Raw genomic sequence first — 57,083 nt, 5'->3', positions numbered from 1 at the left:
AAAAGGAACGCAAGCAAGAAATTCATCGCGGGTCCAGCCGCCATAACAATTGCTTTCTTCCACCACGTCAGACACCAGAATGCACGGTGTGCACACCCTTCGGGCATTTCTTGGGCACTCTGGTGGCGCGCTTCTTCAGCAAGATCCCGCTGTCCCTTCGAATTCAGCGTGCGACGACCCGGCTTGGCAGGGGCGAACATGCCGAGGATACGCACGTAACCACCCAGCGGAATCGCGCGAAAAACAACCAACGTGCCTTTGACTTCACGCGACACAATCTTCGGACCAAAACCGATCGCATATTCACTGACGACCGCGCCGAATTTCTTCGCCGGAACAAGGTGGCCAAGCTCGTGAAGACCAACGGTGATGATAAAGCCGACGACAACGGCAAAGATCCCCGCCAGGTAGCTCATGAAGATCTACTCACCAGCGCATTCGCCTGCGCGCGCGCCCATTCTTCGACCCCAAGAATGTCATCCAACGTCGGGTCTGCAATACCATCGTGAGACTCAACAACCTTTGTCAAAGAATCGACAATGCCCAGCCACGGTAGTTTCTTGGCTAAAAACGCATCGACGAACACTTCATTCGCAGCGTTGTACACCGCTGCGTGCGTCGGTGACGAGGCCACCGCATGACGCGCAAGATTGATGGCAGGGAAGGTATCGCTATCGACCGGTTCAAAGGTCCAACTCTGCGCATCGGCCCACGTCAGAGGCTTTTCCACGTCGTGCAGGCGCTCGGGCCATGTCAAGCCCAGGGCGATGGGCAGACGCATGTCGGGTGGCGAAGCCTGAAGCGTTGTTGCACCGTCAATCCACGTCACCATTGAGTGCACGATCGACTGCGGGTGAACAGTCGTCACAATGTGCTCGGGAGCCACATCAAACAGCAGGTGAGCCTCAATCAGCTCCAGCCCCTTGTTGACCAGCGTCGAGGAATTGATCGTGACAACCGGACCCATGTTCCACGTCGGGTGAGCAAGAGCAGCTTCCGGAGTGATATCAGCAAGTTCAGCGCGCTTCTTACCCCTAAACGGGCCACCTGATGCCGTCAGAACAAGATCGGCCACCTCAGTGTGGCCGGTGACCACTGGTGAAGTGAGGCCGGCCTCGTGAACTCCACTGGCCAACGCCTGAGCGATAGCCGAATGCTCGGAGTCGACAGGCACAATCTGACCCGGACGCACACAGGCGCTACGCACCACATGGCCACCCACAACCAACGATTCCTTATTCGCCAAAGCTAGCGTCGCACCGGACTTCAAAGCAGCCAGCGTGGGAAGCAGACCCACTCCCCCGGTGATACCGTTCAGGACAACTCCGTCAGGAACAAGTGAAGCCACCTGAGTTGCCCCGTCCGGCCCTTCGATAATCTGCGGGTGCGCAGACGAATCAATGGTATGAATCGCGTCGCGTAGCTCGCCACCAACACGGCGATCCACACTGACGACAGGAACATCGAACTCAACCACCTGGCGCGCAAGACGCTCAATATTGCCGCCGCCAGCAGCAAGACCTCGGATATCGAAACGCAACGGATTCGCGCGAACGATATCCAACGCTTGAGTACCAATCGAACCGGTCGACCCCAGCAGGACAATCGGCTGACGCGAAGAAGTCACGATTCGCCCTCCCAATCAGGAAACAGCCAGAAGAATCTCTACGGCGCGCCCAAGATAGGCGTCAACCGTTCCTTCCGTGTAGCCCTTCTTGCCACGAGCAGGCTGGAAAACAGCAAGACGAACGTCATCGACGCTCATCTCAGTGCCCTCGTCAAAATAGGCGGCCAAACGATCCAGCAGATCATCAACCTGAGCCGCGTCATATCCACGACCGGATTCCGGGTGTGAGAAACGCTCGCCCCGAGGACGCATCAGGCGGTCGTACAGCGTCGTTGCGCGCTCGGCAACCTTCTCGAACCATGCGGCCTCGCCGTTAACAGCAATATGATCCGCACGATCGCGCTGAACAAAGGCCGCTTCAAGACGGCTCATCGCGGAATCAACAGCATCAATCGCGTAGCCACGACGCTTCAATGGGAACGTCGCCTGGCGAACCTGCTGTGCAGAGAACTGCTCTGCCGGCAAGCCACCTTCATACGCCTGGCGCGCGTCCGCAAAGAAAGCGTCCACACGCTCAGTCGCATAGCCGTGACGCCAGAAGCTCACTCGTGGGAAAGAGTCACTCATCGAGTCTCCTGAATTGAAGTGGAATCTGAATTGATAGACCGACGCTTCGCATTCGCTTCCTTCACCGCTGTTGCGAGCTGACCGCACGCACCATCAATGTCAGAACCGCGAGTATCGCGAATCGTCGTTGAAATCCCATTGTTGCGCAGAGTAGCGACAAATGTGTCCTGAGCACGCCGAGTAGACGCAGTCCAGATTGTGCCGGGAGTCGGATTCAACGGAATTGGGTTCACATGAGCCCACCCGTGACCGCGCTTATTGAGCTCATCAGCAAGCAATTGGGCACGGTATTCCTGATCGTTCATATCCTTGATCAGCGCGTACTCAATCGACACGCGACGACCCGTCGCAACAAAGTATCGGCGAGCAGCATCAAGCAACTCCCCCACCTTCCAGCGCGAGTTAATCGGAATCAACTCGTCGCGAAGGTCATCATCGGGAGCATGCAACGAAACTGCCAACGTCACAGGCATGCCTTCTTTCGCCAGCTTGTCGATCGCGGGAACCAAACCCACCGTCGACACAGTGACGTTTCGAGCTGAAAGTCCAAAGCCTTCTGGGCTGGGATCAATCAGGCGGCGCAGAGTATTCACGACCGTGCGGTAGTTAGCAAGCGGTTCGCCCATACCCATAAACACAACGTTAGAGAGGTGCGTCGGCCCGCCGGGAAGCTCGCCATCCCGACACGCAATCTGCGCTTGGCGCACCTGATCGACAATTTCGCCCGTCGACAGGTTACGAGTCAGCCCCATCTGGCCGGTCGCGCAGAACGGACACGCCATGCCACATCCTGCCTGCGAAGAAATACACAAGGTCGTGCGCTGCGGGTAACGCATCAGCACGGATTCAACGCGCGCCCCATCGAAAAGCTCCCAAAGGTGCTTAATCGTCATCCCGCCATCCGCGTGTTGCGCGACGACTTGGCGAACCAGTTCAGGCAACAGACCTTCACAAATTGCATCGTGCATCGATGCGGGAATATCACTCATCTTCGCCGGATCGGCTTCGAAGTGATCAAAATAATGTCGAGAAAGCTGGTCAGCACGGAAACCGGGAAGACCCAGATCCTTCAGGACCTGCTTACGTCCTTTTGCATCCACGTCAGCGAGGTGAGCAGGTGCCTTGCCAGGTTTAGCTGGCGCGAAAGAAATCACCGGCTTCGCATCGGCTGACGTTGCTCCTTCTGGGGGCTGGTCAGTCGGACGCACTTCACGCCGACGCTGTTTTTCGAATTCGAGGCTCATAGGATTCCTTACAGCGTCCAGGTGAAGATCATAAACATAAGCGGTGCAACCATCAGCAAAGCATCAACGCGGTCAAGGACACCGCCATGCCCCGGCAGAATTTGCGACATATCCTTCAGACCGGTTTCACGCTTGATTAACGATTCAGTGAGATCACCGAGCGTGCCGACAACACACGCAACAACGCCGGCAAGGAGGCCGAATGCCCAGTGGCCACCAAGTGCCCAGAAAGCAAGTCCACCAAGTGCGACAGAAGCAATTGTCGAGCCGATGAAGCCTTCCCAGGACTTCTTGGGTGATAGACGAGGCGCCATCGGATGTTTGCCGAATAGAACGCCTGCGACCCAGCCACCGGTATCGGATGCGACGACTAAGCCAACGTAGGTGAGAACCACCCATGGGTTACCGAACTGGCGCATCATCAGCACAACGAACGAGGCAAGGAAAGGAACATACAGCGCGACAAAGACCGATGCAATGACGTCGTTAATCCGCCCCTTGGGGTTCGGATCCAAGATTCGCCACGCAACAACAGCGAAAATGGTTGCGTACAGGGCAAAGAGGAGCGCTTCTGCGCCAAGAGACCATGCGCACGTGACCATGCCGATAGCTCCCGCATACAGCGGAGCCATCGTCAGCTTTGTTTCTAGGTGGGCGAATGCGCCACCTAACTCATATAAACCCGCCAGCGACGCCAGCACAATGAACAGTGTCAAAAGTGGCGGTACATAAAACAAGCAGATACCGACGAAAAGAATCAAAACAACGGCAGTAGATACTGCTGCTGGAAGATTACGTCCTGCCTTCCCGGTGGCTGCCAGTGGTTCCTTCACCTTCGTTGGTTGCGGAGAGAAAAACTTCGCAACCAACGAAGGGGAAGAATGATCAGAGGCGCTCACAGCGTCAGGAGCTCAGCTTCCTTGGATGCAAGAAGCTTGTCAACCTGTTCGACCTGCTTCTTCGTCAGCGATTCGAGGCTTTTTTCTGCACGATCGACCTCGTCTTCGCCGGCTTCGCCGTCTTTCTTCAGCTTATCGAGCTGTTCCTTTGCCTTACGACGAACGTTACGAACTGCGACGCGAGCATCTTCGGCCTTGGTCTTTGCCAGCTTCACGTATTCCTTACGACGTTCTTCAGTCAAGGCAGGAAGAACAACGCGGACAACGTTGCCATCATCGGTCGGGTTCACACCCAGATCAGATTCACGCAGGGCCTTCAAGATCTCATTCGTGGCAGTGCGATCGAACGGGGAGATCAACACGGTACGAGCTTCAGGAATCTGGAAAGAAGCGAGCTGTTGCATCGGCGTGGGTGCACCGTAGTAGTCGACAAGAATCTGCTCGAACATCGCGGCGTTTGCGCGACCGGTGCGGATATTGCCAAATTCGTGGCGTGCGGATTCAACCGCACGGTCCATCTTTTCCTCGGTTTCAAGGAGGATGTCGTCAATCATTCGTGACTCCTATGTTGATCAGTCTTGCGCAGTCACAAGAGTACCGATTGTCTCACCCATCAGGGCAGCAGTCACATTGCCTGCTTCAGACATTCCGAAAACTCGTGTCTGTAAACCATTATCACGGCAAAGTGCCAAAGCTGTTGCATCCATGACCTTGAGTTCCTGAGAAAGGGCATCCGAGTACGTCAGGAATTCAAGACGCTTCGCGTCCGGGTTCAGGCGCGGATCGTCATCGTACACACCATCCACGCCGTTCTTAGCAACAAGAAGCTCGTCGCAGTGGGTTTCAAGAGCACGCTGAGCTGAAACCGTGTCCGTCGAGAAGAACGGCATACCGGCACCCGCACCGAAGATAACAACGCGCCCCTTTTCCATATGGCGAATAGCGCGCAACGGAATGTAGGGTTCACCAACCTGGGTCATCGTAATTGCGGATTGAACACGCGCAGGAACACCGGCTTGTTCGATGAAGTCTTGAAGCGCAAGGGCGTTCATCACGGTACCGAGCATGCCCATGTAGTCGGCGCGGGAACGATCCATTCCTGCTTTAGCTAGCTGTGCACCGCGGAAGAAGTTACCGCCACCAACGACGACTGCGACTTCAATGCCTCGACGGACAGCAATAGCAATCTGCCGAGCAATATCGCGAACGACAGTGGGGTCAAGACCAACGGCGCCACCGCCGAAAGCTTCACCAGACAGTTTAAGAAGGACCCTACGAGTATGAGGCATGCGCGTTTCTCCTGTTCACGCGGTAAGAAGCATTAGTACACAGGATAGCCGAATGGCCCCGCCCATTTGGGCGGGGCCATTCATGCGTTATCAGGCTCCGACGTGAACGCGAACGAACTCGGTCACCTTTGCGCCGGCCTCGGCAAGAACCTTGCCGACCGACTTAGAGGGATCGCGAGCGAACGCCTGGTCCACGAGGCAGTTGTCCTTGAAGTAGGCTTCCATGCGACCTTCGACGATCTTGCCGACGATGTGCTCGGGCTTGCCTTCTTCGAGCGTGATCTTCGTGAGAGTCTCGCGCTCCTTCTCGAGGACGTCAGCAGGAACGGCATCGCGATCAAGGTATGCCGGCATGTAAGCGGCAATGTGCATTGCGATGTCGTGAGCAACTGAAGCGCCAGCTGCGTCGGTGACGACGAAGACGCCAACCTGCGGGGGGAGGTCGGGGCTGGTCTGGTGCAGGTACAGGTCAACGTTCTCGCCCTCGACGCGCACAACGCGACGGATTTCGAGCTTTTCGCCGATAACTGCTGCCATGGAATTGAGCTTGTCCTGAACGGTCTCGTCACCCATGGGGGATGCGAGGAGAGACTCAAGATTGGATGCGCCCGAAGCAACGGCTGCTGCGAGAACCTCGTTTGCGAAGTCAATGAACTTCTGGTTCTTTGCAACGAAGTCGGTTTCGGAGTTGACCTCGACGAGGACGCCAACGCCATCGTCAACCTGAGCGACCAGAAGGCCGGCGGATGCCTGACGATCTTCGCGCTTGGAGAGCGACTTCAGCCCCTTCAGGCGGATGATTTCGAGAGCCTTTTCAGCATCGCCATCAGCCTCGGTCAGAGCCTTCTTCACGTCCATCATGCCTGCGCCGGTCTGCTCACGCAGAGCCTTGACGTCAGCAGCGGTGAAATTCGCCATTGATGTCTCTTTCTACTTTGAAGTTGGTAAAGATCAGTTCTCGGCGGGGGCTTCGGTAGCCGGAGCTTCTTCAGCCTTGGCTTCGCCCTTGTCGCCTTCGAGGAGTTCGCGTTCCCACTCGGCGAGCGGTTCTGCAACGGTTTCTGCCGAGTCAGCGGACTTGCGGGTTTCGGAACGAGCGAGGAGGCCCTCTGCGACTGCGTCTGCGATCACGCGGGTGAGCAGTGCAACTGCGCGGATGGCATCGTCGTTACCGGGGATGCGGTAGTCGACCTCGTCCGGATCAGCGTTGGTGTCGAGAATGGCGACGATCGGGATGTTGAGCTTGCGAGCTTCGGAAACCGCGAGGTGTTCCTTCTTCGGGTCAACGATCCAGATGGCGGACGGGGTCTTGGCCATGTCGCGGATGCCACCGAGTGTGCGAGCCAGCTTGTCCTTCTCACGACGCATCATGAGGAGTTCCTTCTTGGTGCGGCCGGATGCGGCGACATCGTCGAAGTCGATCTGCTCGAGTTCCTTGAGGCGCTGGAGACGCTTGGAAACGGTGGAGAAGTTGGTGAGCATGCCACCGAGCCAGCGGTGGTTTACGTACGGCATGCCAACGCGGGTTGCCTGCTCTGCGACGGCTTCCTGCGCCTGCTTCTTGGTGCCAACGAAGAGGATGGTGCCACCGTGTGCGACGGTCTGCTTCACGAAATCGTAAGCAATGTCGATGTCAGCAATGGTCTGCTGAAGATCGATGATGTAGATGCCGTTGCGTTCGGTGAGGATGAAACGCTTCATCTTCGGGTTCCAGCGGCGGGTCTGGTGACCGAAGTGGACACCGGACTCGAGGAGCTGACGCATGGTTACGACTGCCATTGAATCGTCCTTCCCCGCAAAACTGCGGGATCATGAGGGTTTTCACCCTCGGTTTCAGTTACGTGCTGTGCGCGGGTACGCAAGCCCTGGTGCCATGACTTAAGTTCACCTCGAAAGGACCTGGAACTTATGCCCACCGCGGAAGACCGCTGACGTGAAAATGGCACGCGAAGTCACCTGCAAGCAGGTGCTCAAATAGCTTATCTCATATGCCCTCATACTCCCTATTTCGCTTGATGTGACCCTCGTCGCCAGACTTTATCCACAGGTGCCTCACCCGATCGCGGAGTATCCACAATAAGCAATCACTCCATTCGCCCTTTGACCCGCGATCAACGACATTGAGTGCATGTTTCTTCGCAATGACCGTTATGCACATCTTCCTTTGACGATCCTTGCCGCCTTGGCTCTGTTTTCTTGCCTATTGACGAGGCCGGCCAACGCATCCGTCTGGCAACACTGGCAGTGGCCGACCGGGAATGCGGCAAGCGTGACCAGGGGTTTTGATCCTCCGGCGTTACGGTGGCTTTCAGGTCATCGCGGAGTCGATCTGAAGGTCGATGTTGGCGCTACGATCTATGCCCCGGCTGACGGGATTGTAGAAGTGGCCGGCGAGGTTGCCGGCAAGGGGGTTGTCTCGTTGTCCCATGGCCCGGTTCGTTCAACATATGAGCCCGTCGATGCTCTTGTGAGCGTTGGAGACCACGTCAGTGCGGGGGCTCCCATAGCAACCCTCAGACCCGGGCATGAGCCAGCAGGCGGTCTGCACTGGGGTGCCAAAACCTCAAGGGATCACTACGTTAATCCCCTACGGTTCTTAGTTGGCGATCTTGCCCTGAAACCCTGGGATGGGAGTAAAGTGCGCGGGTAGCCTCGTCAATCGTAGGCGGGGCGAAGCTGGAGGGCAGACGAAGAGTTAAGCGCGCGGGTGTGCCTGAGCATAGATAGCGGACAATCGTTTTGAATCAACGTGCGTGTATCGCTGGGTGGTCTGTAAAGAAGAGTGGCCGAGGATCTCTTGAACGCTACGCAAATCTGCTCCCCCTTCAAGCAAGTGCGTCGCCATCGTGTGCCGTAGAGCGTGTGGCGCAAGATCTGGGACCCCAGCTCGGGCAGCTTCGCGATGGAACATGGAGCGGACAACTCGAACATCGATCCGCTTGCCCTGGTCACCAATGAACAGAGCATTCCCAGAATCAGAATTGCTCAGTTGCGGACGACCGCGAACCGTCCACGTCTGTACGGCTTCGAGGGCAAGATCGGTCAGCGGAACAACGCGTTCTTTGTTTCCCTTACCCAAAACACGTCCGGTGTGGCCCGAATAATCGATGCTTGTCACATTCAACCCAACGAGTTCTGAGATACGCATTCCCGACGCATAGATCAGTTCAAGGATCGCCCAGTTCCGCAGATCTGTCGCATCGCCTGAACGGGCGTGGGCACGCGCATACTCCATCAGGGTCGTCGCATCATTCGATGTCAGAACCTGAGGAAGGCGTTGATCTACGCGAGCAGACGCAAGCGATGCAGAAGGATCATGAGCCAACACGTCATGGTCAATCGCCCACCGACAAAAGTTTCGTACGGCAGCGGTCTTACGTGACAGGGTCGAACGTGATGCACCCTGCTCACTCAGTTTCGCTAACCACAGGCGAAGACGGCGCGTTGTCAAGCGAGCGTCTAGTTGCTCGCTCGTTGGATTCGGGTCAACGCCGATGAACTCAAAACATCCAGCAACATCAACCGAATATGCCGTGATCGTATGGTCAGACAGCCGACGCGCATGGGTCAGGAATGATACCCATGCGTCGAAGATGCCTAACTCACTCATGCCTTCATTATCAGCACCGAGCTCCACCTTTGCGAGCCCAACCGCGGGAGTTAGAACGCACGTACCCGTCAAGCTCCAGTTCCGCGAGCGCCCGCAACGTTTCCTGTTCGCTCATGCCAGCGTTTGCGGCGATGGTGGAAAGTGTTGAGAGGTTGCGTATGGGAAGGGCTTCCCATGCCCTGCGCGCGTGGGGTGAGAGTGCATTGACTCCCTGATCTGGGCAGACGGGTTCACCGAAGAGTATGCCTTGGAGTTGCGTGTGCAGGGGGTCGATCATTTCGTGGATGTCGGATGCGTTTCTGATGAGCGTGGCACCGTTGCGAATGAGCTCGTGGCATCCCGTTGAGGATTGCGAGGTGATGGGTCCGGGGACTGCTCCTACGGGTTTGCCTAGTGTCATTGCTCGTCTGGCTGTTGCGAGGGCACCGGATCTGGATGACGCTTCGATGACAATGGTGGCATCCCCCCAAGCGGCTAACATTCTGTTTCGTCCAAGGAAGCGCCATTTTGCGGGTCTGAAGCTTGGTGGTACTTCTGAGACGATGGCTCCTGACGATTCGACGATCGTTTCGAAGTCGCGGGTATGAGAGACGGGATAGGGGTTTGCTACTCCCCCGGCAAGGATGGCGATTGTCTGTCCGTTTGCTGCGAGTGTTCCCCTGTGGGCGGCGATGTCGATGCCGAATGCTCCGCCGGAGAGGATGGTATCGCCTCTGTCGGCAAGGTCGGATGCGATGTCGAAAGCGTTCCTTGTTCCGAGGTTTGTTGTTGCTCTCGCTCCGACGATGGTGACTGAACGTGTGTGTGGGAGCGTGCCCACGACCCATAGGCCAAGTGGTGTTGATTCTTGAAGGATGGTGAGTTCTTTGGGGAAGGATGGGTCTTCTTGGCTGATGAAGCGTCCGCCTAGGGCGTGGATTGCCTCAAGTTCTTGGTTGAGGTTGTTGCGTAGTGCACGTGGTTTGAAGCGTTTCCAGGCGTCTTCGAGTGTTTTTCGATGCTGTGACAGTGGTGGTGGGAGTGGGCCGGGAGAATCGGCGCATACCCATTCGACTGATTCAATGAGTCCAAGGTGAAGTCGTAGAGCGTGGGCATGGGCGTCTTCGGGTTCTTGGATGCATGTCCACCATGCCCAGGCGAGGTCGCGTTCATTGATAGAAGGCATCGAGTGCTCCTGAGTTTCTCAGTTGTAGTGCCTGCGCAAGGTCGGTGTCGTTGGGTGTGGATCGTTCGGCTAGGTCGGCGAGGGTCCACATGAGGCGTAAGACGCGATCGGCGCCTCTCATGGACAGAATTCCTCTGTCGACGCCTTGATCGATGCGGTCAATGTATGTGCGTGCTATGCCCGAGTGCTGTCGCACCCAGGGGCCGGGAAGCTGACAGTTGAGGGTCCATCCTGTTCCTTCTAGGCGTGTGCGTGCCCTGTCGCGTGCGGCGAGTACTCTTTCGGCTACTTCTTTGGATGTGCGTCGTTTGCTGGCGTTGAGCTGCGCGCGGGTGGGAGCATGCATTGCGATCGTGATATCAATGCGGTCAAGCAAGGGCCCTGATAGTCGTGTGATGTACCTGCGTTTTTGGATGGATGCGCATCGACAGGGGCGAGCTTTGGTTCCACCACCGCACGGGCAGGGGTTTGAGGCGAGGATCAGTTGAAATCTGGCGGGATAGGTGGCTTGTCCTTTGGCTCGATGGATCGTGATGACGCCTTCTTCGAGTGGCTGGCGCAGAGCGTCGAGGACCGAGGGGATGAATTCGGTTGCCTCGTCAAGGAACAGAACTCCCCCGTGTGCCAGTGATGCTGCACCCGGCATCGCAATCCCACTACCGCCACCAATCAGGGCCGGCATTGTGACGCTGTGGTGAGGGGATTGGAAGGGTGGGGTGCGCATCAGGGTTGCGTGGTCTTCGAGGCGGCCTGCGATGGAATGAAGTGCGGATGTCATCAGGGCCGTTTGATCATCCATCGGCGGCAAAATCGTTGGCATACGTGATGCGAGCATTGACTTTCCGGAGCCAGCTTCACCGATGAGCAACACGTGATGGCCTCCCGCGGCAGCCACCTCTAACGCGTCAACAGCTCCGTCTTGACCTCGTACATCTGCTAAATCTGAAACCGCGGTGATGCTTTCTGTCAGTCTCTCAGTCGGCAGAGCGTGGAGAATCGGGATAGGTGTTTTCGGACGTAGAGCATCTCCCCCAGCCCAGGTAACAAGATCAGCTAAGTGGTCGAAACCAATGACATCAATACCGTGGACAAGACGAGCTTCTAAGACACATGTTGCGGGAACGATGACACGTTGAATCCCGAGTTTCTTCGCCGACAAGACCGCGGGAAGAATTCCTCGGATTGATTGGATACTGCCGTCAAGAGCTAGTTCTCCTAATAGAGCAGCGCCTACGAATGCCTGTCTTTTCAGTGAGCCCGCAGCTTGAAGCACTGCGATGGCGATCGCAAGATCAAACCCTGAACCAGACTTTGGAAGACCCGCCGGTGACAGGTTCACGGTGATATGAGAGTCCATCACTTCCAAGTTGCAGGACTGCAACGCCGAGCGAACCCGGTCTTTCGCTTCACGCAAAGACGCGTCCGGCAGGCCAACCAGAGTGAACTTGACCAGTCCGCGCCCCACATGTGCTTCAACGCGCACCCGATGGCCTTCTATGCCCACAAGTCCAATTGAATCAATGTGTGCAAGCGAGGCGTTCATGCGATGCCTCGAATCCATTCGATGCGCGCACCGTAGTCACGTAAGTCCGCATCTGGACCAGACTCTTCAACGACTACGCGCATTGCCGGATCGACAGTGATCGCAACAATGTCAACGCGCAAGTGCCCACGGCACTCATGCGATCGCACCCAAGCAACCGACAGCGAACGTAGTTGCCTGACCTTTCGATCATCAACTGATTCGAGCGCACTCCCCTTTGCGTTCCCAAAGCGGGTTCTGACTTCGATGACAATCGTGTTCGAGCCGTCCGTCGCAATGATGTCGAGCTCGCCTGCCCTGCCGTTGCGCCAATTTCGATCAACAACCTGCAGACCACCTTCGCTGATGAAGCGCGTCGCAGTGACCTCGCCTAGCATTCCGAGTCGACGGCGAAAATCGTTTCCCATACTGACCTCCGCACCAAGCGTCGGTCAGGAATACACAGAAAGAAAGTCAGCGAAAGCGAAATTGTGGATAAGTAGCACCCACCTGAAATTGTGGATAACCCGCCGAAGGGGTCAGAGGTTCAGCTCTGGCTTGGTCAATTCTTCGACGTTCACGTCTTTGTAGGTGATGACCTGGACAGAACGCACGAAACGCGAGGAACGGTAAATGTCCCACACCCACGCGTCAGTCAGCGTGAGTTCAAAGAAAATATCCCCACCAACTGGACGGGCTTGAACATCGACCTGATTGCAGAGGTAGAAACGACGTTCGGTTTCGACCACGTACTTAAATAAGCCAATGACATCCCTGTACTCGCGGAAAAGCTCAAGTTCCAGAGAGTTTTCGTAGCTTTCGATGTCTTCACTCACGGTTCAATCATGCCTAACAAATTGTTCCTGACCCTTCAGGCGCGCTCGGCGCGCCCAGTGCCGGGAAGGTTCCACGAACGGCGATGAAGAGGAGAAACCCCCAGTCGCCTAAGAGCGTCAATGTGTTTTGCCGAAGAATAGCCTTTGTTCGAGGCCCAGTCGTATCCCGGATCTTCCACCGTTTTCATCCATTCGTCACGTCTGACCTTCGCGACAACGGATGCGCCGGCCACGACCGAGCATGATGCGTCAGCCTTGACGCGAGTGACAACGTGTGGCACCTCAATGTCCGGGTAGGGTGCGTCATCAATCGGAGAAAACAAATCGTCGGATCGCGTCAGCCAATTATGCGCCCCATCAAGCAGAACAATCACGCGTGCGCCATTGGGAATATCCAACTGTTGCAGAGCACGCATACCAGCCAAACGCAGGCCAACAATGATTCCGTGGGCGTCGACTTCATCATTCGAAGCAAAACCCACACCAACAGACTTCGCCCACCGGCACACCAGAGGCTCCAAGGCGACGCGTCTTTTTTCGCTTAACAGTTTCGAGTCGCGAAGCCCCGCTGGTTGAGGGGCCTCGTCCCCCGTGACAAGGCATGCCCCCACGACAACGGGCCCTGCAATTGCACCACGCCCCACCTCGTCCATTCCAATGACAACGTCATAGCGGGTAAGGAGCTCACGTTCGACATCGCGCGTCGCATCACTGGGCATCGGGAATACCAGCAAAAACGTCGCGACGATTCAGGCCTGCCTTCCAATGCGACGTCGGCCAAATAACTGCGCTCACGGTGCCAACAACCGCGTCTTCGGGAACGTAAGGTGTTTCACCAGAACCCATGTGGTAGCGAGAATCCGCTGAATTACCACGGTTATCACCCATGACCCAAAGCGTGCCCTGGGGAACCGTAATATCGAAAGAAATGTCAGAGGGAAGCTGACCGTCAGCAATGTAGGGTTCGTCCACGGGCACACCATTCACTGCAACCTTGCCTTCGGCCGTACAACAGGTGACGTGATCACCGCCCACACCGATCACGCGTTTCACAAGTGTTTTATCTGAACCACCGGGAAGAAAACCAACAAATTTACCGACAGCATTGGCAAAAGAATCGTCGGTTGAAAGATTCGACGGGAGCCAGTCCAACTGATCGTGAAAAACAACCACGTCACCGCGCTCAATATTTCCCGTGTGTGCCGCGATACGTGAGACTGCGATACGGTCGTTTTCCACCAGGGTGTCGCGCATGGACGCGGAGGGAATCCAAAACACTTGGACGATAAAAATGCGGAGCAGAGTGAAGATCACGAACGCCGCGACCACGATCAGGGCAAGTTCACGAATCCAAGCAAAAAAGCCACCTGAACCGGTATCCCCATCAGAATCGATGGCGTAATCACTGTCAGTCACTCGTAATCCTTCACTTTTCAGAGGAGATGCCAACACCGGTTGGCATACGAACACGCAAGCCCGGCGCCCCGAAGGGCACCGGGCACACAGCGGTCATGCTCAGAGTTTCACTCTGCGCTGCCCGAGCGGTGTTCCTTAATCTTGGCAGCCTTGCCGTGACGCTCACGCAGGTAGTAGAGCTTTGCACGACGGACGTCACCCTTGGTGACGACCTCAAGGCGGTCGATCGTCGGTGCATGCAGCGGGAACGTACGCTCCACACCAACACCGAAGGAGACCTTGCGGACGGTGAACGTCTCAGAGACGCCGTGACCGCGACGGGCAATAACAACACCCTGGAAGACCTGGATACGGGAACGGCTACCTTCAATAACCTTCACGTGAACCTTGACGGTGTCACCGGCGCGGAACGAAGGAAGATCGGAACGAAGGGAAGCGGCGTCGACTGCGTCCAGCTTCTGCATGTTTACTCCTTGACACTTCTGCCGCAGGTCAGTTGCGTCGAATACGGCAGGCGGGGCCTGCGCTTTCTTCAACGGGCATTCATGTGAGTGTCCCCCTGCGGCAGGTTGCACTCGAATGCACCGTGTTCAAGTGTGCCACATTCGTCAGGCGGTGCCCACTGTCTACGAGGTACGAATATGTCTATCGAACGGTGAGATTCCGCACGAGGACAACGTCTACGTTCATTACTCCCCCGACGTTGAACGTGCGACGTGCCTTCTTTTTGAAGCCGTGCTTCTTGTAGAACTTTTGAGCGCGAAGGTTACCGGTGTGTGTTGCTAAAACTAAGCGCGGGGCTGCATTGGAAGCTTCAACGTCCGCCACTGCTGCTTCAAGTAGAGCGCCCGCCAGACCACTTCCACGCCACGTAGCATCCGTGTAGCACTTGGACAGGTAGGCGTCCGACGCTTCGATACGTCCGGGGCGCACCATGCCTTTTTCAATCGCGTCTTCACCGATGATCGACAGGGTGTATCCGCCCAGTTCACCGCCGATTTCAGCGACCAGCACGCGGTATCGTTCCGGCTGAGCGATGAATCGAGCACATGCTTCAGGCGATAGCTGGTCGCCGATAAACGCTGCGATTGCTTCATCAGAAAGGACGTCGGGACAGGCGTCCGGGAACGTACGCGCCGCAAGTGCGGCAAGAGCGTCGGCATCGTGTGCCTGAGCCACTCGAATCGAAACCGTATGATGCCCGCTAGGGGTGACGAGGTGCCCGCAGGCAGCAAGAAACTCTTTGTCAGCTGAATCGAGATCCCCGTACTGCAACTGAGCAATCAAATCCGGCCTGCGCTCGACTGTCCGCTTCAGCGACAGGTCGCGTCGCCAGCGTTCGATCCGCCCGTGATCGCCACTGAGAAGAACGTCAGGCACCTCGATATCACGCCACGAACGAGGCTTCGTGTACGTCGGGTACTCCAACAGACCGTTCTCATGGGACTCTTCCTCGAGCGACTGAGGGTTCCCCATAAAACCGTCGAGTAGACGCGTCACCGCTTCCACAAGCACGAGCGCCGCCACTTCCCCACCGTTCAACACGTAGTCGCCGATCGAGTACTCAAGAACCTCGACACCTAACGCGCGGTAGTGATCGGCGACGCGCTGATCAATCCCTTCGTATCGTCCGCAGGCGATCATCAGCTGATCGACGTTAGTCAGGTTGCGTGCGGTTGCCTGCGTCAACGGGATACCGGACGGTGTTGGGATCGCAAGAACACGACGTTGCGCAACGTCCTGGTCTTGCCCAGCAGAGCACTCAGCAATGACCTCGTCGAGAGCCTCTCCCCACACGGTCGGCATCATCACCATGCCCGCGCCACCGCCGTACGGGGTGTCGTCAACTGTGCGGTGTGCGTCGTGCGTCCAATCACGCAGATCGTGGACATGCACATCGACGAGGCCAGTCTCGTGTGCCTTGCCCAGCAGAGACAGATTTACGGGCGCGAAGTACTCGGGGAAAATCGAGAAAAGGTCGATCCTCATCAGTTGGAATTCCTATCCGATGCATCGACATAGTCATCATCAAACAAGCCGGGAGGCGGAGTCAGAGTAACGCGCTTATTCTCAACGTCAACCTCGGGGACAAGCTCTTCAACGAAAGGCACCATGACTGTTGCTCCACTGACGGGCTTGACCAGAAGAAGATCCTGAGCCATTCCAAACTGCAGGCCAGTCACTGTTCCCAGTGTTGCGCCATCGGGCATCACAGCTACGCACCCCTTCAGTTGATGCGGATACCATGCGTCTTCTTCTTCAGTTTCTTCGACCAGAAGCTTCTTGCCACGCAGAGCCTCTACCTGTTCGCGGGTTGACAGTTCCTCGAAGCCAACAAGCAGGCGATCCTTGTGCATACGCGCACTGCGAACCGTCAGTTCCATTTCAGGCTCGCCCAGTACACCGAAGACAAAGCCGGGTGCCCAGATCTCAGGATCGTCGGAACGTACTTCCACCATTGCTTCACCACGAAGGCCATGAGCTGGCCCGATGATGCCTGCGGTCATCTGCATAGTGTGTCCTTCATCCTTCAGTTGTGTACACCGAGAAGTGACGTATTGGCTTCTAGTATCCCACGGTCAGCGAATCGGTCTGCATTCCGTTGACCGCTCATATCGTGGGAGAAATAAAACAGTGGAGGGGCTCAAAACTGAGCCCCTCCACATGAGTTGTGTTTGCGAGCGCTTACTCGCGATCCGTGTCGACAACGTCAACACGAATAGGACCGCGCGTTGAAAGAGCGCCCATCACCGTGCGCAGAGCGCGAGCGGTGCGACCGCTACGACCAATCACACGACCGAGGTCATCGGGATTGACCCGAACCTCAAGGAGGTGACCGCGTCGCATGGAACGAGCCGAAACCCGAACATCTTCCGGGTGGTCGACGATTCCAGAGACGAGGTGCTCAAGCGCATCAGCCAGCATGATCAGGCTTCCTCGCCAGCTTCAGCCGGAGCTTCTTCAGCTTCAGCTTCTGCTGCCTTTGCTTCAGCCTCGGCAGCTTCAGCAGCGGCCTTTGCTTCTGCTTCAGCCTCTGCCTTTGCAGCTGCCTGAGCAGCCTTCGACTTTTCGGCTTCTGCTTCTGCAGCCTTGACAGCTTCAGCAGCTGCGCCAGCCTTGTCAGACTCGGCAACCTTGACGCGGGAAACCGCATCCTTCTTGCCGTTGAACTTTGCGATGTCGCCGGTCAGGACGAGCAGGTTACGAACCTGGTCGGACGGCTGTGCGCCAACACCCAGCCAGTACTGAGCGCGAGCCGAGTCGATGCGGATGATTGACGGGTTCGGCTGTGCGTCGTACAGACCGATCTCTTCGATGACGCGACCGTCACGCTTCTTGCGCGAATCGACGACGACAACACGGTATGCGGGAGCGTGAATCTTGCCCACGCGCTTCAAACGAATGCGAACTGCCACTTGTGTGGTCACTCCTGTTTCTAGTTCAGAGTTGGAACGTGCACTTCCCCGGTGGGAAACACAGGTCAATGTTTGTTCCGGGACGCGGTCAAAGAAGGTGAGAGGGTCCTTCAGTGCCCGAGTACGCCCTCAATTGTGCCATAGTTGGCGCCCGATGCCCCAAATCTGGGGCTCATCACACGCTTCAACCCGCCGTGGAATCGGTCACGTCCGAAACAAAGCGCAATTCAAGAACGCGAATAAACCAGCTGCCCATTGATCACGACATGGTCGGGCTGATCCAATGCACCGCTTGTTCGCGGATCCTCGCGGTAGATCAGAAGATCCGCACTGGCACCCGGACTCAACTGCTCAAAGTTCAGTGCAATGCGGGACTTCCATGTGGCGACATCGATCAGTTCTAAGCGCGATACTCCCCGATCCAGCCAGAGTTCAAACTCTTTACCGATCGTCCCATGCTCTTGGTAGCCACCAGAATCAGTACCCATCACCAAGGTGACGCCGAATTCCCGGAGCATCGCGAAATGCTCGCGACGCTCGTCGTACATACGAGACATGGTCGCACCGTATACGGGGTATTTCGCTCCGGCCTGATCAGCGAAGTCCTTGAACAATTCAACTTGAAGTAGCGTCGGAGTGATCAGCACTCCCCTGCGCGCGGCCTCATCTGCTTGATCCGCGTCCATGCCCGTCGCGTGTTCAATGTCGTCGACGCCCGCTTCAAGAAGCGAGTCGATCGTCGCGTGAGCGAAGGAGTGAACCGCCACTTTCGCACCGTTTTCGTGGGCAGCTGCAACGGCATCGACAAGAACCTCCGTCGGCCACAGCGGCTCGAGGTCAGAATCTACACCATTCGAGCGATCAATCCAGTCGCCGACCAGTTTCACCCAGCCGTCGCCCCGTTTCGCCTGCTCAGCGACGAGGTCCGGAAGATCAGCGAGATTCTCACAGTCGATGGGCATGCCACGAATGTATCGCTTGGGACGAGCAATATGACGTCCTGCTCGAATCAGTTTCGGCAGGTCATCGCGTGAATCCAACCAACGATTATCAACGGGAGCGCCACAATCGCGCAGAGCCAAGACACCCGTGTTCCTCTGGGCACGCGCCTGTACTTCTTGCTCTTCAAGGCCCACGGGCCCATCTGATCCAACGCCAATATGGGCGTGAGAGTCAACGAATCCAGGCACCGCAAAGCCGGTGAAGTCCGAACCTGTCGTCCCGGCCTCGTCGATCATGGTGATGCCGGAAGGATCAATCTTCCACGAACCGGTTGTCCACGACGCCGGTGAGCCGGAGGTCGCGGACCAGAGTAGCGATCCCTGAAAGATCACTTGAGGCCGGCCATCATGCGCTTGATGTCGTCTGGCAGATCATCCATCGACGGACGAGCTGTTGGTTCGGGAGCAGGCGCACCGCCGAATGCGGATCCTGTAGCGGGAGCAGACGAACGTTGCTCGGGCGGAAGAAGAGCCTCAAGCTCCTGCTGGCGACGCTTCGCAGGATTACCGGAACGTGCCTTCTTCTTGACCTTCGCACGCTTTGCCTGAGCGGCACGCGCATTCGCCTTCTGCTTCGCCTTACCGCCCTGGCCGGGCATGTTACCGAAGCCGGGCATTCCGCCCATCTGGCCCATCTGGCCCATCATGGCCTTGGCAGCTTCAAAGCGCTTGACCAGCGAGTTCACCTCAGCAACCGTTACACCGGAGCCTCGTGCGATACGCGCACGACGCGAACCGTTCAACAGCGAAACATCTTCGCGTTCCGCTGGCGTCATCGAACGGACAATCGCCTCAATACGGTCGACCTCGCGTTCATCGAAGTTTTCAATCTGCTCGCGAATCTGGCCTGCGCCAGGAATCATGCCGAGCATCTTCTTCATCGAGCCGAGCTTCTTCACCTGTTGCAACTGCGAGAGGAAGTCACCCAAAGTCAGTTCGCCGGCCATTGCCTTTTGCGCCATGCGCTCAGCTTCTTCGGCGTCCAGCTTCTTTTCTGCCTGCTCGATCAGGGTGAGGATGTCGCCCATATCGAGGATGCGTGACGCCATACGGTCAGCGTGGAAACGCTCAAAGTCATCGAGGTTCTCACCCGTGGACGCGAACAGGATCGGTGCACCGGTCACGCCTCGCACGGAGAGCGCAGCACCACCGCGGGCATCACCGTCGAGCTTCGACAGGACAACACCGGTGAAGCCCACGCCATCGCGGAACGCGGTCGACGTTTGGACGGCATCCTGACCGACCATCGCGTCAAGCACGAACATGATTTCGTGCGGTTGAACAGCATCGCGGATCGCGACAGCCTGAGCCATCATTTCTTCGTCGACACCCAAACGACCCGCGGTATCGACGATGACCACGTTAATGCCGTTTTCAATCGCGTGGTTCAGACCCGAGCGTGCGACCTGCACCGGATCGCCAACGCCGTTACCGGGTTCGGGCGCCCACACGTGAACGCCAGCACGCTCACCCACAACCTGCAACTGGTTCACTGCATTCGGGCGCTGAAGGTCAGAGGCAACAAGAAGAACGGACTTGCCTTCTTCGCGGAGCCACTTACCGAGCTTTCCGGCAAGCGTCGTCTTACCGGCACCCTGCAGACCAGCAAGCATGAAGACCGTCGGACCACGATCGGCAAACTTCAGTTCACGAGTTTCGCCGCCCAGAATCTCAACCAGTTCCTCGTTGACGATTCGAATGACCTGCTGTCCGGGATTCAGTGCCTTCGAACGCGCCGCACCGTAGGCCTTCTCACGGACCGAGTTGGTGAACTGACGGACAACGGGAAGAGCAACATCAGCATCAATCAGGGCGCGACGAATCTCTGAAATTGTCTGGTCAACATCTGATTCGGTCAGCACACCACGAGAGCGAAGCTGTTTAAAAGACTGAGTCAGCCGATCCGACAGATTTCCAAACACGTTGAGTCTCCCAAAAGGTGGAAAGCAAAAAGGGTACGAGGCCACGACCTCGTTGAGTGGTCAAAGCCTATCGCACGCGGGCTATCACAGCCGTATGCGAGGCAGCCCTCACACAGCGTGAGACTGACCCGCCTAGCGTGCAACTCGAAAAATGTCAGCCATTCACGATGGCGTCAACGAAGCCCTGCGGATCGAACGGAGCAAGATCGTCAGCGCCTTCACCCAGGCCAACGAACTTCACCGGAACACCAAGAGCCTTCTGCACGGAGACAACAATGCCCCCCTTTGCAGACCCATCAAGCTTGGTCAGGACAATGCCGGTCACTCCAACAACTTCAGCGAAAACCTCAGCCTGCTTCATACCGTTCTGACCGGTGGTCGCATCGAGGACCAGCAGAACCTCGTTGACGGGAGCCTGCTTTTCCATGACACGCTTGACCTTGCCAAGCTCATCCATCAGCGTCGACTTCGTCTGCAGACGACCAGCGGTATCAACCAGCACGACATCAATATTCTTGTCTGCGCCAGCCTTGAGCGCATCGAAAGCAACCGAAGCCGGATCTGCGCCCTCGCGGTCAGAAGCAACGACCTCAACACCAACACGCTCGCCCCACGTACCCAGCTGTTCGCCGGCAGCAGCGCGGAAGGTGTCAGCTGCACCCAGCAAAACGCTCTTGCCTTCGGCAACGAGAACGCGAGCCAGTTTGCCAACGGTCGTCGTCTTACCGGTGCCGTTCACGCCAACCATCAGGATCGATGCGGGAAGCTCACCTTTGTCGCCCTGACGATCAAGATGCAGGCTACGATCCATCGCAGGATCAACCAGCGCAAGAAGCTCTTCGGAAAGAAACCTCTTAATGGAATCAGTGTCGTGAACACCTTCGACAGCCACACGATTCTTTAGTGCCTCAATCAGCGTGTCGGTCGCTTCAAGACCCAGATCAGCGACAAGAAGCGTATCTTCGACTTCTTCCCAGTCAGCGGCTTTCAGCTCACCACGGGACAACACCGAAACGATAGCCTTGCCCAGCGTGCCCGAACGCGACAGGCGCGACCGCAGGCGAGCCATACGGCTCGGCAGTGATTCAGGAACCTCAACTGACAGTTCAGGTGCTTCGACAGTCTCTTCAACAGGTGCTGCCAGCTGGTCTTGCCCGCCATCTACGACAGGGGCAGACGTCGGAGCGCACAAGGCGGCCTCGTCGATCGGCGACGGACTACCGCGCGCATCAGGTGCATCTGCGGGGACCTCATCCGCAGGAGTTGTCGGTGCGGCCGTAACTGGCGTGGCCGGAGTAGCAGGCGTAATAGTCGGCATGGACTTCTTCGAGCTACGCGCAACTCCAATACCAATGCCCACGATGACAACGACGAGCAGTGCAATACACGCAATGCCCGCCGGAGAGCTTAAAAATGAAAGAACAGCGTCCATGGGCTCATCATCTCCCATGGACGCTATCAAGTTCCACTTATTGGTTGAACCTAACGGAGTCGAACACTAGTGGCACGCTAGGCAACGTTTACTCGGCCGAAGATTCCTTGCCTGCCTTGCGGTGCTCCTGCATCGCTTCAAAACGATCCGTCACACGCTCAATACGATCAACGCCGGGCAACCGATCCGCATCAAAATACGCGTTCTTCATCGACGACGTATCACCCATCAGATCCGTCAACGTTGTCGAGTGAGGTGACACGGGATCGGCATCATTTTCGGGAGCATTCGTCAGCTTCTCACGCTGGTCACGAAGATGTTCCTGCCAAACGGACGCAGGGCGACGCTCAAGTGCCAAACCAACGATCACCGCAACAGCGATAACCACAACGAGCAGAAGAACAAAGGCCATGATGAGAAAACCCGAGAGCATGTAACTATGTTCTAACTGTTCGAGCCCGCCCGCCACCTCACACTTAGTGACTTCATCGTTTCGTGACCATGAGATGACTCACCGCAACGTTACTGAGATAAGACAAACGCGAGGTGATCAGTCGAGGTAATCGCGAAGCACCTGGCTACGCGACGGGTGACGCAACTTCGACATCGTCTTCGACTCGATCTGACGAATACGCTCGCGCGTCACGCCATAGACCTTGCCGATCTCATCCAGGGTCTTCGGCTGACCATCGCCCAGACCGAAACGCATCGACACAACGCCAGCTTCACGCTCCGACAGGGTGTCGAGCACGTTGTGGAGCTGTTCTTGAAGAAGCGTGAACGACACAGCGTCGGCGGGAACGATTGCTTCAGAGTCTTCGATCAGGTCGCCGAACTCAGAATCGCCATCTTCACCCAGCGGAGTGTGAAGCGAGATCGGTTCGCGACCGTACTTCTGAACCTCGACGACCTTTTCGGGCGTCATGTCGAGTTCCTTCGCCAGTTCTTCCGGCGTGGGTTCACGACCAAGATCCTGAAGCATCTGGCGCTGGACGCGAGCGAGCTTGTTGATGACCTCAACCATGTGGACAGGAATACGGATCGTGCGAGCCTGGTCAGCCATTGCACGCGTGATCGCCTGACGAATCCACCAGGTTGCGTAGGTGGAGAACTTGTAGCCCTTCGTGTAGTCGAACTTCTCAACTGCACGAATCAGACCGAGGTTACCTTCCTGGATCAGATCCAGGAACTGCATGCCACGACCCGTGTAACGCTTAGCCAGCGAAACGACCAGACGCAGGTTTGCTTCCAGCAGGTGATTTTTCGCCAGCTGACCGTCGGATGCCATGAAGTGCAGCTCACGACGTTCCTTCGCCGTCATCGAATCGGCTTCGTTCTTCAGCTTGTATTCAGCGTAGAGGCCAGCTTCAATACGGCGGGCAAGGTCAACTTCCTGCTCTGCGTTCAGCAGCGAAACCTTGCCGATCTGCTTGAGGTAGTCCTTGACCGGGTCCGCGGTTGCGCCCGCGACGGTCACCTGCTGGACGGGCTCATCGGACTCGTCGGAGTCGGAAACGACGAAACTCCCCTTCGTCTTTGCCTTCGACGTTGTTACCTCAACGACTGACGGCTTAGGCTTGGACTCTTCATCTTCCTCTTCAGATTCGTCTTCAGATTCCTCTTCATCATCTGACGTATCGTCGCCATCTGTGTCTTCAGTATCGTCGAGTTCTTCTTCGTCGTTCAGATCGATATCAGCATCGTCGATATCGTCTTCAGTCTCTTCTTCAGACTCTTCAATTGCCGGTTCTTCGACCTTGGGCTCGTCCTTCTTCTTGCGACGAGTCGTCTTCTTTGCAGGCTTGTCTTCTTGAGCCTCTGTAGCCTCTGCAACCTTCTTGGTACGACGCGTAGCTTTCTTCGCGGGCTTACCTTCTTGGGTCTCTGCACCCTCGACGGTCTTCTTGGTCGTGCGACGAGTTGCCTTCTTCGTGGACTTGTCTTCTTGAACCTCGGCAGATTCGCCGTCCTTCTTCGTGGTGCGACGAGTCGTCTTCTTTGCCGGTTTTGCGGGCTCTTCCTGGGTAAGCGGAGCCTGCGCGTCGGTTGTAGGAGCATCACTAGAAGCGGCTTCAGCGGTCGCCTTCTTCGTGGTGCGACGCTTGGTCTTCTTTGCAGGAGCCTTGGTGGCTTCAGCTTCAGACGAAGCCTTTGCAGTTTCGTCGGCGACCTTCTTCACGGTACGTCGAGTCGTTTTCTGAGCAGGCTTCTCTTCGGGAGCGACGTCGCCAGCTTCCGTAGTCTTCTTCGCCGTGCGGAGCGCGGTCTTCTTTGCGGGAGCCTTGGTAGCTTCGCCTGTAGCCTTTTGAGTCGCAGCCTTCGAAGCACGCTTCTTCGTTGCTGGTGCGGTCTTTTCTACCTCTACTGTTTCGTCAACCCTGCTGGCCTTGGAAGTAGTCTTGGACCCCTTGGTAGTGCTCGATCCGGCCACACCTATCCCTTTCGCAGAAAATGGGGACTTCTTCGCGCCGATTCGGGCGCTGAAAACCTACTTTTAATTATAGTCCGATAGTGCAAATTTTCCTGATGAACTCACCTGTCAACCCCTATTTTTAATGATGTAGCTCACCAAAGGCGAAACAATAATGACCAGCACCACATTTACACGTGTCACGCTACAGTGTGACCTATGGAAACACTTACCGCACGGTTCGCCGAACTCCGCCCCACCATCGACAATGCGACTCACGATCATCTGATCGCGTTGATGGATGAAATCGGCACGTCACGAGTCTCGGATGAATTTACTCAGACCTGCGTCGCCTCGATCCAGTCAGGCAAGCGTTTCCGCGGACTTCTGGCATATTTCGGGGCTTCGTTGGCCTTGCAACGTCCGCTGGATGATCCGGATCTTGACCTTTCGGCGTTGGCAGCCGGCCTTGAGCTCTACCAGGCCTCAGCATTGGCGCACGACGATCTCATTGACCATGCTGTTACCCGTCGCGGAGCCCCCACTCCCCATGTTCGCCTTGCTGAGATTCATCGCGATAGGGGCTGGGAAGGGTCTGCAACCGCATTCGGTGCCGCCGGCGCCGTTCTTGTCGGTGACCTGCTGTTCTCCGCCGCCCAGGCCGCAGTCAATTCTCAGTGCTCGCTGTTGGCCCCAGAGCGCGCCTTCTTGCTCATGCAGCGTTTTACGACGATGCACGCGGAAGTGGGCTTGGGGCAATACCTTGATATCCGAGCAGAAAATCTTCCGTTGGACGTCGAAGATAACGTTGCCATCAGCGTCGAGGATGTCATGGAGGTTGTCCTCCACAAGAGCGCGCATTATTCGATCGTCCACCCGGCGATTCTCGGGGCGATTGTCGGCGGTGGTTCACCCGAGCTGATCCAGGCGTTGGACTCCATCCTCACTCCGTGGGGTATCGCTTTCCAGCTTCGCGATGACGATCTGGGGATCTTCGGCGACCCGGCAACCACGGGCAAGCCTGCCGGCGATGATCTGCGTGAGGGCAAGCGAACCGTATTGCTTTCTTTGGCGTGGTCTCATGCGACTGTAGACGAACGTCGCACTCTGCTCGGAGTGCTCGGCGACGAGGATGCTTCGGATGAAGCGATTGCCCAGTGCGCGACGATTATTGAAGAACGCGGTCGACGCGCCCACGAGTCGCTGATCGATTCTCTAGTGAAGGAAGGCCATCGCGGTTTTGACGCCTATCCATTCACTGAAGATCAGCGTCGCGATCTGACCGAGTTGGCTGAGATCATCACCGCCCGTACGGCGTAACCAGTCACCTTACGCGTTCAGATTTGCCTTCTGTGATAATGAAAAGAACGAGGCAACGCACATGGCGAGCCTCGTTCTTTGTTCAAGCGCGGGTCGGAATAATCTCAGAACGCCAGAGTTGAGGCGATTGAATTGACCTTGTGGTGGCGCCCCTTCAACAGGGCTTCCATGGGCGTTTCACCGAGTTCGTCTTGAACGGTGTACAACCAAGCAGCCGCTTCTTCGGGCGTAAAACCGTCGTCCTCCAGAAGCGTCAGCGTGCCAGGAAGGCTGAACAGTGGCTCCCAGCCGTTTGCACCTAAGACAATGATTTCGCGAGGAATCGCAGGCTTTCCGCTCTCGCCCTTCACGGCAAACAAAACATGATCACGCACAAACTGCTTGATCCGGCGTTCTTCGACGCCCAACAGACGACCGGCTTCTTCAAACGAAATAGTTTCCACATTCTGGGTCATGTTCTCAGCCTAGCCGTCAAACGCTCCCCCGGCCTCGTCTCGAGGCACTGAGCGCACGAACTCACATGGCGCGCCGTCTTGCGTACGCCCACTACGGCGCCCCTCTAATACAATCCGAACGTGACCGATTTTGATTCAGACCGACGCACCCCTGACGCTGGTTCGCAGCCGACTGAACGCCTGCAGACCCTACCAGGGCATCGTGTTGCACCTGAATCACCCGAGCCCAACGATCTTTCATCCCCTACGAGCGACCAGATTGATCCGCTTCTAGGAATGCTTATTGACTCGCGCTATCGCGTCATCCGCCTGCTGGCTCGCGGCGGAATGGCAACCGTGTACGTGGCACAAGACGAACGCTTGGAGCGCCCGGTTGCTTTGAAGATCATGCATCCGCATCTTGCCCAGTCACAGGATTACGTTGCTCGTTTCCGTCGCGAAGCGCGATCCGCTGCCCGCATCATTCACCCCGGTGTCGTCTCGGTTTTCGATCAGGGTGTTGTTGCTGGTCAGGGATTCTTGGTCATGGAACTCATCGACGGACCGACCCTTCGCACTGTCTTAAACGAGCAAGGTTCTTTTACCGTTGGGCAAACACTGTCCTACGTTCACGACGTTCTTGACGCACTCCGAGCCGCTCATCGTGTTGGTGTGATCCACCGCGACATCAAGCCAGAAAACGTCCTTGTTCCCGCAGATCCGCCTGCTCGCGTGACCGATTTTGGTTTAGCACGCGCGGCCTCTGAAGTGTCACTTTCGACCACTGGTTCAATGCTGGGAACCGTGGCCTACATTGCTCCGGAAGTTGCCCTGTCACACGACGTTGATCAGCGCACCGACCTTTACGCCGTTGGCATCATGGCGTTTGAAATGCTCACGGGTTCAGTGCCGTGGGAAGGCGAAAATGCTATCCAGATTGCTACGCATCATGTGAATGATCCCATTCCGATGCCGTCGGCTCTGGTCAGCTGGTTGCCTCGCGAAATTGATGACTTTATTTCAGCGTTAGCTGCAACGAATCCTGATGAGCGACCAACAGACGCCGGTGAAGCACTTGAGCTCCTCGCTCGCGTCGAAAGTGGACTGCCGGAAGAAATCCTTGCTCGTCGAGCCGACGTTGCACCAAAGGTTGCCTCTTCTGCGGGAGAAACTGCCACTTGGGAGCATCTGGGTGTGACGTCTTCACTTCCCCCGAATGGTCATTCCACGTCCCGCACTGTTGTCCAGGCCGCTGGAGTGCAAGGAGCGATGCATTCTCCAAAAAAGAATCGCCGTTCGTTCATCGGCAAGTTCCTGGCCATCATTGCCTTCGTCTCTATCATCGGTGGTGTAGGTGGCTGGTGGTGGTGGAACGAGTATGGCCCCGGCTCATACTTGACCATGCCTCAAACAGCTGGGCGTTCCTCACAGGCCGTGAAGTCAGAGCTCGCAGCTCTTGGGCTTGGAGTGATTGAAGAGGAAGCGTTCTCTGACACCGTCCAATCCGGTATCGTCATTTCTTCTGATCCCGGTGGCGGGCAGCCTGTTCACAAGAACGCAGAGGTTCGCGTAACAACCTCCAAAGGCATCGATATGCGAGCTGTGCCCGATCTTGTTGGAAAGAACAAATCTGAGATTGAGACTGTGCTCACCGATGCTGGTTTAGCCGTGGGCACAATCAACGAAGAGTATTCGGAAGAGGTTGCCAAGGATATCGTCATTTCTCAGTCCTTGGATCCCGATACGTCGATCCCCCACGATACGAAAATCGATGTTGTTGTCTCGAAGGGTCGAGAACCACTGACGGTTCCGGACCTCATGGCGATGAGTAGCGCTGATGCTCAGGCTGCGATCGAGGCACTGGGATTGGTCGCGTCGCCAAGTGAAGAGTACTCGGACACTGTCGCCGAAGGCTCCTTGATTTCTCAGACAACAGCAGCTGGCACGACTCTCTATAAGGGCGACAAGGTCGAATATGTCGTTTCCAAGGGGCCAGAAACAGTTGAAGTCCCCTCCATTACGGGTAAGCAGGAAGCTGAAGCGAAACGAATCTTGGAAGCTGCCGGCCTGAATGTCACGGTTCAACGCGTGCTCGGTGGCTTCTTCGGGACCGCGCGTTACACAGATCCCGGTGCTGGCACGGTTGTGAAAAAGGGATCGACGGTCACCCTCTTCATCGTGTAGTCGATAGCTCTGCATAGAGCTTCTACCGATACAGCTTCCACTGTGGCTCTCACTACAGCTGGCAGAAGCGTTGACGGTGTCACTCCAACGCCCGACACCCATACTTCGACAAACTCCGCCACGTCACACCACGCCCCCGTCCAAGAACACGAACACAACCAGGAAAGCGCCCAAAAATGGGGTCCGCTCCACGCAACCCCCACACCATCGCCACACACGACCAAAGCCACCAGAACAAGGCCGCGCCCGCCAAGCAATACGATGCTTGTGCGGGCACGGCCTTGTTGTATCGGGACTAAGATTTAGAGATCGCGACGCAAATACTCTGCGACTTGGAATGCCATTTCTAGCGACTGCTGGTGGTTCAAACGTGGATCCACCAGGGTCTCGTAGCGCTTCTGAAGCGACTCATCGTCAAGCTTTGCTGAACCACCAATAACTTCGGTGACATCGTCACCGGTCAGTTCAACATGGATGCCACCCGGGACGGTTCCTGCTTCATCATGGGCATCGAAGAAGCCTTTCACTTCCTCCATGATCGTTTCAAAGCGACGCGTCTTGTATCCGGTCGACGAGGTGATCGTATTGCCGTGCATGGGATCGGTAATCCAGGTGACGGGGCGACCGTCAGCCTTCGCAGCGCTCAGCAACGGAGGAAGATTTTCAAGAATCGTACCTGCACCCATGCGAGTGATGAATGTCAGACGTCCTTCTTCCCCTTCGGGATTCAATCGATCCATCAATCCAAGCAGATCGTCGGGGGTCGTTGTAGGACCAACCTTGACGCCGATCGGGTTACGCACACGTGCAAGAAGCTCAATATGAGCACCTTCAAGATCACGTGTACGTTCCCCTACCCACAAGAAGTGACCAGATGTGTCATAGGGCAAGCCGTTACGCGAGTCGATACGCGTCATTGCTGACTCATATTCAAGCAGAAGTGCCTCGTGCGACGAATACAGATCAACGTCACGCAGTGAATCAAAGTCAACACCGGCGGCCTGCATGAATTGGACGGCGCGGTGGATCTCTTCAGCCAACGACTCGTAGCGTGCGTATGCGGGGTTCTGCGTAAAACCACGGTTCCAGTGGTGAACCATGCGCAGGTCAGCGTAACCACCCTTCGTGAAGGCGCGAATCAGATTCAGCGTCGACGCAGCATGGTGGTACGTCTGAAGAAGACGATCCGGATCCGGGATACGCGCTTCGGGCGTGAACTCGTAGGAATTCACCGCGTCTCCTCGGTACGACGGAAGAGTCACGCCGTCGCGGGTCTCCATGTCGGAAGAACGCGGTTTCGCATATTGTCCGGCGATACGACCAATCTTCACAACGGGAAGCGAAGCACCGTATGTCAGGACAACCGCCATCTGAAGAAGCGCCTGAATCTTTAGACGCAGGTGATCAGCGGTGGATTCTGCGAAGGTTTCGGCGCAGTCTCCACCCGTGAGGACGAAGGCTTCACCGCGTCCCGCAACTCCCAACCAGGTCCGCAGATCGTCCACTTCACCAGCAAACACAAGCGGTGGCTGGCGACGCAAGGCTGTTGTTACGTCTTCGACTGCCTGCGCATCCGGGTAAGTCGGTTGTTGCAGGGCTTCACGGCTACGCCATGAGTCCCACGGCGCGTCCGTACCGGCTTCTGGAGCTACGAGATTCTCCGGGTCGCGGCACGCCGGGTACTGTGCGAACCGTGGCGTGCCGCGACCGGGATTCATAGGAAAACTCACTGTGCAGCGGGCTTCACTTCCTGGCCGATCTCGGCCATCATGTCGAGGAACCACTTCTGAGAAATATCGAAAGGCTTGCCACCGGCAATACGCGGGAAGGCGATTGCGGTCAGGCGGTCACCGTTTTCTTCATCGTGGCCGATAACGCCGGATTCGCCCTTGAGAGCGCATTCGACAGCAAGATCAGTCATGGACTTGATCAGGCGCAGGTCCTCAGCGTTTGCACGCGAAGAACGTGAGAAGTAGCCCGACTTCTGGACCATGACCTTCTCAGCGTCAATCTTGGATGCGAACTGCTTGGCGAACCACTGGCCGGGGTTGATGGTGTCGAGCTTGACGTGGCCGAAGGGATCGCGTTGGACCTCAACGCCAGCTGCTTCCATTTCAGCGATGATCTCAGGAACGCCTGCACCCTCGGAGAGGAAGATGTTGACGTTGCCCTGCTCATCCATGATGGCCTTGAGGCGCTTGGCCTCGGCGTCGATGTCGAGTGCCATTTCGGGCAGGAAGACAGCGTGGATGTCCCAGCGTTCCTGCGACAGGCCGATGGAGGGAACCCATTCCTGGGTCTTCAGCCAGTTGTGGTACTCAAGCGAACCAGCAGCGGTCAGCCAACCGCAGTGCCGACCCATGATTTCATGGATGATCAGCATGCGGGGGTTGGAGCGGTGCTCGCCGATGACGTTCTGTGCATACTCGGAGACTTCTTCAGCGGCGGTCCATGCACCCAGGGACTGACGGATCGGCACAACGTCGTTGTCGATCGTCTTGGGCAGGCCGACGACCGTCAGGTGGTAGTCATGTTCTTCGAGATAGGCAGCAAGATCTGCAGCCGTGGTGTTGGTGTCGTCACCACCGATGGTGTGCAGGACGTCAACGCCATCCTTACGGAGCTGCTCAGCAGCCTTTTCAAGCGGGTTTTCACCTTCGGCGACAAGGCCACGCTCGACGAGGTTCTTCGCATTGGTCAGCTTGACGCGCGAGTTACCGATCGGGGAGCCACCGAAGCGGTGAAGGACGCCAGCATGCTTACGAGCTTCTTCGTCAACGACGACGAAGTTGCCGGTCAGCAGACCGTGGTAGCCGTTCTGGTACGCGATAATCTCGATCGAAGGATCGATTTCGTTGTAGCGCTCAATGAGGCCACCAACAGCGGAAGAAAGACACGGAGCGAAGCCACCGGCGGTGAGCAGAGCGACGCGACGAACCGACATGGAAACACCTTTCAGCGTTGGAACAAGTGCGGTCGGACGACACGCACCTCAAACACCACTAGTTTAAAGCCACAGTGGAGTTGGTATGGGGGTCGCCCGTCCCATGGACGGGCGTGCACACGCATTTATTCTGCGTTTTCACCCATATGAGGATCCGTTTCTCTGGATTCTTCTTCGGGGCGATGAGGTACCTCGACGATCGGAGCGGTACGCCCGCCGGGGCCGGGTCGACCATTCGTGGGAACCGGGCCGTCGAACTTTCCGTCGGCGGCAAGCTTCGCCTTCACGTCTGCTGCATAAAGGTCAACGTATTCCTGACCCGAGAGCAGCATCAGGTTGTACATGATTTCGTCCGTGATGGCGCGCAGGACGAAGCGATCCTTGTGGAGACCCTTGTAACGGGAGAAATCCAGGGGTTCGCCGATGACCATGCCAATGTTGGTACGCGACGGGATTTTCTGGCCGATCGGTTGAGCAGCGTGCGTGCCGATCATCGCGACGGGAATAACTGGGGCTCCGGACAGCAGGGCAAGTCGAGCAACACCCGTTTTACCGCGGTAGAGACGACCGTCGGGCGAACGGGTTCCTTCGGGGTAGATGCCGAAGAGTTCACCGCTGGCGAGGCGGTCAAGACCGGCCTTCAAAGCACCTTCGGATGCGCGACCGCCCGAACGATCAACGGGAATTGTGCCAACGGCGCGCATGAATTCCTTCGTGACCCAGCCTTTTGCACCGGTACCCGTAAAGTAGTCGGCCTTACCCATGAAGACGACCTCACGGTCGAGCATCATTGGCAGGAAGACAGAATCCCACACCGCGTTGTGGTTTGAGGCAAGAATTGCCGGCCCGGAGGTCGGGATATTCTCTTTGCCACGAATCCACGGCTTGTATGCCGCCTTCAGGATCGGACTTCCGGTTGCCTTCAATGCTTGGTAGAACGCCACGGCCCCTCCACGAGGTTCGAAGGTGAAAACACGAACTATGCTTAACTCTATGCCCACTTCACGCGATATGTTGGCAGGCAACGACGCTATCTCAGATTCAACGGACAGGCGTGCGAATATCGTTGCACAGGTGCGCACGTGTCTGAGCCAAGCACGTCAGATACGCGACGGCGCATCACCCATAATCAGTGGGCTGTCTTTTGCTGATACGACGTACGTTGTCGTTGATCTTGAGACGACGGGGCTTGGCAACGATGACCAGATCACCGAAATTGGTGCGCTTAAAGTCCACGGTGGCCAGGTACTTTCTACTTTCCAGTCGATGGTGAACCCACTGCGTCCTATCCCTGAAATCGTCACGACTTTGACAGGTATTACCGATGAAGACGTGGAGGGCGCTCCGACTGTTGACCAGGTCCTCCCCCAGTTCTTGACGTGGATCGACGACGGTGAGCCCGCGCAGGTTTTCGTTGCTCAGCACGTTCCTTTCGATCGCGGTTTCCTGCTGAGAGCATGCCAGCAGACAGGTCTTAAATGGCGACCTTTGCCCTATTTCGACACGTTGACTCTTGCCAGGATTCTGCTTCCAAAGCCTGAGGTTCCCAGTCATCGCCTGGGTGCTCTAGCCGATTATTTCGATGCTCCCGTAGTGGAAGCACACCGTGCTTTGGCTGATTCCTACATGACGTTGCATGTACTGGACGGGCTTACGCGCATACTCGAAGACATGGGAGTGACCAGCAGCGACGATATTGCTCTCTTGTCGACGCCAGGCGAAGAGTTGAGTGCCTACTAGCACGTCGGGGTACGAGGCACATCATTGAGCTTTCCCTTTAACAAAGCCACAAGGTAAGGCGACAGAACCGAAAAACCGGGCGGACACCTGATATTGTCCGCCCGGCCTCGTACATTCTTCATCGCACCAAGGTGCACGATGAGCACAACTCAGGCTGACGCGAGTTCGATCCAGCGGTTCAGCAGATTCATGGCACGACCATCATTCATGGCATCGCGTGCCATCTGGATACCAACGCCGAAACGCTCGACCAGCGAGCCATCGCCAGGACGCACGCCCTGAGCCTTGCCGTATGCGATCAAACCACCCGCGGTGTTCAGCGCAACCGCGTCACGAACAGCCTTTCGGCCACCGCCGAGCAGGATTTCTCGGACGACAACAGCGTTATCGTCTGGGTCGCCACCGCGAAGGTCTCCGATTGCTGCAGGATCCATGTCGAAGTGTTCGGTCGGGTCGAACTCGCTATGAGTGACTTCGCCGTCGCGGATCTCCCAGATCTCATTCACGTCAACCGTAGAGAGTTCATCCAAGCCGGTTTCCTTGCCTCGGAACACCAGAGCAGACGCGCCACGATCAGCAAGAACGCCGGCCATCAGGCGAGCATTCGTCGGATTCGACGAGCCGATCGCGTTCGAGGTCACCTTCGCGGGGTTCGTCAGCGGGCCAAGAATATTGAATGCTGTCGGGAACGCCAAGGAACGACGAACTGGAGCGGCAAAACGCATCGACGGGTGAACCTTGTTCGCGAATAGGAACGCGATGTTCAGTTCATCGAAGATCTCGCGCATGTGCTCGGTCTCGTGGTTCAGGTTCACACCCAAGGCTTCCATCACGTCGGCACTCCCCGACTGGGAGGTCGAGGCGCGGTTACCGTGCTTGATCAGCGGAGTACCAAGGGAGGCCAGAACGATTGCTGACATGGTCGAAATGTTGACGGTCTTGTAGCCGTCACCACCCGTACCGACAATATCAAGAGCGTCGGTGGGCAGGTCAACGCTGACCGCGTGGTCCTGCATAGCGTCGGCAAGACCACGGATCTCGGACACCGTTGGCTTTTTGATGACCATAGCGGTCAGGAAGGATGCCAGGCGTGATTCGCCAAGCTCACCACTCATCACCTGGTCCATCATCCAGTAGGAGCTGTCGTAATCCAGGTCCTTACCCGAGATGATGTCGGCGATCAGTCGAGCCCATTCGAAAGATTGACTCACTGGCGCGCTTTGCGCAGAAGGTCTGCAACGGTTTCCTGCAGCTCGATCGGATCAAGGGGATCCGAAATAGTTGCCGCAGCGCCCGCCCAGGTAGCAAGCCAGGAATCCTGCTGGCGTGCGGTCAGGAAGATGATCGGCGGAACTTTCTCTACCGTGTTCTTCAGTTCCTGAGCGACGGACATACCACCTTCCTTGGTGGTTTCAGCATCGAGGATCAGAAGATCGAAATCGTTGTTTTCCACCAGTTCCTTGGTGCCGAAGGGGGTTGCAGCTTCGGACCATTCGATGGTCGGCAGATCCTTCGCAGCACGGATACCAACACCGTTGACAACAGCATGGCGCTTATCAATGTCGGCGCTAAAAACCAGGATGCGTGCGGTCATTTCGCTCACGATCTTCTCCCAATGGTTGGATGCCTGTACGGCCTCGAAATTTTTAACCGGGTCTATTGTATGCGCTAGTGGGCGATCCACCGCTTGGTGAACCGCCCACTCAAACGAGTTGCGTCAGACTATCGGTGTGCCTTCATCACTCCGATAACGTCCAGAACGAAAACCTTCGGGGTGATCGTCTGCGTTGAGTCCGACTGAGCACCGGACTGGGCAGACTGCTGAGCAGCTGCGCTTGCACCGGCGATGTACAGGAAACGAGTACCAACAGTCTTCCCTACCACCTTCAGGTCGGCGGCATCTGCGGTGTACTTGTTTGTGGTGTCAGACCACGTCGACTGGATCTGAGAGGCATCACCGAACGGGGCAGCCAAACCGCGATAGAGAACAATGTCGCCGTCTTCGATGGTCTCACCGATACCGGTGTAGATATCAATCGATGCGTCTTCGGTGGGGGCAGCGCTTCCTTCGGTGAAGGACAGAGTAGGTTCGACCGCTGGGGCGCCTTCAACGCTGATGCCGGCGGGCAGTTCGTTACCGGTAGCGGTAGCGTTCTTCAGGCTTTCCTCATCAATAGAAACGTTCGATGTGGAATCAAGCAGGTCGACAACGAAAATCAGCGTGGAGTTGGCGGGAATCGATGCGGAATCTTTGTCTCCGTACGCCCAGGTTGCGGGAACAACCAGCTCAACGCGGTCGCCAACGTGCTGGGTCGCCAGGCCGTAGGTCCATCCGGGGATCACCCGGTTCAGAGCGAAAGCGATCGGCTTACCGGTTTCGAAGGAGGACTCAACCTTGGTGCCGTCCCAGAGAGCGAGCTCGTAGTTGACGTAGACGGTGTCGGTGAGCTGAACTTCAGCGCCGTCACCTTGAACGAGGGTCTTGACGTAGACCTTGTCGGTCGGAGCGTCGCCTTCGCCGGCGGAGATTTCAGTGTCTTCACCGTATCCGCCCGTTGTTGCCGGGAAGTTGAAGTCGCCGTCACGTTCAACCTCGGGGATTGATGTGCCCGATTGGGGTGAGGCAGACTGCGGGGCGTCAGTAGAACCACACGCTACTAGACCAAGGGAAACGGTGATGGTGAGGACGGCTGCGGCCACCTTATGCATAATCTTCATGTTTGCTTTCGGCTCAGTGGAAGGATTCACCACATGCGCAGGTGTTCTGCGCGTTCGGGTTGTCGATGGTGAAGCCCTGACGTTCGATCGAGTCTGCGAAGTCGATCGTTGCACCGGTGAGGTACGGAACCGACATGCGGTCGACGACAACCTCAACACCGTCGAAGTCGCGCACGGCGTCGCCGTCGAGCAAACGGTCATCGAAGTAGAGCTGGTAGATCAGGCCGGAGCACCCACCGGGCTGAACGGCGATGCGCAGGCGAAGGTCGTCGCGACCTTCCTGTTCGAGCAGGCTCTTCACCTTGGTTACTGCAACGTCCGTCAACGTCACTTCGTGTGCGGGTGCTTCGATGCCGGTGTCAGACATGATGCTCCATTCGTTTGAAAAAACTCATTAACAATTGTTTAGAGTACGTGCGTTCGTCGCGTTGTGCCACGGCAGGGGCGCGCGTGGACGCTACGGGTGAGAAAACTAACCGACTATCGCGCCCACGTGCGCGCGATTCGTTCTCCAGCTTCACCCAGGGTGAGCGCCCCATCGGTAAGGAATTGCCCATGCAGACCCCACTGGGCACGTTCGTGCGCGGCAAGTGATGATTCGGCTGCGAGTGCCACGACCGGTAAAGCGTAAAGCCCTGCCACGTCCGTGATCACATCCAGTGATGCGTCAGCGAGCGACGGTGAATGTAAGCGCGGTTCGGCGACGATGACGAGGTTCGCATCTGCGAGCGCAGAATCAAGGTCGCAAATGGCACGCAAGAATTGGCCGGTGGGAACAATTCGTCCCCCCAGTGCACCGACAATCGCGCCGATTCCACCGGCTGCACCGGATCCGGGAGCCGTGCCCCAGTTGGTGGGAGCGGCCTCGTCCCCCGTGGGGGATGCCAAAAGGTTACGCTTCTCTTTCGTTGAAAGAACACGGGTCAGCATCGAAGTGAGCTGAAGGTTTTGCGATGTGCGCGCCTCAAGGTCGACGCCGAGCGCCAGCACGGATGACAGTCCCAGCAGTGGCCTCATCGACGAGGCCGCGACCACCACATCACGACCGGCGATTGTGGCGCGGGCAGTATCGAGCGCACGTCGCAGCCGGTCTTCAAGATCCGGACCATCGCTCAAATCGACGTTGGATAGGGCGCTCAAAAACCCGAATCCGCAGTCAACGTCAATCGAATGGGCGCCTTCAATAAGCGGGGTGAGCCCGCCGTCAAGGGCATCGAGCGTGCGCTGGCCCGCGTCGAACGTGGATTCTTCGTGGATGGGAACGACGATCGGTGCCCAGCCGGTGGCCTGCGCTTGCGCGAGTGCTTCGGTGAAGGCAACGCCAGCTCCAAAAGGAACAAGGCGAATATTCCAGTCGGGTTTGCGCGCGCTAAACCCGTCAGCGCAGGCATGTAAAGCAGCCAGCGTTGACGGGTATGCGGGGTCACCGCCGGTCCAGTGCCCGGCGATGACCAGTGTTGAACTCACAGTTGGGGCAGACGCGTCAGGAGCAGTGCTTCAGCAAGAATCGCTGCACGCAGGTCCGGGATCGACTGCGACTCGTCTTCGGAGTGCGCGTTCGTGAGCGGATCCTCAACGCCGGTCACGACCACCTGAGCGTGAGGGAACAGGCGCTGGAAGTCGGTGATGAACGGGATCGAGCCACCCACACCAATGTTTACAGACTTCACGCCCCACGCATCCGACAGGGCCTCGTGCAGAAGCTTCGTGACGGGTGAATCCATATCCGCTTGGTAGCCGTTTCCGGCTTCGTTGCGGGTGATCTCAAGGTGGGCGCCGAACGGTGCGTGCGACTCGAGGTGCTCGATAAGACGATCCATGGCCTCAACCGGATCCTTGCCCGGGACGACGCGCATCGACAGGCGGAAGCGAGTGTGCGGAGCTATCGTATTCGACGAGTTCGACACGGGGCACGCGTCAAAACCGATGACGGAAACGCTGGGCTTGGTCCACACGCGGGCGGCCAGATCGCCACTACCGGCAAGCTGAACGCCGTCAAGCAGGCCAGCCGCTGCGCGGAACTCATCTTCTGGCCAATCCACGTCAGCCTTATCGGAGCCACCAAGACCCTCGACAACCAGATCGCCCTTCTCGTCGTACAGGGACGAGATAAGCATGGCAGCGCAGGTCACCGAGTCCAGCATCGGGCCACCGAACATACCGGAGTGAACCGCGTGGTCAGCGACAGTCAGGTCGACGGTGCACACGGAGTTGCCACGCAGGGTCGAGGTGACGGCGGGCTCGCCGACCTTCCAGTTATCGGAGTCGGCGACGACGATGACGTCAGCCTTCAGCTTGTCCTTGTGGGTTTCAAGGAAGGTCGTAAACGACGGGGAACCGATTTCTTCTTCGCCTTCGATAAAGACAACAACATTCACCGGCAGGCGATCCTTCAACAGCGACATCGCACCGAAGTGAACGATGACGCCGGCACCGTCATCCGAGGTGCCTCGACCGTAGATGCGATCCCCGCGAACCTCGGCAACAAACGGGTCAGATGCCCAGCGGGACACATCGCCGGTCGGCTGAACATCGTGGTGGGCGTAAAGCAGAACCGTCGGTGCGCCCTCAACCTTCGGGCTGGTCGCCACGATGGCGGGCTTACCTTCCACGCCTTCGGGCGTGGTGACGCGAAGAACCTCGGCGTCAAAACCAAGCGATGCGAAGCGCTCACACACGTGTGCGGCGCTACGAGTCAGGTCTTCCTGGTGCGCAGGATCGGAAGAAACCGAAGGAATTGCAACCAAAGTCTTCAATTCATCAAGGAAAGAATCGAAGGAGGAATCGAGCAAAGAATTGAGTTCATCTCGCGACGGCGCGAGTGCAGATGTTTCAGACATGACTCTTACATTACTGGACGAAATGAGCCTTTGGCGCTTTCATCAGTTAGCCTGTGTACGTATTTCATGCACCCATCACTGGCATTCAAAGGGGATTACAGGTGTCCGAAGCCGAAAAGCAGAACGAAACGACCGGCAAGAAGGGACGTCCCACTCCGAAGAGGAAGGACGCTCAGGCGCGTAATTCTCACCCGCTGGTTCCCGCTGATCGTAAGGAAGCAAAGCGTCAGGCACGTGCCCAGCGCGATGCGCAGTTCAAGCGTGAGCAGATGGCATTGGAGACCGGCGACGAACGCTACCTGCCCGTCCGAGACAAGGGTCGCGTGCGTCGTTTCATCCGCGATTACGTCGATGCACGCTGGTCGTTCTCTGAGTTCCTTCTTCCCGTGATGGTGATCTTCCTGATCGCGATGATGGGGGTTTCCCTGATCCGTTCGCTTCCAGCTAACGTCACAAGCATCATGATGATCTCGGTGACTGTCGCGCTCTACGGCCTATTCCTGATCTCAATCATCGAAGGCGTTGTTGTGTGGCGCACGCTGAAGCGTCGCATCGGCGAGCGCTACCCGAACGATCAGATTGCAGCGCGTTCGTGGTACTACTGCTTCTCGCGCATGATCATGGCTCGCCGTTGGCGTAGCCCTCGTCCGCAGGTTGCGCGTGGTGAATTCCCGGGTAAAAAGAAGATCAAGTAACCCGGTTACTTCCGCTTAAAAGTCGAGGTCACGCCCGCTGGCCTCGACTTTTTAGTATCGCTTCTGCCACTTCGCCGATTGCGTATGGTGGTTCCTCGTTCGTGTTTTACGAGGCCACCTGGCCGACATGGCGAGTTGCCCAGAATACGACTGCGGAGGCTGCTGCGACGTTCAGCGAGTCGACTCCCCCAGCCATTGGAATACGCACAACGGTGTCGGCGTTCGCGATAGTGCGCGGTTTCAATCCGTCGCCTTCTGTTCCCATGACCATCGCGATCTTGGCGTCTGGCACGGTGCAGGCATCGGATTCAACAAACTCGTCCAAGCTGACTGAGTCGTCAGACAGTGCGAGTGCTGCAACGTGGAAGCCAGCATCGTGCAGTTCATCCATTGCGGGCCACTTTTCCATGCGAGTCCACGGCACTTGAAAGACCGTGCCCATTGAGACTCGAACCGATCGCCGATAGAGCGGGTCAGCGCAACTGGGCGTCACCAGAACGGCATCGACGCCAAGAGCGGCCGCGGACCGGAAAGCTGCACCGACATTCGTGTGATCAACGAGGTCTTCAAGAATGACGATGCGACGTGCTGGCTCACCGTTACGGGCAGTTTTCAAAAGATCACTGACTGACTCCAAGACCGGGCGTTGCATCGCTGCCAATGCGCCTCGATGCAGATGAAAACCGGTGATGGTTTCTAAAAGAGCCTCGTCCGCCATGAAAATCGGGATGTCTGCCCCGTCGGGCGACCCCGTTGCCTTCTCGATCAGCGGAGCAAGATCACTCATCCATTTTTCAGCCATAAGGAATGACCGCGGATGATGACCGATTTCTAGGGCACGCATAATCACGTTCGTTGACTCTGCCATGTAGAGTCCGCGTTCGGGTTCAAGAGCGGCACGAAGCTTGACGTCTTTCAGCTTCGTGTAATCGGCCAGACGAGGATCTTGGTCAAGATCAGCCGATTGAAGAGGAATAATCACGGACGCACCTTCGCCAATTCCCTGTTCACTTCACCCGGCCATGATGGCCCCTCGTAGATGAACGCGGTGAAGGCTTCGACAAGATCGGCACCTGCACTCAGCATGGCGCGCGCATCGTTCGAAGTGAAGATTCCGCCGGCTCCGATCAGGATCTGCTCATCATCGAGGTTCGAGGCAACAAGGCGTACAACGTCCAGGGCACGCTCACGCAATGGAGCTCCGGATACACCACCATCACCCAGATCGTGGTTGATGGTCGTGTTCGTGGCGACTACACCAGCCACACCCAGTTCGCGCGTGAGCGCACAGATGTCGACGATATCTTCATCAGCCAGATCGGGAGCAATCTTGACGAACAGAGGAATCGGACGGTCCGTGGCTTCCTCGCAACCTTTTCGGGCTGCCTGCAGGATCAGACGAAGCGAATCAACGGATTGAAGATCGCGAAGCCCCGGAGTGTTCGGAGAAGACACATTGACGATCACAAAATCAACCCACGGTGAAAGCTTGCGAGCGCAGTATTCGTAATCTGCCGGGGCCTCTTCGGCGGGAGTTACCTTGTTTTTCCCAATATTGGCACCAACAATCGCGTTGCGACCCGCTTTTGTTGAACGCAGTTTCTTCAAGCGCTCACCCGCAGCATCGGCACCTTCGTTGTTGAATCCCATGCGATTACGAAGACCCTGAGATTCCATCAGACGCCACAAGCGAGGTCCCTCATTGCCAGGTTGGCCCTTCGGGGTGATCGTACCGACCTCGACGAATCCGAAGCCCAAAGCAGTCAGTCCAAGAACCGCACACGCATCTTTGTCCATTCCTGCTGCAAGACCCAGGCGGTGACGTACAAGACGCCTGCCAATGTAAACCTTGCGTCGCTCTGGAAGCGAATCAACATCGATATCGTCAAAGTGACCGATCGTCGCTCGCATTAAACCGCGAGTAAGTGCACACTTTCCTGCATGTTCAATGGCAGTAATACCCAAATGATGAGCCATCTCAGGATCGATGCGATAAATGAACGTTTTAAACAACCACGAGTACGTCTGACGGATCATGCCTTAAGCCTATGTGTTTCAGTCCCACCATATCCACCACCCATTTCGTGATTGAAAATCGGTGGGGACTAAGAGAAATTCATCAGGATCCCCTTGAGCGCTGGTCAGCCCGTATTTTTCACGAAGAATCGGCCAACATAACGCCAACGAACGTGCATATGGAGCCTGCGCAGAGCAGTCGGGTGTGGAAGGAAGATAGATTCCATCAATGCTGATCCGTTCGTCAAAACGAGGTGCACACACAACGTATCCGCTCAAATAGACTCCCCGATTGTTCGCGCACGCTTTCAATAGGTCACACACCTGTGGTCCGGAGTTTTGTGATTCTTCCAGGTTTGCTTTGGGAAGCAGGGACAGAAGCTCACCAGCAACGTGGGATCCGATCATGTCAAAACGTGCAAAATCATCGCTCAAAGCGGGAAGACACATATAGGGCGATAACAGTTCATAGAGCCCCGTTTCGTGAACCCAATGGCGTGGACCGTACAGTCCCTCATAGCCCGACATTGGTTGAAGAGTATTCAGCGTCATCATGCAATCCTTTCTTCGTTGAAAACGACTGCTTTTACTGAACGCCGAACCGGCTGAGGGCGCATCTTCATTCCCTCGCTTCTGTGGATAAGTGCCCCTTCATCACTTTTGTGGATAACTCCCCAGGACTGGCCAATACGACAACGCCATCGACTACACCCCCACATACCAAGACGGCTCCCTAGATATCCGCACAGGCTGGGCAGGCCACTCAAGCACCCCGACACGCCCGGAAAAAGACACACAATTCGGGCATCAGCCCCCCTTGGGTATTAATCCAAAACTCGGGTGGAATGCAATAAAGGCGGTGGCCGGTGATGAACAGTCATCACCGGCCACCGCCGTCGATCAAGCCAAACGCCACGCAAGGCACTTCCACGGCTTCATCATTCGCTTGTTGTCGAGCCCTTCGGGTCTAGCGACTGAGCTGGAGCCTCGGCCTCGTCCCCGGGAACTGAAAGGGTGCGGAGAAGCACGACGGAGGCAACAAGGCCACCCCACACAAGAAGGATCGTCACAAGGAACATGACGGTTGCAGCTGCGCTCACGATGCACCTCCTTCACGGGTTACCTCAGCGGTTTCGGCGCCGGAAACGGTCGCATTAACCAAAGCGTCTTCGTCTTCTTCAACAAGGTGAGCAACCGTAGCTGCATCGACGCTGTGATGACTCCAGGGCAAAAGCGTCAGGATTACAGACACGATGATCGCGAACGCAACCGAGCCCCAACCAAAGATCAGGACGAAGCTGGTCTTGTAGCCACCGTAGCCTTCCTGGATGTAGCCGACGATCGCAGAGAAGAGCATGAAGATCAGCACTGCGGGGATAATGACGCCGACCAGCGCTTCCCAAGCCTTCGGCACCTTGACGCTGGACACTGAGTTCAGATGTGTGCGCAGGCCCTTCAAACGCGGAGCGAAGAGCGCTACCAAGATTGCCATCGAAACAGCGGTCGACACGACGCCGATGTTGTTGATGAAGGTATCGACGATATCCAGGTTGTTCAGACCCGAGCGGGTACCGAACAGAGACAGGGAGATAATCATTGCGGGAACGCCGAGGACCATGGAGGCCTTAACCGGCGAGAAACCGAACTTATCCTGCAGACCGCCGGATACAACCTGAAGGAGCGACAGTAGCGAGGTAATACCGGCAAGCACCAAGGAAGCGAAGAACAAGACGCCGAACAACGAACCACCGGGCATCATCGAAACGATCTGCGGGAAGGTCACGAAGGACAAGATCGGGCCAGTCAGGCCTTCCAGTTCATTCACGCCCACACCCTGCGATGCTGCCATGAAACCAAGAGCAGAGAAGACGCCGATACCGGCGAGGATTTCGAACGAGGAGTTCGCGAAACCTGCGACCAGAGCGGTGCCGGTCAGGTTCGTCTTCGGCTTCAGGTAGGACGCATACGTCAACATGATGCCGAAGCCCACGGACAGCGAGTAGAAGACCTGTGAGAAGGCTGCGAGCCACACGTGCGGGTCGGACAACTGTCCCCACTGCGGAGTGAAGAATGCGTTCAGACCATCGATCGCGCCATTGAGGAAGATTGCGCGAAAAACCATGACCAGGAACAGGACAACCAGCAACGGAAGGAAGACCTTGTTTGCTGCTTCAACGCCCTTGGACAGGCCACGGCCGATGATCAGAAGGACGAACATCCACACGAGTGCCAGCGGGATCATGATGGCTGCAACGGGGCTCCATGAGAAGGTTTCACCATCAACGGTCTGCAGGAAGTCATTCAGGAAGAACCCCTGAGGATCATCGCCCCACGATTGGTTCACCGAGTAGATCATGTACTGAACGCCCCATGCGATCACGGCACCGTAGTACACCATAATCACGAAGCAAACCAGAACCTGGAACCAGCCGATAAACTCGCCACCGGCTTTCAAGCGACGCAGCGCCCACGGCGGTGAACCACGGAACTTGTGGCCAAGCGAGTAGTCGAGCCACAGCATCGGAATACCGACTGCGATCAGCGCGACAAGGTAAGGAACAAGGAAGGCGCCACCGCCATTTGCGTAGGCGACACCGGGGAAACGCCAGATATTTCCCAGACCGATTGCGGAGCCGATCGCGGCAAGGAGGAAGCCGGTCTGACCGGTCCAGGTATCCTTGCGTTCCGGCTGCTCGGCCGTAGGTGTTTGAGTTGACATGGGTACTCCCTATAGACAGGATTTCCATTCAATGTAACGGCCACGCATAAAGTGCCGGCAAAATGTCCACCAGATAGACACCTAGGCGCACATTGGTCGCTTAAACGTTTGACAGGATCTTCGTCGCCTTCGCCTCAGGGCTGAAGTCGGACTTGGCGTACACGCCTTACCAGCGCGAAACAACCTCATCAAAACGGGTCAAAGCCGACGCAATCGCCATATGCATATCGAGGTACTGATACGAGCCAAGTCGCCCGCCAAACAGAACCTTGTCCTCCTGCGTCGCAAGCTCGCGGTAGGTAGCCAGAGTCTGCCTGTCGGTCGGCGCTGAAACCGGGTAGTACGGCTCGTCATCAATAGTGGCGAAGCGCGAGAACTCGCGCATAATCACTGTGTTCGTCGCACCCGTCCGGTCACGTTCAGGATGCAGGTGAGCAAACTCGTGGATGCGCGTGTAGGCAACGGTTTCATCGGCGTAATTCATCACCGAACACCCCTGGTAGTCAGCGGTATTGACGACTTCGGTCTCAAAATCAAGGGTTCGCCACTTCAGCTCGCCTGCCTGGTAATTGAAGTAGCGATCAATTGCACCCGTGTACACAACACCGGTTTGACCAACCGTGCGCTCTTTGGAGAATTCGTGTGAATCATCGAAGAAATCGGTGTTTGTCTTCACTGTGATGCGTGGATGATCAGCCAGCCGGGTCAGCCATGCTCCGTAGCCGTCGACGGGAAGCCCCTCGTAGGTGTCGCGGAAATAGTGGTTGTCGTAGGTAAAACGAACGGGAAGACGCGAAATGATTGCAGGATCCAGATCCTTCGGATCCATCTGCCACTGCTTCGCGGTGTATCCCCTAATAAACGCCTCATAGAGCGGGCGACCGATCAGGCTGATCGCCTTTTCTTCCAGATTCTCAGGAGTTTTACCACCGAGCTCTGACGCCTGCTCTTCCACAAGCGCTCGAGCAGCGTCTGGCCCGTAGGCCGCATTGAAGAACTGATTGATCGTCCCTAGGTTGATCGGCATCGGGTAAACAACGCCCTGATGGTTTGTGTAGACGCGATGCTGGTAATCGTTGAACGCCGTAAAGCGATTGACGTAATCCCAGACGCGTTCATTTGACGTGTGAAACAGGTGCGTCCCGTATCGGTGCACTTCAACACCAGTTTCAGGATCAACTGATGACCATGCGTTGCCACCGATGTGCTCACGGCGTTCGACGACAGTCACGTTCATACCGCGAAGTTCGGCTGCCTGACGCGCAAGCGTGAGTCCGAAGAATCCGGAGCCAACAACGACAAGATCCATACAACCGGTCCTTTCACACAGGCAAGAGCACGTGTGTCAACCGCGCACGCCCACAATGCAGATTCCCCCCAGTTTAGTGGCAAGAACGCAGTCTTCCGGCCAACAGCACGTTGTCAGAGCACAAAGAACGACCAGAACGGGCAAGCCCGGTCAGTTAAAGCCAATGAGCGCTCGGACAATCCCATAGCCTTTTCGCAGAACCCATTCATTCTTCATGCGAATCGCTCGCCCCAGAAGATCGGACTCAACACGTTTGGCCGCGACGGGATTTACGTCTTCAAGGTCCTTCCACAGCTGGTCTTTCATCGCCAGGTGCTCGTCAGTTCCCGACAGAACAGCCATGATTGTGCAGACCACGCAGTTAATGCGCAGGTAGTGGATCATGTAGTTATAGAGGTTGGCCGGAACCGTGTCCGGGTCCGGAATAGCCTTCACCATCTCACGATTGACGCGCATCAGTTGATCCAAGCGCGAAATCATCACGGGCTCGTTGACCGACTGGTCGTCGCGACCAATGAAGTAGCGGTACAGGTCGACGTCAAGGTAGCGGATCGTGCGAATCAGCGGGAACGGCGTGTGGGAGTAAATGAAGTCAACGTAAAACGTGTGCTCGGGCATGACCAGACCGGACTGACGGACAAGTTCGGTGCGCATGGTCAGCGAGTGCATCATCAGGTACTGCGTGTAACGGCACTTACGAACGTCTTCCCAGCCAATTGTGCGTCCCTGTGGCAGGACGTTGCGGTAGCGGACAATCAGCTTGTGCGCTTTGCCCTGCTTTTCGTAGACGTAGTTAGTGACCAGAAGATCCAGTTCACGCCCGTTCGCACGTTCTTCACGAAGAACGTCAAGCACCTTGTTCATTGCCGCGCGATCAACCCAGTCGTCAGAATCGACGACGCGAACGTGTGTGCCCGTGGCAACTTTCAAACCGGCATTGACTGCGCCACCATGGCCTTTATTTTCCTGGTGGATAGCCCGCACGCAGGTCGGATACTTTGAAGCCCACCGATCAGCAAGCGCACCGGTGTTGTCTTTTGAGCCGTCGTTGACGATCAATACTTCCACTTCATCGTTGTAGTCAACGAGGGTCGCAAGCGCCCGATCCAGATAGTCCTGCGAGTTGTACGAGGGAACGATGACAGACAGCAACGGCTGGGCGGACATGAGCTTTCCTTGATCGATGTCAGGCGGGTATGCATTAAGCATAGTCGTTGAAGCGTTACGCATATCGCGCCCCCTATCAGACGCAGGTGCCTGGGAAGAGATGCGTGGCCTCGTACATAAATCACCATTGCCGAGTGTTAACAGTTGAGAATTTTTCGCAAACCGGTGACGCGCACCCGCAAACGTGCCACTATCGAAGCATGAAGATCGCAATTATTGGTTCCGGCGGCGTGGGCGGCTACCACGCAGGTGCTCTCATGGATGCGGGCGCCGAGGTTCATATCGTCACCACTCCCCGTCACGTCGCAGCAATCAGCGACAGGGGCTTGATCGTGCACACCGAATCCAGTTCGCGCACCTACCACCCCGCATCGGTGACCACCGACGGCACGGGCGTAGGCGTCTGCGACCTGGTGATGATCACCGTCAAGCTCACTCACTTCGAAGAACCGCTGGAAAACTGCCAGCAGATGATCGGCCCGGACACGCTGGTCCTGACCTTCCAGAACGGTGTCGTTGCGCCCGACATGGTGGCAAAACGCTTCGGAGCAGAGCACGCACTACCGTGCGTCACCTTCATCGTTGCCTTCATCGACGGCCCGGGCGAGGTCCGTCAGATCGGCGCCCGACCAAAGATGCTCATCGGCAGTGCACCAATTGGCTTGGACGGAACGTACCCGATCCTCGAAGAATTCAAGGACGCACTGCTTGCCAACGGCGTTGATGCGCACATGTCCCCCACGATCGCACACGACCTCTGGTACAAGTACGCGGTCATCTGCACCATGGGTGGCGTGAACGTTCTGGCAAACGCGACCGTCGGCGAAATACGCTCCTTCGACGAAACCCACGCTCTCTGGACAAAGTCCGTGAAAGAGGTCCAGTCGGTCGCGCGCGCCAGCGGCGTTGATTTGACCAACGAGGACTGCGAAAAGATCGTCGGCGAGCTGGATAGCTACCCGGAAGCCTCGACCTCGTCGATGCAACGCGACCTGATTGCAGGAAAACTGTCAGAACTGGAGTACCTGAACGGAGCTCTTGTGGCGAAAGCTGACGCTGCCGGAATTGATGTTCCGTTACAGCGCCTGATTGTGACCATCGCGCGCTTGCATGCCAAGCGTGGTCGCGTTGGTCTAGCTTCCTAGCCCTCCTGCACTCTTACTTCACACGGTCGTTCGAGCATCGCGTCTGAGCGACCGGATATCCTAAGGACCATGACGTCTGCTTCCTCTTCAGCCCAGTTAATCTTCCTTGACCTTGACGGAACCCTGATCGGCAAAGACCAAACGGTCCCCGAATCCGCCCGTCAAGCGTGCGAGCAAGCCGTCGAAGGCGGCCACACCCTGTTCATGTGCACGGGTCGTTCGATCCCGGAAATCTACCCCTACCTGTGGGATTTCGGTTTTTCAGGGTGCGTTGCGGGAGCGGGAAGCTACGTGCGCGTCGGCCAGGAAGTCCTGCTGGACGAACGCGTTGACCCCGCGCTGATCGAACCGATCACCGATGTGTGGCGTCAGCTTGACGGAATGTGGATCTGGCAGGGGTCGGACGCCATGCACCCCTCCGAGGGATTCATGGAGATGTTCCTTGAAACCGCCGGAATGAAGCCCCAGGATTGGGCTCCCTACGCCGAGTCCATCGCCCCCTATCTTGGCGAGGGTCTTCCGAAGTCATCAGCGAAGTGCACGGCGTACATCCCAGCAGGTAACACGACCTACCAGCAGGTTCGCTCCCTTATCCCCGACTCGATGGACGTCATCCCCGGCTCTATTCCCGCAGGTAACACTCTGGTTTTTGAGGTGACTCCAAAGGGAATCTCGAAGGGCACTGGCATTCAGCTGGCTGCTCGCCATCTTGGTTTCGACATCGCTCACACCATCGCCATCGGCGATTCCATGAATGACCTTGAAGCACTGCAGGTGGCTGGAAGGTCAGTCGCAATGGGCGGAGCCGACCCCGTAATCGTCGCAGCCGCAACGTTCGAAACCGCCACCTTGGAAGAAGACGGTTTGGCCCGCGCCTTCGAAAAGTTGGCGCTGATCTAGTGGTCGCGACCTCGTCCTTTCTGCATCTCACCCAAGGGACGAAGCCGCGCTCACCACGTGAGCATTTTCCCCACTTAATGCGCGATGAACAGGGCACATTCATCCAAAGCACGCTAAACTAAACTAAATGTGACATATGCCCTATTTGCGGTGTTTTGAGGAGGCCCACATGAGTCAGGCAGCAGACATCCTTTCAGCCCTCGGTGGCTGGGACAACATTAAGACGATCGAAGCGTGCATCACTCGTATCCGCGCAGAGGTCACGGATGAAGACAAGATCGACGAAAAAGCCCTCTCTGACGCGGGCGCATTCGGTGTTGTCACCGTCGCAAACTCGGTGCAGGTCGTCATGGGCCCCGAAACCGAAACCATCGTCGAGGAAATCGAAAAGCTCAAGTGACCCACGCGATTATCGAAGCTGGCATCATCGCAACAATGATTGCGGTTCACTGCGCACAGTTCGTTCCTTCTTTGGCGCGAACCCGCACCACGCGGTGACCGCGCACCTCATTCGTTGAAGATCACGCATCTACTTCCATGACGTTCACGATCTACGCACCACTTTCCGGCACGGTCGAAGCTCTTTCCGCCGTGCCGGATCCTGTGTTTTCTCAAGAGATTATTGGGCCTGGTTTCGCTATTGTGCCCGAGAGCGAAGGCGCGGGTGCAACCATTGATGTTGCTGACGTGGGTGCGAGCACGAGCGATGCTGGCGCGAGTGCTGACTCGCTCTCTATCGCGAACGCTCCAATTTCGGGGACAGTTCATTCGCTTCACCCGCACGCTTTTGCGATCAAGCATCGGTCGGGCACAGGAATCTTGGTTCACCTTGGTATCGATACAGTGAACTTGAAGGGTGAAGGGTTCACCGTCCACGCTTCTAAGGGCGATGCGGTGAAAGCCGGCTCACCTTTAATCACGTGGGACCGTAGCATTGCGCGCCGTGCTGGCCTTGCCGTGATTGTTCCCGTCATCGCTCTGCGCCCCGATGTGTCCATGAAATTGCTGGTCAAGCCGGGGACTTTCGTTCGAGCCGGGATTGCAATCGCCGACTGCTGGGAGCTCTAGCACTTTTCCGGTGGCACCACCTACACCTCACGCGACACAACCACGCCCTCAGACACTAAACCGTCGCATCAGGTGTAGCCCGTGCACGCAAACCGGTCACTCTCTCAAAACCAGCCAGCGAAAACCCAACCAGTCCCCTACTTTCGAGCGCGCACCGATGCCGTAAGAACGGTGAACAGGGAGTTCAAACGCTCATTGGCCGGAAGGTCGTCAATGTAAACCTCAACACCGTCAGCATCACAGAGCGGAACACGCCAGTTCGGATATTCCTTGTCAGTGCCGGGAAGATTCTGCGGGCGCCTGTCCCCCACCGCATCCACCAACGATGCCACGACCAGCTGAGATGAGGTCTGCGCAACATACGCATGCAAGGCTTCAACGATCTCACGCTCTGACGGGGATGCGGATTCAAGCAACCCGTATTCACGAAGTCGAGCCAACACCTGTTCACGTTCAAGACGATCAGCGGCTCGCACGGATTCGACATCCTCGACCAGCAGACCAAGCTCGTCACGCAAAGTGGTCTGCACACCAGCCAAGTATCCGGCAGTCGGTGGCAGGTCGTGCGTGTTCACTGCGGCAAGGCACGCGGTGCGATACGAGCCGGGGTGAAGTGGCCATCCGCCACCATCCTTCTCGAACCAGAGGATCGAGGTCCCTAGGATGCCTCGCGAACTCAGGTAGTCGCGGACCCACGGTTCAACGGTTCCGAGGTCTTCACCAATGACAACTGCTCCGGCGCGTTGCGCTTCTAGGAGCACGGTTCCGACCATGGCCTCGTGATCGTAGTACACGTAGGTGCCGTTTCCGGCACCCATGCCCGCTGGGATCCACCAGAGGCGAAAGAGGCCGAGGATGTGGTCGATACGGATGGCTCCCGCGTTGGCGAGGGCTGCGCGGACCATGTCGCGGATCGGCTTGTAGCCGGCCTGTGCCAGGGCTCGTGGCGACCATGGCGGTTCCGACCAGTCCTGTCCCTGCTGGGAGTACATGTCTGGCGGAGCACCAACAGTCATACCTTGGGCGAACACGTGGCGGTTGGACCAGGTTTCGGATCCGTGTGAGTGAACACCGACGGCAAGGTCAGCCATGATGCCGATGTCCATACCGACGTCGGTTGCGACGCGTTGCGCGTCTTGCATCTGCTGGGAGACGATCCACTGGCACCATTCCCAGAATTCGATGCGGTCTGCCAGTTCAAGGCGGGCACGGTCAGCGGACGGTGATGTTGAGGATGCGATCTCGTCGGGCAGGATGCAGGATTCGTTTGCTTCTGCCAGGGCACTCCAGAGTGCGAAGTTCGCCAGATCGCGTCCACCTTCTTCGACGAAGTGGGTGAATTGCGAGGTTCGGTGGTACGAGCGTGGAATCTGGTAGATCAGTTCGAGAGCTTTACGTTTGGTTTCCCACGTGCGATCTCGGTCGACCAGCGCATCCGCGGTATCGGTAGCGTTCGTGGCTAGGCGGAGTTCTTCGATGGATCGACGAACGTCAGGTGATGCGTCGGCGAATTCGTCGATTGCTTCGGGGCGGATGTAGATGGGGTTCAGCCAACGGCGCGAAACCGGTAGGTACGGTGAGTTTTCCATCGGCGTGATCGGGCTGGACGCATGGATGGGGTTGATGAGCAGGAAGTCTGCTCCCCTGTCGGCGCATACTGACGCGAGATCGGCAAGGTCTTCAGCGTCACCCAATCCCCACGAGCGTGCCGAACGCGTTGAGTACAGCTGTGCAGATACGCCCCAGCGTCGCTTGGCGTCAGCGAGCGGGCCATTGTCAATGTGGTTGGGCGCTACAAGCAAGGTTGCGGAGTGGACTTCTCCGCCTTCAAGCGTTGCGACGATCCGGTGCCAGCCCGGTGCCAGGTGGTCGGGTGTTTCGAAAGTTGCGCGGCCGATCAGCGCGTCACCGATTTGGCGCGGGGCGATGTAGCGGTCGAGTTGCGTGCAGTCGCCGGATGTTCCGTCTTCGCTGATCCAGGTGACGTGCACCCAGTTGCCGTGGGGGACGTGGACGGGGAAATCACGGTGTTGTCCTTGGCGTGCCACGATCGTTGGTGGCAGTGTGGCAAGCCAGAATCGGTCTTCTGTTTCCGTCAGCGCGTGGTGGATATCTCCGACCGTTGAGTCGGCGTCAACGTTGACGCCGAGTGCTTTGAGGACAGCGAGCAGAGAGTCAGCTGAAACGAATTTTTGTTGTCCGTACCAGTCCCAGAAGAAGGTTGCGACACCGTTTTTGTCGGCGAGGGCTCGTAGCGTGTCAATATCGGACGCTGCTGGCGCACTCCAGTCCACGTGTGACTCCTTTGGTTGCGGGCGTACAGCCAAGTCTATGCGTCAGTCTTGCCCTTGGGAACCGTTGGCCGGCAAAGTGGACGCGACTCTAGTTACGCTTCGTTGGCAGTGTCCCTTTTGACAACAGTTGCCATTTTTTCTGCGATGTCGTCAGATTCTGTGCCTGCGATGATTTGGACGATGTTACCGGATCGGACGACTGCTAGGACGAACGGCATGCGGAGTGCGTCTTCGTTGACGTTTGCTTGGTTGCCTACTTCGACTCGGATGCGGAGGGAGCACGGTTCGATGTCGATGATGTTGGAAGATCCACCGAGGGCGTCAACCAACGCGAGAGCCGATTCCATCCCGCTCCTTCCTTCCAAGGCATAGTCCTGTTGCGATCCGCATCACATGGTAGCCCTTTAAACGTATGATCGCAATCACTAAACACGGTCAGGCTAGTGTTTTTTGGCTGTTTTTTGCAGCTTTTCTACGTTGTCTAGTGTTGACAGTAGGCGGCTTTCTGCGCCTAGGGTAGGTGGATTGTGCGGTGGCGTGCGCGAAGTTTCAGGTGAAAATAGATACATGACTCATCCCATTGATGTTCCGCTGATTTCTACTGAGCCTGTTGCTTCTGTATTAAGGATTTTGGCTTTGGAGGAGTCTGGTCACGATCGTTTTGTTGGCCATTCGTTGCCTCAGGTGAGGCGTGTTTATGGTGGCCAGGTTGTGGCGCAGGCGTTGGTTGCTGCCGCTGCGACGATGGATGAGGGGCGTCTTCCTCATTCATTCCACACGTATTTCATGCGTGGTGGCGACCCGTCAATACCGTTTGAGCTTGAGGTTCAACGTCTTCGCGATGGGCGTTCGTTTTCTTCGCGTCGGGTTGTGTGTCGCCAGGGTGAGAAAGAGATTCTGGCGTTGCAGGCGTCGTACGAAAAGAACGAGGCTGGCTTGGCTTTCACGTCTGACTCCCCTGCCGTGACACCGCCGGAAGAGCTTTCGAGCGCTTTGGAGATTTTTCGGGCGATGGATCATCCGGTTGGGCGTTTTTTGGGGAAAACAACGGCATTTGATGTGCGCCATGTTCAGCAGTCGCTGTATACGAAGTCGGATGAGTCGTTGGCCAGTCGCCAGCAGTTATGGATGAAGCCTCGTGCCGAGGTGCCTGCTGAGGCGAGCCAGCATGTTCATCGCGCTTTGTTGGCGTATGTGATTGATCAGGTGATGTTGGAGCCTGCGATGCGTGCGTTGGGGTTGTCTTGGATGACTCCTGGCATGTCGGCTGCGTCGTTGGATCATGCGATGTGGTTCCACCGCGATGTGGATATTAATGAATGGTTGTTGTTCGATGGGACGTGTTCAAATGTGAATTCGTCGCGTACGTTGGTTCGTTATCAGGTGTTTACGCGTAATGGGACGCTGGTCGCTGAGGCTGAACAGCAGGGGATGTTGCGCGTTCCTGGGAATGGGCAGGCTGGTTCTGGGCGCTGGGGTTTCGGTGTGGATCCAAAGACCGGTCAGTTGCGTGCTGGTATGGCGTAGTTGTGTTGGCGTAGGTGCGGGACGGTTTGGCGTTGTGGAACGCAAACAACCTCAGTTGCCGCAGCTATAGGTAGTGCGGAGTCACCGCTGGCAACTCTGCACTACCTATTGGGGATCGAGTGAGGCTCAGTCTTCGTAGCAACGCTTGCCTCCACGGGCGAGTACTTCATGCCCTCCTCCAACACGGCGATCTTGTTGCCGTTTCTCGAAACCCGAAGCTCGTCATCTCGGGGTTAGTTTCATCATGCAACAGCCGGTATAAGGGGTGTTCGAGGGCTTTTCCTTGTCGCCACCGTCCTTGTAACGGTATACGTGCAGTGGTAGTGGAGTGTCCTTGGTTTTTGGGTCCAGGTGACTTGAGTGTTGTCCATTGATGTCCCGCCACTAGGTGGGGAGAATGGAGCAATGGTGAAAAAGTTCAGTAAGCACACGCCCGAACAAATTGTTCGTAAGCTCAACAAATCACGGGAGTTGAGGGAATCAGGATTGGCGACGGCTCAGATCCTCACAGATCCCAGCACTCACTAAGAACTACTCGATTCAATTGTGCTGAGAGGGTGGTGAAAGACTCATCGAAGTGAGTGCGTCCGGCGTTGACCCGGATCTCGTTCTCGAACGAGTAGCCCCACAGAGTGCAGACTAGGGTATCAAGAGACCTCCGAGAAGAACTCTCGTGTCCGAACCCAAAGTTCATGCGTTGGGCGCCCTATCGTGACTACCGAATACTCACACAGACGGATCAACTAATTTGGCTGCCACAGGTCTCTGGTTAGCGCGATCCTGGCCAAGCCCAGTCATCAGACATTCCTTGTAGACGAGTCGCAGTCTACGGTACCTAGAAGAAGAATCCCTGGCGCGCCGCCTTGCCACGATCAATATCTCGTTGAACTTTCATCAAAGCTTCACGCTCTTCGGGCGGAGCTTCATGCATTCTCTTGTCAATTCTCCTTCGCAGAGAGAAATGCCACCAAATGGCAAATCCAACTAGCACGAGAACCGCGAGCACAATCCATTCAGCGATAGTCATATTTTAGTATCTCACAAGGTTCCCCCTCCCCCGCACAGCAAGGATTCGGCGTTGAAGCATCCCGGGTTTTGTTCCGAGGTTTTTGTGAGAGGATTTCGCATGCCAAGGAACTATATAAAAGTTTTTGGGGAGCGGGATGTCAGGCTTGTTGAGGATCGTCTGCGGGATAATCTGGGAGTGTCTGAAACCCGCGAACACGTCGCTTTCATAGTTGCTAGGAAGCTTGATGCTGCTTCGGTGATTGAACTGCTCGACCTTGCCTGCCTCGAGCATGGTGGACGTCCCAGGGTGATCCGGATGGATAACGGCCCCGAATTCATCTCTCACGCACTGCAAGAGTGGGCAACCGAGGATGGGACATTCCAAGCGTTTATCCCGCCCGGTCAGCCATGGCATAACGGGTTCGTTGAATCGTTCCACAACCGGATGAGAGACGAGCTGTTAGAGGACAACAGTATCGAGAACCTGGAACACGCTCGCCCGCTCGTAAATCTGCGGTCACGACGTTACAAAGACTTCCATCCGCATTCCTCGCTGGGCTACCTCAGCCCACGACAATATGCGGAACAATGGAGACAAGAAAACACGGTCAACGCTTAAACCACGTGGACCTAATCCTTAGGCCACTCCAGTAGCCCGGCTATCGCCTCAGCCAAGATCCGTACGTAGCCATAGACAGCAGTCATCTGCATCGCGAAACGTTCTGTCACCAGACGCCCAGCAGATGTCGGCCCAAATAGAAACGAATAGAACGGCGTTATATGGTGGTTTTTAGCTTCGCACGCTTTGGGACGTAGCCAGTTTTTAGACCCATATAAGTTCCTTCCTGGATATGCGAAAATATCTCTATGAACACGGCCGGCACTTCGCATCTTCCCGTGCTAGGGGTAGGGCCTATCTATGTATCGGCTATTTTCGCGCTCACGGTCACGGCGAGCATTCTCAGCTATTTAGGTCTCGCATCAAACGGCGCTATCGCTAACGCGTGGATACGAATACTCATGATTGCAGCAGGCCTGCTCGTGATTGCGGAGGCCGTAATTGTGTGGTGTGCGGCGGTCTTTGGCTCTCACATGGTCCAAAGTGTCAAGACCGGCAAGCTCATGACCAGTGGGATTTACGCATGGGTGCGCCACCCCGTTTACGCAGCCTTTTTGCTGTTGAACTGCGGTCTCTTGCTCGTGCAAGCAAACTGGTGGCTGCTAGCCCTACCAGTGATTTATTGGGTAGGCCTGAGCGTCTTGATGAAACACACCGAAGAGCGCTGGCTAGAAAACAAATTCGGTGACGAATACACCCGCTATGCCACCCGCGTTAACCGCATCCTTCCCTGGCCACCTCATAGCACCAAAAGTCCCCGCAAATCATAAACTGAGCTCGCCTCTGGGGTGTTGCCGCATCTTATTGCCCGATTTAAGGCCATGATGGTAGCGACGACTCCATCGATCTTCTCGGCGGATTTTTGTTTGTCGGGTTTGATGTTTCCTGCTGGGTCAGTACGCACATGAATGTTATCGACCATCCAAGCCAGCACTGGGTGCCCGCCATGGGTTAGCTTGCCCTCTAAGGCAAGTTTCATGAGTTCCTTCGACGGTGGGGACATGTCTTTGAAGCCTTGCCCAAACGGCACCACCGTGAAACCAGCATCCTCAAGGCGGGCACTCAGTAAAACCTCACCAGCTGTTGAACCAAGCGCCCTGCAAGCTCGTCTTCAAGTTCGAATACGGCGCGGACGTTGCCCGACGGGTCGAGGCGTTCGATTGTTTGGCCTCGTCCTTCACCATCGGTGGTATCGACGCTGACTCGCATCTGTTCGCTCCGCTTGGCACTCGACATTCTGCTGGCGAGCGCCACTGTCATCGGATCGTGGAGCGCGCATGAACGCCGACCGAAGACGTCCGTGTAGAAGTCGAAGTACAGGTTGAGGATCTCGCCGAGCGCGCTGACGAAGGGGTGCGAGTGTTCCAGTAGCGCTCGTCGATGTTCTTCGAACATCGGGTATTGCATCGTCACATCAAGAGGAACCAAGGTAATCGGCCATTTGGCATCAAAGACCCGCTGCGCCGCTTCGGGATCGTTCGCGATATTGGCCTCTGCGACAGGCGAAACATTTCCGGGCACGCGTAGTGCGCCACCCATGATGACAAGCTCTTTCACGAGCTGTGGCAACGCCGGCTCCAATTCAATCGCGTGCGCAAGGTTCGTCAGCGGTCCGACAGCAATAACAACGAGGCTACCCGTATACTCGCTCGCGAGATCGATCAGAAGCTCGGCCGCACTCCTCGTATCAGCGGCTTGGGTCGACGCGGGAAGTTCGACGTTGCCAACGCCATTTTCCCCATGGATATGGGGCACTCCCCCGTCATAAGGGTGGGTAAGGAAGTCGTGTGCACCAGTCGCGACTGGTATCCCCGATCGTCCCGCTAAAGCAAGAAGATCAAGCGTGTTTCGCGTTGCCTGTTCGGCATCAGTATTCCCAGAAACGCACCCAACGCCGACGAGCTTCAGGCTGGGGTTGGCAAGACAGAGGGCCAATGCCAGCGCATCATCGATTCCCGTATCGCAGTCCAAGAACACTGGTGTTTGAGTTGGGATCATTTGTCTTTCCTTGCCTCTTACGTTCCCCTAACGGGCCCCTGATGTGACCACGATATAACGAAGTGGAGCGTAGCCAATCGGC

General features: G+C 56.7%; 58 protein-coding genes and 1 pseudogene (1 of these 59 running past the window's edge). 12 read left to right on the top strand and 47 right to left on the bottom strand.

Annotated features, from left to right (window positions below; all coding sequences use genetic code 11):
- From QP381_RS00295 to rpsB, 9 genes are all read right to left on the bottom strand, one after another.
- On the bottom strand, positions 1-416 hold the 5' portion of the coding sequence (locus QP381_RS00295; protein ID WP_285067333.1) for a M50 family metallopeptidase. It extends 823 nt beyond the left edge of the window; 416 of the gene's 1,239 nt are visible here — the first part of the coding sequence; the start codon lies at positions 414-416; its stop codon lies beyond the left edge, outside the window.
- Positions 413-1,627 (bottom strand): 1-deoxy-D-xylulose-5-phosphate reductoisomerase, encoded by a 1,215-nt coding sequence (gene dxr / locus QP381_RS00290; protein ID WP_219585177.1) that lies wholly within the window; start codon positions 1,625-1,627, stop codon positions 413-415. Before dxr ends, QP381_RS00295 begins: the two co-directional genes overlap by 4 nt.
- A gap of 15 nt (positions 1,628-1,642) precedes the next feature.
- The gene (locus tag QP381_RS00285) at positions 1,643-2,194 is read right to left on the bottom strand and encodes a DivIVA domain-containing protein (RefSeq protein ID WP_101627854.1); all 552 of its coding nucleotides are present in this window, start codon (positions 2,192-2,194) and stop codon (positions 1,643-1,645) included.
- Positions 2,191-3,438 (bottom strand): 23S rRNA (adenine(2503)-C(2))-methyltransferase RlmN, encoded by a 1,248-nt coding sequence (gene rlmN / locus QP381_RS00280; RefSeq protein ID WP_285067331.1) that lies wholly within the window; start codon positions 3,436-3,438, stop codon positions 2,191-2,193. Before rlmN ends, QP381_RS00285 begins: the two co-directional genes overlap by 4 nt.
- A gap of 8 nt (positions 3,439-3,446) precedes the next feature.
- Positions 3,447-4,337, bottom strand: coding sequence for a phosphatidate cytidylyltransferase (locus QP381_RS00275; RefSeq protein WP_103631876.1), 891 nt, complete (start codon positions 4,335-4,337; stop codon positions 3,447-3,449).
- Positions 4,334-4,891, bottom strand: coding sequence for a ribosome recycling factor (gene frr, locus QP381_RS00270; RefSeq protein WP_006681168.1), 558 nt, complete (start codon positions 4,889-4,891; stop codon positions 4,334-4,336). Before frr ends, QP381_RS00275 begins: the two co-directional genes overlap by 4 nt.
- 18 nt (positions 4,892-4,909) lie before the next feature.
- Positions 4,910-5,626 (bottom strand): UMP kinase, encoded by a 717-nt coding sequence (gene pyrH / locus QP381_RS00265; RefSeq protein ID WP_219585178.1) that lies wholly within the window; start codon positions 5,624-5,626, stop codon positions 4,910-4,912.
- Between the two features lie 90 nt (positions 5,627-5,716).
- On the bottom strand, positions 5,717-6,544 hold the full coding sequence (gene tsf / locus QP381_RS00260) for a translation elongation factor Ts (RefSeq protein ID WP_006681170.1): 828 nt from the start codon (positions 6,542-6,544) through the stop codon (positions 5,717-5,719).
- A 33-nt stretch (positions 6,545-6,577) separates the two neighbouring features.
- The gene (rpsB, locus tag QP381_RS00255; protein WP_006681171.1) at positions 6,578-7,405 is read right to left on the bottom strand and encodes a 30S ribosomal protein S2; all 828 of its coding nucleotides are present in this window, start codon (positions 7,403-7,405) and stop codon (positions 6,578-6,580) included.
- 349 nt (positions 7,406-7,754) lie between these two features.
- Between rpsB and QP381_RS00250 the strand changes: the two genes are divergently transcribed.
- A complete protein-coding gene (locus tag QP381_RS00250) occupies positions 7,755-8,276 on the top strand; it encodes a M23 family metallopeptidase (RefSeq protein ID WP_006681172.1) in 522 nt (173 codons plus the stop codon).
- Positions 8,277-8,321: 45 nt separating this feature from the next.
- On the opposite strand, the gene QP381_RS00245 is transcribed toward QP381_RS00250, so the two are convergent.
- From QP381_RS00245 to QP381_RS00165, 17 genes are all read right to left on the bottom strand, one after another.
- Entirely contained in the window at positions 8,322-9,236 is a 915-nt protein-coding gene (locus tag QP381_RS00245; RefSeq protein ID WP_040318557.1) for a tyrosine recombinase XerC, read from the bottom strand.
- 10 nt (positions 9,237-9,246) lie between these two features.
- A complete protein-coding gene (dprA, locus tag QP381_RS00240) occupies positions 9,247-10,401 on the bottom strand; it encodes a DNA-processing protein DprA (protein WP_006681174.1) in 1,155 nt (384 codons plus the stop codon).
- Positions 10,385-11,944: a YifB family Mg chelatase-like AAA ATPase gene (locus QP381_RS00235; protein ID WP_006681175.1), complete on the bottom strand. Its 1,560-nt coding sequence runs from the start codon at positions 11,942-11,944 to the stop codon at positions 10,385-10,387. The genes dprA and QP381_RS00235 overlap by 17 nt, the downstream gene beginning before the upstream one ends.
- The gene (locus QP381_RS00230; protein ID WP_006681176.1) at positions 11,941-12,351 is read right to left on the bottom strand and encodes a YraN family protein; all 411 of its coding nucleotides are present in this window, start codon (positions 12,349-12,351) and stop codon (positions 11,941-11,943) included. Before QP381_RS00230 ends, QP381_RS00235 begins: the two co-directional genes overlap by 4 nt.
- 111 nt (positions 12,352-12,462) lie before the next feature.
- Positions 12,463-12,759 (bottom strand): DUF2469 domain-containing protein, encoded by a 297-nt coding sequence (locus tag QP381_RS00225; protein ID WP_006681177.1) that lies wholly within the window; start codon positions 12,757-12,759, stop codon positions 12,463-12,465.
- A 35-nt stretch (positions 12,760-12,794) separates the two neighbouring features.
- Positions 12,795-13,478 (bottom strand): ribonuclease HII, encoded by a 684-nt coding sequence (locus QP381_RS00220; protein WP_179369707.1) that lies wholly within the window; start codon positions 13,476-13,478, stop codon positions 12,795-12,797.
- Positions 13,468-14,175 carry a signal peptidase I gene (gene lepB / locus QP381_RS00215; protein WP_006681179.1) on the bottom strand — a complete coding sequence of 236 codons (708 nt, stop codon included), beginning with the start codon at positions 14,173-14,175 and terminating at the stop codon, positions 13,468-13,470. The genes QP381_RS00220 and lepB overlap by 11 nt, the downstream gene beginning before the upstream one ends.
- Before the next feature lie 107 nt (positions 14,176-14,282).
- Positions 14,283-14,639, bottom strand: coding sequence for a 50S ribosomal protein L19 (rplS, locus tag QP381_RS00210; RefSeq protein ID WP_006681180.1), 357 nt, complete (start codon positions 14,637-14,639; stop codon positions 14,283-14,285).
- 181 nt (positions 14,640-14,820) lie between these two features.
- A complete protein-coding gene (trmD, locus tag QP381_RS00205) occupies positions 14,821-16,164 on the bottom strand; it encodes a tRNA (guanosine(37)-N1)-methyltransferase TrmD (protein WP_285067325.1) in 1,344 nt (447 codons plus the stop codon).
- Positions 16,164-16,688, bottom strand: coding sequence for a ribosome maturation factor RimM (rimM, locus tag QP381_RS00200; RefSeq protein ID WP_006681182.1), 525 nt, complete (start codon positions 16,686-16,688; stop codon positions 16,164-16,166). The genes trmD and rimM overlap by 1 nt, the downstream gene beginning before the upstream one ends.
- A gap of 172 nt (positions 16,689-16,860) precedes the next feature.
- Positions 16,861-17,100 (bottom strand): RNA-binding protein, encoded by a 240-nt coding sequence (locus tag QP381_RS00195; protein WP_006681183.1) that lies wholly within the window; start codon positions 17,098-17,100, stop codon positions 16,861-16,863.
- Positions 17,101-17,102: 2 nt separating this feature from the next.
- Complete coding sequence (gene rpsP / locus QP381_RS00190) at positions 17,103-17,591, bottom strand: 30S ribosomal protein S16 (RefSeq protein ID WP_103631881.1); 489 nt, start codon at positions 17,589-17,591, stop codon at positions 17,103-17,105.
- Positions 17,592-17,818: 227 nt separating this feature from the next.
- Positions 17,819-18,925 carry an amidohydrolase family protein gene (locus QP381_RS00185; protein ID WP_006681185.1) on the bottom strand — a complete coding sequence of 369 codons (1,107 nt, stop codon included), beginning with the start codon at positions 18,923-18,925 and terminating at the stop codon, positions 17,819-17,821.
- Positions 18,922-20,514 carry a signal recognition particle protein gene (gene ffh, locus QP381_RS00180; RefSeq protein WP_285067323.1) on the bottom strand — a complete coding sequence of 531 codons (1,593 nt, stop codon included), beginning with the start codon at positions 20,512-20,514 and terminating at the stop codon, positions 18,922-18,924. The genes QP381_RS00185 and ffh overlap by 4 nt, the downstream gene beginning before the upstream one ends.
- Before the next feature lie 154 nt (positions 20,515-20,668).
- The gene (gene ftsY / locus QP381_RS00175; protein WP_285067322.1) at positions 20,669-21,946 is read right to left on the bottom strand and encodes a signal recognition particle-docking protein FtsY; all 1,278 of its coding nucleotides are present in this window, start codon (positions 21,944-21,946) and stop codon (positions 20,669-20,671) included.
- Positions 21,947-22,034: 88 nt separating this feature from the next.
- Positions 22,035-22,379, bottom strand: coding sequence for a hypothetical protein (locus QP381_RS00170; RefSeq protein WP_050998791.1), 345 nt, complete (start codon positions 22,377-22,379; stop codon positions 22,035-22,037).
- Between the two features lie 117 nt (positions 22,380-22,496).
- Positions 22,497-24,377, bottom strand: a complete 1,881-nt coding sequence (locus QP381_RS00165; protein ID WP_285067321.1) for an RNA polymerase sigma factor — start codon at positions 24,375-24,377, stop codon at positions 22,497-22,499.
- 198 nt (positions 24,378-24,575) lie between these two features.
- Here QP381_RS00165 and QP381_RS00160 point away from each other — a divergent pair, with 198 nt between their 5' ends.
- Entirely contained in the window at positions 24,576-25,676 is a 1,101-nt protein-coding gene (locus QP381_RS00160) for a polyprenyl synthetase family protein (protein ID WP_285067320.1), read from the top strand.
- Between the two features lie 104 nt (positions 25,677-25,780).
- Here the strand turns inward: QP381_RS00160 and QP381_RS00155 are convergent, their stop codons facing one another.
- Positions 25,781-26,131 (bottom strand): Rv2175c family DNA-binding protein, encoded by a 351-nt coding sequence (locus tag QP381_RS00155; protein ID WP_006681191.1) that lies wholly within the window; start codon positions 26,129-26,131, stop codon positions 25,781-25,783.
- A gap of 120 nt (positions 26,132-26,251) precedes the next feature.
- On the opposite strand from QP381_RS00155, the gene pknB reads away from it, so the two are divergent.
- Positions 26,252-28,294, top strand: coding sequence for a Stk1 family PASTA domain-containing Ser/Thr kinase (gene pknB / locus QP381_RS00150; RefSeq protein ID WP_285067319.1), 2,043 nt, complete (start codon positions 26,252-26,254; stop codon positions 28,292-28,294).
- Between the two features lie 302 nt (positions 28,295-28,596).
- On the opposite strand, the gene QP381_RS00145 is transcribed toward pknB, so the two are convergent.
- From QP381_RS00145 to QP381_RS00135, 3 genes are all read right to left on the bottom strand, one after another.
- Positions 28,597-30,012 (bottom strand): class II 3-deoxy-7-phosphoheptulonate synthase, encoded by a 1,416-nt coding sequence (locus QP381_RS00145; protein WP_179369715.1) that lies wholly within the window; start codon positions 30,010-30,012, stop codon positions 28,597-28,599.
- 8 nt (positions 30,013-30,020) lie between these two features.
- Entirely contained in the window at positions 30,021-31,238 is a 1,218-nt protein-coding gene (locus tag QP381_RS00140) for a pyrophosphate--fructose-6-phosphate 1-phosphotransferase (RefSeq protein WP_103631887.1), read from the bottom strand.
- A gap of 125 nt (positions 31,239-31,363) precedes the next feature.
- Entirely contained in the window at positions 31,364-32,182 is an 819-nt protein-coding gene (locus tag QP381_RS00135; RefSeq protein WP_006681195.1) for a lysophospholipid acyltransferase family protein, read from the bottom strand.
- A gap of 49 nt (positions 32,183-32,231) precedes the next feature.
- On the opposite strand from QP381_RS00135, the gene QP381_RS00130 reads away from it, so the two are divergent.
- Entirely contained in the window at positions 32,232-32,978 is a 747-nt protein-coding gene (locus QP381_RS00130; RefSeq protein ID WP_285067317.1) for a 3'-5' exonuclease, read from the top strand.
- A gap of 149 nt (positions 32,979-33,127) precedes the next feature.
- On the opposite strand, the gene trpD is transcribed toward QP381_RS00130, so the two are convergent.
- The 6 genes from trpD to QP381_RS00100 form a co-directional block, all read right to left on the bottom strand.
- Positions 33,128-34,189 carry an anthranilate phosphoribosyltransferase gene (gene trpD / locus QP381_RS00125; protein WP_179369719.1) on the bottom strand — a complete coding sequence of 354 codons (1,062 nt, stop codon included), beginning with the start codon at positions 34,187-34,189 and terminating at the stop codon, positions 33,128-33,130.
- Complete coding sequence (locus tag QP381_RS00120) at positions 34,186-34,581, bottom strand: response regulator (RefSeq protein ID WP_006681198.1); 396 nt, start codon at positions 34,579-34,581, stop codon at positions 34,186-34,188. Before QP381_RS00120 ends, trpD begins: the two co-directional genes overlap by 4 nt.
- A 119-nt stretch (positions 34,582-34,700) precedes the next feature.
- On the bottom strand, positions 34,701-35,696 hold the full coding sequence (locus tag QP381_RS00115) for an FKBP-type peptidyl-prolyl cis-trans isomerase (protein WP_285067316.1): 996 nt from the start codon (positions 35,694-35,696) through the stop codon (positions 34,701-34,703).
- 13 nt (positions 35,697-35,709) lie between these two features.
- Complete coding sequence (gene erpA, locus QP381_RS00110) at positions 35,710-36,063, bottom strand: iron-sulfur cluster insertion protein ErpA (protein ID WP_285067315.1); 354 nt, start codon at positions 36,061-36,063, stop codon at positions 35,710-35,712.
- Positions 36,064-36,176: 113 nt separating this feature from the next.
- Positions 36,177-37,163: a glycerate kinase gene (locus tag QP381_RS00105; protein ID WP_285067314.1), complete on the bottom strand. Its 987-nt coding sequence runs from the start codon at positions 37,161-37,163 to the stop codon at positions 36,177-36,179.
- On the bottom strand, positions 37,160-38,536 hold the full coding sequence (locus QP381_RS00100; RefSeq protein ID WP_006681202.1) for a M20/M25/M40 family metallo-hydrolase: 1,377 nt from the start codon (positions 38,534-38,536) through the stop codon (positions 37,160-37,162). The genes QP381_RS00105 and QP381_RS00100 overlap by 4 nt, the downstream gene beginning before the upstream one ends.
- Before the next feature lie 101 nt (positions 38,537-38,637).
- On the opposite strand from QP381_RS00100, the gene QP381_RS00095 reads away from it, so the two are divergent.
- Positions 38,638-39,231 (top strand): DUF3043 domain-containing protein, encoded by a 594-nt coding sequence (locus QP381_RS00095; protein WP_006681203.1) that lies wholly within the window; start codon positions 38,638-38,640, stop codon positions 39,229-39,231.
- 106 nt (positions 39,232-39,337) lie between these two features.
- Here QP381_RS00095 and QP381_RS00090 read toward each other — a convergent pair whose 3' ends face one another.
- The 7 genes from QP381_RS00090 to QP381_RS00060 form a co-directional block, all read right to left on the bottom strand.
- A complete protein-coding gene (locus QP381_RS00090; protein WP_006681204.1) occupies positions 39,338-40,213 on the bottom strand; it encodes a TrmH family RNA methyltransferase in 876 nt (291 codons plus the stop codon).
- The gene (locus tag QP381_RS00085; protein ID WP_006681205.1) at positions 40,210-41,268 is read right to left on the bottom strand and encodes a quinone-dependent dihydroorotate dehydrogenase; all 1,059 of its coding nucleotides are present in this window, start codon (positions 41,266-41,268) and stop codon (positions 40,210-40,212) included. Before QP381_RS00085 ends, QP381_RS00090 begins: the two co-directional genes overlap by 4 nt.
- Positions 41,269-41,286: 18 nt before the next feature.
- The gene (locus QP381_RS00080) at positions 41,287-41,799 is read right to left on the bottom strand and encodes a hypothetical protein (protein WP_006681206.1); all 513 of its coding nucleotides are present in this window, start codon (positions 41,797-41,799) and stop codon (positions 41,287-41,289) included.
- 386 nt (positions 41,800-42,185) lie between these two features.
- Complete coding sequence (locus tag QP381_RS00075) at positions 42,186-42,347, bottom strand: MetS family NSS transporter small subunit (protein ID WP_006681207.1); 162 nt, start codon at positions 42,345-42,347, stop codon at positions 42,186-42,188.
- Positions 42,344-43,966 (bottom strand): sodium-dependent transporter, encoded by a 1,623-nt coding sequence (locus tag QP381_RS00070; RefSeq protein WP_006681208.1) that lies wholly within the window; start codon positions 43,964-43,966, stop codon positions 42,344-42,346. Before QP381_RS00070 ends, QP381_RS00075 begins: the two co-directional genes overlap by 4 nt.
- Before the next feature lie 166 nt (positions 43,967-44,132).
- On the bottom strand, positions 44,133-45,275 hold the full coding sequence (gene glf, locus QP381_RS00065; protein ID WP_006681209.1) for a UDP-galactopyranose mutase: 1,143 nt from the start codon (positions 45,273-45,275) through the stop codon (positions 44,133-44,135).
- Between the two features lie 150 nt (positions 45,276-45,425).
- On the bottom strand, positions 45,426-46,442 hold the full coding sequence (locus QP381_RS00060) for a glycosyltransferase (RefSeq protein WP_285067311.1): 1,017 nt from the start codon (positions 46,440-46,442) through the stop codon (positions 45,426-45,428).
- 200 nt (positions 46,443-46,642) lie between these two features.
- Here QP381_RS00060 and QP381_RS00055 point away from each other — a divergent pair, with 200 nt between their 5' ends.
- From QP381_RS00055 to QP381_RS00040, 4 genes are all read left to right on the top strand, one after another.
- On the top strand, positions 46,643-47,587 hold the full coding sequence (locus QP381_RS00055) for a ketopantoate reductase family protein (RefSeq protein ID WP_006681211.1): 945 nt from the start codon (positions 46,643-46,645) through the stop codon (positions 47,585-47,587).
- A gap of 69 nt (positions 47,588-47,656) precedes the next feature.
- Positions 47,657-48,487 (top strand): HAD family hydrolase, encoded by an 831-nt coding sequence (locus QP381_RS00050; protein ID WP_006681212.1) that lies wholly within the window; start codon positions 47,657-47,659, stop codon positions 48,485-48,487.
- A gap of 169 nt (positions 48,488-48,656) precedes the next feature.
- Positions 48,657-48,887 (top strand): glucose PTS transporter subunit EIIB, encoded by a 231-nt coding sequence (locus QP381_RS00045; protein ID WP_006681213.1) that lies wholly within the window; start codon positions 48,657-48,659, stop codon positions 48,885-48,887.
- Positions 48,888-49,024: 137 nt separating this feature from the next.
- Positions 49,025-49,555, top strand: coding sequence for a PTS sugar transporter subunit IIA (locus tag QP381_RS00040; protein WP_285067305.1), 531 nt, complete (start codon positions 49,025-49,027; stop codon positions 49,553-49,555).
- A 137-nt stretch (positions 49,556-49,692) separates the two neighbouring features.
- Here the strand turns inward: QP381_RS00040 and malQ are convergent, their stop codons facing one another.
- Both malQ and QP381_RS00030 read right to left on the bottom strand, forming a co-directional pair.
- A complete protein-coding gene (malQ, locus tag QP381_RS00035) occupies positions 49,693-51,849 on the bottom strand; it encodes a 4-alpha-glucanotransferase (RefSeq protein WP_006681215.1) in 2,157 nt (718 codons plus the stop codon).
- A gap of 92 nt (positions 51,850-51,941) precedes the next feature.
- Positions 51,942-52,196 carry a PTS transporter subunit EIIB gene (locus tag QP381_RS00030; RefSeq protein ID WP_006681216.1) on the bottom strand — a complete coding sequence of 85 codons (255 nt, stop codon included), beginning with the start codon at positions 52,194-52,196 and terminating at the stop codon, positions 51,942-51,944.
- A 220-nt stretch (positions 52,197-52,416) separates the two neighbouring features.
- Here QP381_RS00030 and QP381_RS00025 point away from each other — a divergent pair, with 220 nt between their 5' ends.
- The 3 genes from QP381_RS00025 (at position 52,417) to QP381_RS00015 (ending at position 55,773) form a co-directional block, all read left to right on the top strand.
- A complete protein-coding gene (locus QP381_RS00025; protein ID WP_040318560.1) occupies positions 52,417-53,376 on the top strand; it encodes an acyl-CoA thioesterase in 960 nt (319 codons plus the stop codon).
- Between the two features lie 1,126 nt (positions 53,377-54,502).
- Positions 54,503-55,003: an integrase core domain-containing protein gene (locus tag QP381_RS00020; RefSeq protein WP_006681219.1), complete on the top strand. Its 501-nt coding sequence runs from the start codon at positions 54,503-54,505 to the stop codon at positions 55,001-55,003.
- 248 nt (positions 55,004-55,251) lie between these two features.
- Positions 55,252-55,773: a methyltransferase family protein gene (locus tag QP381_RS00015; protein ID WP_006681220.1), complete on the top strand. Its 522-nt coding sequence runs from the start codon at positions 55,252-55,254 to the stop codon at positions 55,771-55,773.
- Here the strand turns inward: QP381_RS00015 and QP381_RS00010 are convergent.
- Positions 55,743-56,066 (bottom strand): annotated as a pseudogene (locus QP381_RS00010) (terminase TerL endonuclease subunit); the annotation flags it as partial. The gene QP381_RS00015 and the pseudogene QP381_RS00010 sit on opposite strands and share 31 nt — an antisense overlap.
- Positions 56,066-57,001, bottom strand: coding sequence for a nucleoside hydrolase (locus tag QP381_RS00005; RefSeq protein ID WP_006681222.1), 936 nt, complete (start codon positions 56,999-57,001; stop codon positions 56,066-56,068). The gene QP381_RS00005 and the pseudogene QP381_RS00010, both read right to left, overlap by 1 nt.
- Positions 57,002-57,083: the final 82 nt, after the last annotated feature.

This window comes from Pauljensenia sp. UMB6358, assembly GCF_030216865.1.
GTDB classification, from domain to species: Bacteria; Actinomycetota; Actinomycetes; order Actinomycetales; family Actinomycetaceae; genus Pauljensenia; species Pauljensenia turicensis_A.
This window is presented reverse-complemented; position numbering and strand designations above follow the sequence as displayed.

What these genes read in the sequence shown, in the direction of transcription:
- QP381_RS00285 (WP_101627854.1), bottom strand. Translation starts at nt 2,194, where the DNA reads ATGAGTGACTCTTTCCCACGAGTGAGCTTCTGGCGTCACGGCTATGCG.
- rlmN (WP_285067331.1), bottom strand. Translation starts at nt 3,438, where the DNA reads ATGAGCCTCGAATTCGAAAAACAGCGTCGGCGTGAAGTGCGTCCGACT.
- frr (WP_006681168.1), bottom strand. Translation starts at nt 4,891, where the DNA reads ATGATTGACGACATCCTCCTTGAAACCGAGGAAAAGATGGACCGTGCG.
- pyrH (WP_219585178.1), bottom strand. Translation starts at nt 5,626, where the DNA reads ATGCCTCATACTCGTAGGGTCCTTCTTAAACTGTCTGGTGAAGCTTTC.
- tsf (WP_006681170.1), bottom strand. Translation starts at nt 6,544, where the DNA reads ATGGCGAATTTCACCGCTGCTGACGTCAAGGCTCTGCGTGAGCAGACC.
- rpsB (WP_006681171.1), bottom strand. Translation starts at nt 7,405, where the DNA reads ATGGCAGTCGTAACCATGCGTCAGCTCCTCGAGTCCGGTGTCCACTTC.
- QP381_RS00250 (WP_006681172.1), top strand. Translation starts at nt 7,755, where the DNA reads ATGTTTCTTCGCAATGACCGTTATGCACATCTTCCTTTGACGATCCTT.
- QP381_RS00245 (WP_040318557.1), bottom strand. Translation starts at nt 9,236, where the DNA reads ATGAGTGAGTTAGGCATCTTCGACGCATGGGTATCATTCCTGACCCAT.
- dprA (WP_006681174.1), bottom strand. Translation starts at nt 10,401, where the DNA reads ATGCCTTCTATCAATGAACGCGACCTCGCCTGGGCATGGTGGACATGC.
- QP381_RS00235 (WP_006681175.1), bottom strand. Translation starts at nt 11,944, where the DNA reads ATGAACGCCTCGCTTGCACACATTGATTCAATTGGACTTGTGGGCATA.
- QP381_RS00230 (WP_006681176.1), bottom strand. Translation starts at nt 12,351, where the DNA reads ATGGGAAACGATTTTCGCCGTCGACTCGGAATGCTAGGCGAGGTCACT.
- QP381_RS00220 (WP_179369707.1), bottom strand. Translation starts at nt 13,478, where the DNA reads ATGCCCAGTGATGCGACGCGCGATGTCGAACGTGAGCTCCTTACCCGC.
- rplS (WP_006681180.1), bottom strand. Translation starts at nt 14,639, where the DNA reads ATGCAGAAGCTGGACGCAGTCGACGCCGCTTCCCTTCGTTCCGATCTT.
- trmD (WP_285067325.1), bottom strand. Translation starts at nt 16,164, where the DNA reads ATGAGGATCGACCTTTTCTCGATTTTCCCCGAGTACTTCGCGCCCGTA.
- rimM (WP_006681182.1), bottom strand. Translation starts at nt 16,688, where the DNA reads ATGCAGATGACCGCAGGCATCATCGGGCCAGCTCATGGCCTTCGTGGT.
- QP381_RS00195 (WP_006681183.1), bottom strand. Translation starts at nt 17,100, where the DNA reads ATGCTGGCTGATGCGCTTGAGCACCTCGTCTCTGGAATCGTCGACCAC.
- ftsY (WP_285067322.1), bottom strand. Translation starts at nt 21,946, where the DNA reads ATGGACGCTGTTCTTTCATTTTTAAGCTCTCCGGCGGGCATTGCGTGT.
- QP381_RS00170 (WP_050998791.1), bottom strand. Translation starts at nt 22,379, where the DNA reads ATGCTCTCGGGTTTTCTCATCATGGCCTTTGTTCTTCTGCTCGTTGTG.
- QP381_RS00160 (WP_285067320.1), top strand. Translation starts at nt 24,576, where the DNA reads ATGGAAACACTTACCGCACGGTTCGCCGAACTCCGCCCCACCATCGAC.
- QP381_RS00155 (WP_006681191.1), bottom strand. Translation starts at nt 26,131, where the DNA reads ATGACCCAGAATGTGGAAACTATTTCGTTTGAAGAAGCCGGTCGTCTG.
- QP381_RS00145 (WP_179369715.1), bottom strand. Translation starts at nt 30,012, where the DNA reads ATGAATCCCGGTCGCGGCACGCCACGGTTCGCACAGTACCCGGCGTGC.
- QP381_RS00140 (WP_103631887.1), bottom strand. Translation starts at nt 31,238, where the DNA reads ATGTCGGTTCGTCGCGTCGCTCTGCTCACCGCCGGTGGCTTCGCTCCG.
- QP381_RS00130 (WP_285067317.1), top strand. Translation starts at nt 32,232, where the DNA reads ATGCCCACTTCACGCGATATGTTGGCAGGCAACGACGCTATCTCAGAT.
- QP381_RS00115 (WP_285067316.1), bottom strand. Translation starts at nt 35,696, where the DNA reads ATGAAGATTATGCATAAGGTGGCCGCAGCCGTCCTCACCATCACCGTT.
- erpA (WP_285067315.1), bottom strand. Translation starts at nt 36,063, where the DNA reads ATGTCTGACACCGGCATCGAAGCACCCGCACACGAAGTGACGTTGACG.
- QP381_RS00100 (WP_006681202.1), bottom strand. Translation starts at nt 38,536, where the DNA reads ATGTCTGAAACATCTGCACTCGCGCCGTCGCGAGATGAACTCAATTCT.
- QP381_RS00085 (WP_006681205.1), bottom strand. Translation starts at nt 41,268, where the DNA reads ATGATCCGTCAGACGTACTCGTGGTTGTTTAAAACGTTCATTTATCGC.
- QP381_RS00080 (WP_006681206.1), bottom strand. Translation starts at nt 41,799, where the DNA reads ATGACGCTGAATACTCTTCAACCAATGTCGGGCTATGAGGGACTGTAC.
- QP381_RS00070 (WP_006681208.1), bottom strand. Translation starts at nt 43,966, where the DNA reads ATGTCAACTCAAACACCTACGGCCGAGCAGCCGGAACGCAAGGATACC.
- glf (WP_006681209.1), bottom strand. Translation starts at nt 45,275, where the DNA reads ATGGATCTTGTCGTTGTTGGCTCCGGATTCTTCGGACTCACGCTTGCG.
- QP381_RS00060 (WP_285067311.1), bottom strand. Translation starts at nt 46,442, where the DNA reads ATGTCCGCCCAGCCGTTGCTGTCTGTCATCGTTCCCTCGTACAACTCG.
- QP381_RS00055 (WP_006681211.1), top strand. Translation starts at nt 46,643, where the DNA reads ATGAAGATCGCAATTATTGGTTCCGGCGGCGTGGGCGGCTACCACGCA.
- QP381_RS00050 (WP_006681212.1), top strand. Translation starts at nt 47,657, where the DNA reads ATGACGTCTGCTTCCTCTTCAGCCCAGTTAATCTTCCTTGACCTTGAC.
- QP381_RS00045 (WP_006681213.1), top strand. Translation starts at nt 48,657, where the DNA reads ATGAGTCAGGCAGCAGACATCCTTTCAGCCCTCGGTGGCTGGGACAAC.
- QP381_RS00040 (WP_285067305.1), top strand. Translation starts at nt 49,025, where the DNA reads ATGACGTTCACGATCTACGCACCACTTTCCGGCACGGTCGAAGCTCTT.
- QP381_RS00030 (WP_006681216.1), bottom strand. Translation starts at nt 52,196, where the DNA reads ATGGAATCGGCTCTCGCGTTGGTTGACGCCCTCGGTGGATCTTCCAAC.
- QP381_RS00025 (WP_040318560.1), top strand. Translation starts at nt 52,417, where the DNA reads ATGACTCATCCCATTGATGTTCCGCTGATTTCTACTGAGCCTGTTGCT.
- QP381_RS00020 (WP_006681219.1), top strand. Translation starts at nt 54,503, where the DNA reads ATGCCAAGGAACTATATAAAAGTTTTTGGGGAGCGGGATGTCAGGCTT.
- QP381_RS00015 (WP_006681220.1), top strand. Translation starts at nt 55,252, where the DNA reads ATGAACACGGCCGGCACTTCGCATCTTCCCGTGCTAGGGGTAGGGCCT.
- QP381_RS00005 (WP_006681222.1), bottom strand. Translation starts at nt 57,001, where the DNA reads ATGATCCCAACTCAAACACCAGTGTTCTTGGACTGCGATACGGGAATC.